Genomic DNA, 51,305 nt, shown 5'->3' with positions numbered 1-51,305 from the left:
CAGCCGATACGACCAATCTGACGGTAAAAGGATTACCTACAGTAGATATAGTAACGGCTAACATCAAGGACAGTGCAGTATGTTTAACACGAGATTCATTACGATTGGTATTAACCCCAAATCCGTTGTTTTTAAGTTCAGGCTCAGATTCCATGTCATTGACAGGTGGAGGAGCGGGTTTAACAGCAGATTATGGCAGAGATGGTGGTATGTTCAGGTTTGTAGGCAACAGCTTACAAGAGCAGGTATACAAGCTACAGTATTACTATAGAACACCAGAAGGTTGTTCAGGTAAAGATAGTTTCAATGTACGCATCCAGTATCCACCAAAAGTAAACTTAGGGCCTGATGCGGCAGCATGTGAATATGGAGCAGAGTTTACTATCAATGTGGTAGACCCACCATCAAAATTCTCAAGTCATCCATATGGGTTGGCATGGGAAGTAGTTAACCAGTCAGGTACTATAGTAAAACAGACCAATGATTCATTGATATACAGAGCATCGCAGACCGAGATCAACAATGGATTGGTACAGGTGAGAGTGGTAACGACAGATCCTAAAGGAATCAATTTATGTCCTATACCCGGAGCCGATACCGCGATATTCACTATTTACAAGAAACCAGTAGCTGACTTTAGTGGTATAGACAGTGGATGTGTAAGAACCCATGCACCATTTACTTCGTTGAATGTAAACTATACGGCAGTACCATCAGGTGTACCGGGCAGTAATTATATATGGTTTGTAAATGATTTTGTTGTGCCTGTGCTTGATGCAGTAGATCAAGTGAACTTCAGTACTTCGTTTGCTACACCGGGCAGTTACAAAACCAAATTAGTGGTGGTTAACAAAACGACCACTTGTAGTGATACCTCAGATATAAAAACATCAACAGCATGGTTAACTCCGGTAGCTGATTTTGAACCCAATAAATACACTACCACAGTGGCAAAACCATCTTTTATTTTCTATAACCGTTCTCAACCTGATACTGATAATATTTACTGGTGGAATTTTGGTATAGACCCATTGACAGGCTTGCCAAGAACATCGACAGAGGCAAATCCAACAGAAAAATCATTTGCATCAGATACCGGTAAAATAGCTGTTAAACTGAGAGTGACTAGTGTGAAAGGATGTGTAGATTCGGTAACTAAATATGTAGAAATAGAACCAGATATTACAGTTTTTATCCCGAATGTATTCTGGCCAAAAACAGATGGTAAGGGAGGAAGTAATGTAGATTGTCAGGGAGGTAATCCGGTACCGGGTATACCATGTAACAGTCAGTTTTATGTACAGGCGAGAGGCTTTGAGACGATAGATATTTATGTTTATAACCGTTGGGGTAAGCTGGTGTTTCAAACAAAAGATATAAAACAAGGCTGGAACGGTATAGACCAGAAAACGGGAGGTGAGTGTCAGCAGGATGCTTACGTGTACCAGATATTTGCAACCAGTTTTGCTGGTAAAAAATACCAGTACAGTGGCTCTCTTACTTTAATGAGGTAATCAAAAACAGAGAACAACTCTAAAAACAAAAAGATGCCCGTTACTACAACGGGCATCTTTTGTTTAAGCTATTGAGAAGTAATTTTTTTAATAAATAAATTCATTGTTAATTTGTTTTATAATAGCATACATACAATGAATAAAATTACATTACTACTATTGTTTTTGGTTTGTTTCTCTGTTTCAAAAGCACAGGAATTTGCATTGGGAGCAAAGGTGGGTTTAACAAGCACACAAGTAATAGGATCGGATTTTAAAAGCTTTAGCTCGCCCGATAATTACAATGGTTTTTTACTAGGGGCTTATACCCGAATAGGTTTAGTTAGTTTTTTTATACAACCTGAAATTTTATTTCGTAACCTAAACTTTAGTGTAGCCAATAACAATAATTCCAGTGCTTCCAATAAGTTAAGCTATATAGATGTACCCGTATTGTTTGGTAAAAAAATATTAAAATTAGTAAGGGTATCAGCGGGACCTAATTTTCAATTTTTAGTTGATAAGGATGTAACCATAAGTAATGCCTCCGGTACGGTAGACCCACTAAAAGAAGGCGATTTTAAAAATTTTGTTTTGGGCGCACAAGCGGGCTTAGGTGTTGATGTTTGGAAACTAAGCTTTGATGTAAGATACGATTTTAGTCTGACTCAGATAGGTGCAGCAGCTCAACTGGCTAATAACAGCAACTCGGTTGATTTTAGCACCAGGGCTTCTATGTTACAGTTTTCAATAGGATACAGATTTATAAAATTACCATGAACATAGAACAGTTAAGAGAATATTGTATTGATAAAAAAGGAGTAGAAGAAACCTTTCCTTTTGATAACGATACTTTGGTATTTAAGGTAATGGGTAAAATGTTTGCCTTAACATCATTAAGTAATCCGGTAAGTGTTAATTTAAAATGCGATCCTGAGAAGGCAATTGAATGGAGAGCTTCATACGGTGCGGTTAAGCCGGGCTTCCATATGAATAAACAACATTGGAATACAGTAACGTTTAACGAGGATGTAAGCGATAAAATAATATTACAAATGGTTGATGATTCTTACCAATTAATAGTACAGTCGCTTACCAAAAAACTACAGCAGGAGTTAAGTAATTTATAACTGAATTATCCGCCTAATTCCTGAATATAAAATTGAAAAGGCAAAAAGTTTTTGGTGCCATTGGCCACATAAATAGAGCCGGTATTACCTTGTAAAATAATTTTAATAGGCTCTTTAAAACGCAACTCAAATTCACTGATACTTTGTAAACAGGCGCCACAAGGCATAACGGGTTCAGTTACTTCGTACCCGGTTGCAAAAGCTGTTACAGCCATTGCTTTTATAGCTACATCAGGATAGTTTGAACCTGCATGGAATATAGCAACACGCTCAGCACATAACCCTGAAGGATAAGCAATATTTTCCTGGTTATTACCTAAAATAATTTCATTGTTAGCCAGCAGTAAGGCACAGCCTACATTAAATTTAGAGTATGGAGCATAGGCGTTTTTACTGGCTTCTTTGGCTTTTGCTAAAAGTAATTGGTCTGATTCACTTAATTCATTAACGGTATTAAACTTTTCTAATATTGATTCGCGTGTTAATAATTCCATAGTCAATTATATGATTTATTTTGTGGTAATAAAAATGAAGAAACATTTTTACAGACTATTGAACATAGCATATAAATAGTAGTTTTGCCCATTATTACAGAAAGCATGATTTTTACCGATACACATACCCATTTATACTCAGAGGAGTTTGGAACCGATAAGATACAACTGATAGAAAAAGCAATAAAAAACAATGTAACAAGGCTGTTTATGCCCAATATAGATTTACATAGCATTCAGCCTATGTTAGATTTGGTATGGCAGTTTCCCGATAATTGTTTTCCCATGATGGGCTTGCATCCATGCTCGGTTGATGCCAATGTGGAAGCACAATTGTTTCAAATTCAAAAGTGGTTTAAAAAGCGTCAATTTTATGCTGTTGGTGAAATAGGTCTTGATTTTTACTGGAGCACAGAGTTTAAAGAACAACAGATAAGTGCCTTTACTAAACAATGCCAGTGGGCTATTCAATACGATTTGCCAATTAATATACACTCGCGTAATGCTACCGATGAAGTAATAGCCATATTACAACAAATGCAGCACCCGAAATTGAGGGGCATTTTTCATTGCTTTAGTGGCAATGCAGAACAAGCCAAACAAATAACAGCATTGGGTTTTTATTTAGGAATAGGAGGGGTATTAACCTTTAAAAATGCAGGTTTAGATAAAGCCATAGCCGATATAGACTTGAAAAATTTGGTATTAGAAACAGATGCCCCTTATTTAGCTCCAGTACCACATAGGGGCAAACGCAACGAAAGTTTTTATATAATTGAAGTAGCCAAAAAACTGGCCGAATTAAAGCAGGTAAGCCTGCAAAAAGTAGCCGATATAACCACCGAAAACAGTAAGCTTGTTTATGGTATTTAAGCGTTGTTAAAACAAATATTTATAATGGGTGTTTTATCAATAAGAGTGTTGTGTTAAAATAACGTTTGGATAAAAGGATTATAAGTAATTTAACAGAATTGTCAGCCGGGTGGCATTTGGAGCCTAATCCAATATACAATGAATTGCGTATATGTGTTAGTTCGCAGGAACAAAATAAGTATCACATTTCAATTAAAAACACTTTAGCGACATGATGTATTTCAATTATCAAAACAAATTAAAAAGAGAGACTAACTTATTACTACTAATCAGCTCGGTTATTTGCCTGTTGGCATTTACCTCGTGCAAGTATAATTCGGGCAATCAATCAACAACAAGCGTATCACAAAATATTAAAACAACTATGGATAACAAGGATAGCATACAGGTAAACAAAACCGATTCAGAATGGAAAGCACAGTTAACGCCTGAGCAGTATTATGTATTGCGCCAAAAAGGAACGGAAAGGCCTTTTACCAGCAAATGGGAAGAGCATTACGATGGCGGAACATATACTTGTGTAGCTTGCGGAAACGAGCTTTTTAAAAGCGATAGCAAGTTTGATGCAGGTTGTGGCTGGCCAAGCTTTTTTGAAGCATTAGACAGCACTAAAATAACAACAGCCATTGACAGTACACACGGCATGAAAAGAGTAGAAATAATGTGTGCTAAATGTGGCGGCCACTTAGGTCATGTATTTGATGATGGACCTAAACCAACAGGTTTGCGCTATTGTGTAAACGGTGCTGCTTTAGATTTTTTAAAGAAGAAATAGAGAAATGTTAAAACAAAAAAGCCCGGTTTTATACCGGGCTTTTTTGTTTTAACTCAATGTGAAAAATTCTGTTTTTTCGGTGGTATGCGAACGCAAAATACCAGCACTTACCAGATTAATAATCATTTTTTGCGCACGCCATCTGCCTATATTTAAAAGTTTGCTTACTTCTTTTAAAGTTATTTTATTATGGCTTTCTAAGTACTTTAACAAGCCCTCTTCATGTTTACTATAAGCAATAAAGGTATTGGTATTATTGGTTTGTCGTTTCAATACATCCAACACTATTTTACTGGCCAATAAAGTTTTATCCGCTACACGTATATGTGCCCACCATTTGCCTTCTTCGTCTTTGGCATAGTATGGTTTATTATTGCCTTCGGGAATGATGCATTCAATAACTGTTTTGCCCCCAATTTCCCATTCAATAATTTGTATGTTTATTTCAGGCTTACAATAAAAGCCGGCTGCCAAATCAAGCATGTATTTTTCATCTTCGCTTCTTACACCTGAAATCATTTTATTATCGTTAACGCCCACCAATAAAGTACCGCCTTTATGGTTAGCAAAAGCAGCCATTGTCTTGGCTATTTTACTGGCCGATGAAATGGTTTTTTTAAAGTCAAGTTGCTCCCCTTCGCCTTTGCTTATTAATTGCAAAATATGCGGAAACGATATGTTATTATGGAAACTCAAGCGTAAGAATAAATGCTTACAATTATAATAAAATAGTCAATTTAATAAAAAGCAGAAAAGGCAAAAAAGTATTGCTTTAATTTTAATAATCAGGTTTAAAAAATGCAATTTTAATGATACATGATATTGATAATGAATAGTTTTATCAAAAAAATATAAACTTTTTATTTTTTGTATAGCTTTTTTACATGCAATTAATACATTTGTTATACAACCTGCTTAAGACATAAAATTATGATAGCTGATTTTGAAAAAATAGAAAAAGAGGAAATTGAACATTTGAAATTTCCAAGTGAAGAAATATTAAAAGACAAAGAGTTAATAAAGCAACGTGATCAGGATTTAAACAGGGCGCTGAGTTTAGGTAATTTAGAACATACCAAAATAAAAATTTACTTTGAAGACGATAGCGTAAGAAGATTGGTTGAAACAACCGTTTGGGGTGTTACCGATAAGATTGTAATTTTAAAACAAGGTGTTGTAATACCTACCAACCGAATTTACAAATTAGTTATTTAAAATAAATTTCTGCTGTATTTAGTATAACAACTATTGAAAGTATACAAGCTGTTTAGTTATTCAGCCTATTGTTACTTTTAATAGTTACATAGCAAGTGCTTCATTGGGATCCCAAAAGTGCTTTTTAAAGTTTTGTATTTTATCATCTACTATTACAAAACCTTCCGCTTCCAATAGTTTCTGCATCGTATCACCTCCAAAATGATGTTTGCCCGTTAGTAATCCGTTTCTGTTTACTACCCTGTGTGCAGGTACTTTGTGTAACAACAAATGACTTGAGTTCATAGCATAGCCAACCATACGGCTACTTTTGGCAGCACCCAAATAACGGGCTATTGCGCCATAGCTTGTAGCTTTGCCAAATGGAATTAGTTTTACTACTTCAAATACATTTTCAAAAAAAGTATACTTCGTTTTTTCGTCCATTTATTATTAGTTTCTGTTGCGGTATTAAATTAGTTTCTGGTAAGCTTTAATCCATCTGTCAGGTATTTCATCCGTCATGGCAATTTCATAATCACTATAACTACAAGGCACCATAAATGAACCCTTTTGATTACTTCTGTCTTTTGGATAAGGCACTTCCATCCACCACCTGTCAGTATATTTGTTTTTATAAAAATTTATTTCATAAGTACCTTGAATACTGGTATAGTAAATCATATAATCATTGCTATCAGCCGTAGGGTATTCATTTTTGCGTGCATAAAAGCCATCAATAAAATACCATAACATTTGAGCTGCCAATTGGCTGGTTAAATTGCTGATATCCTTAGCAGGGTTAATATTATAAATACCAAACGAGCTTATATCGTTGCTAATACCTGCATAACGTGCTATCTGGCAAGCATCCTCACCACTAAATCCGTTAGCCGATGGTAATACCTGGCCGGGTGCATCAGAGCCTTTTATGGTGTTCATGTTAAAGGCCATCATATCAGCGTTACGGCAAAGTGGTTCAATGTTTTGTATTTTACCTTTAAACAAACCCAAACGCATCATGTCAAAATTCATTCTTTCAAATGCATCGTAACTTTCAGGCTCTACAAAATAACTTTGGTGGCCAACATGGGCTACATTGAATAAATAGTTTTTCGGATGCGCTATAATGTTTGACAGGTAACCACTAGCCAATGGATTATCGTCAACCGTTTTCAACGCCACGCGAGCATCGGCTAATACCACATTCATATTGAAATGTGTTTGCTCATAAGCAGCGTATTGCTGGTATATAAAATCTTCGCTGGCCCCTATCAGTAAACAAACTATTTTTTGTTTTAAAAGCTCGCTTAATGTTTGCCTTACCGCAAAGTAAGTATCGGTGATAGTATTGCCCGCTTCAATATTGCCTAAGTCAATTATTTTTATGTCGTATCTTGGTTTTATTAACCGATAAAATTCCTTACGTATTTCATCCGCACTTTTACTGATTCCTTTGGTTGATTCATTCAGTCTTTCATCGCAAATGCCCACTATAGCCAATTGGTAATGTTGTAATGATTTATCAGCATTATGAAAAAAATCGGTATAGTGAAATAAACTGGTGGGACTACACTGTGTGCTTACTTCATCAAAAAAAGAGGATGATAGTGGTTTTAAAAATTCCATGTATGCTAAAGATTGGTTTGCGTGAAGCAGTTATAAAATGATTTTATTTTTTGCTTACTATTTGGGGCAAAACTCATTAATTTGTTGTGATATTAAATAAACATATCCACAAACAGTGATTTTAATTAGCGGATCGACAGGTTTTTTGGGGGCTCACGTGGCTTGCCATTTGCTGCAACACCAAAGAAAAATAAAATTAATTAAACGCAAAACAGCTTCATTGGCTGAATTTGATAAAATTTTTAATTACCATTTTAAGCATTTTGATACTAAAGCCAAAGATGCATTGTACGCAACCATTGTTTGGGCTGATGCTGATATATTGGATATGCCCTTGTTAGAGCAGGCCTTTAATGAAGTAACAGAAGTTTACCATTGTGCGGCCATGGTTAGTTTTGACCAGGCTGACAAAGAAAAGATGATGAAGACCAATGTAGAAGGTACTGCTAATATGGTTAACCTGGCCCTTATGTATAGTGTTAAAAAGTTCTGTTACATTAGTTCTATTGCGGCTATTGGCCGTAGTATTGATGGTGCCACCATTGATGAAAATTGTAAATGGGAAAACAATAAATTAAACTCCAATTACGCCATTAGCAAGTACAAAGCCGAAATGGAAGTATGGCGTGGCAAAGAAGAAGGATTGAATATTTGTATAGTTAACCCGGGTGTAATTTTAGGTTATGGCGATTTTACCAAAGGCTCTATTAACCTGTTTCAATCCGTTTATAAAGGTATGCCTTTGTACACACAAGGCGTAAATGGGTATGTAGATGTAGAGGATATAGCCAAAGTATGTTATACCTTAATGGAGCAAAATATTTTTGGTAGCCGATATATTTTATGTAGCGAAAGTGTAAGCATAAAACACTTATTTGATATGATGGCTGAAAACTTTGGTGTGAAAAAACCTGCTATACTGGTTAAGCCTTGGATGGGCGAAATAGCCTGGCGTTTGTTTGCTTTGGTACGAATGACAGGCATATCAAAATTTAATTTAACCAAAGAAACAGCAAGAGCTTCGCAAAAGAAATATTATTACAACAACACAAAAATTCGCGCAGCTATTGATTTTAACTTTGAAAAAGTGGAGCAAACAGTACGACAAGTTTGCACCTTATACCTAAATGATTTAGAAAACGGATAGCACGCTTTTAATTAAGCGTGTGCAATAAAATAATACTCTTTACTGTTGTTGAAGCAATCCGCGAACTCATCTGCCGTTAATGGTTTACCGTTATTGATAAACGATTTTAAAGTAGAAACCGAAAGCCCTATTTCATTCGTTATAAAAGCGAATATATAAGCCGGTTTAGTATCATAATAATCACTGGCACCCATGCCACATTCAAATACAACAACGGGCTTATCGCGTTTCAGTAATTCTCTGGCACCTTTTAGTACACCAAATTCTGCACCTTCTACATCTATTTTAACAAAATTTATCTTTAAATGATTCGGTATTAGTTCATCCAGTGTTTTAATTTCTACTTCTATTTCTTCAATATCAGGCTTGTCAGTATCGTAACGTCTTTTCTTTAAGCCGCTATAAGCAGGTGCATTTTTTACAAACTGAAAAGTTGATTTACCATTGGCATCAGCTAAAGCATACGGATAGATAGTAGCTTTATCAGCATACTTTTGTTTTAAGTTGTTATATAAACTGGGTATAGGTTCAAAACCAAAGTGTGTACCATTGGGTGCTAATTGTAAAATAGTATCTAAAATCTCCCCTTTATGGCAGCCCACATCAATACAATTACTGTAGGGTTGAATGACACGTTTCATAATGGCTTTGGTTAACCTGTCGTATTCTAAATTTTTGGTAAGGTCTAAGTGTAAAAAATTTAAAGTTAATCGTATGGCGTTTTTTATACTCATAATAGCGGTAGCAATTAATAGGTTTTTTGTCTATTAGTTAGGATCGCATATTACTCATTTTATTAAATTTTCTATGCACTATTTTGTATGTTTTTTGCTTAATGGGTTGGTGTTATGTTTACCCTATCCTTATCAGTTGCAGGTTGAGATATGACTAAAAACTCCAATTGTTCTGCTGTTTCATTGGCAATAAAGTGTTGTTCCTCTGGGGCTATTAATATACCTTGTTGTGCATGCGCCATTTCTTTTTCACCATTACAATAAAAAGTAGCAGTGCCTTTTAGTATATAAAAAAACTGTTGCGCATGCTTATGAAAGTGCAACACTTCCTTAGTATGTGGAGGCATGCTTTCCTGTTTTACCGATAACGTTTCCGTATTAACTAGGTTAATAGCATTACAGTTATCGCCCCAAGTATAACCGGGTGCAGTTTCTTTATCAATGATGCGGCTCATGTTGTTTGGCAAGTAATGATGTTAAATGCAGTTTTATCTGGCTCCATTCATGGTTTAGAATGCTGTAGTGTGCGGTACTTCTTATAATACCATTGTGCCTTATCATATCCTGGCGTAAAACACCTTCCAACTGAGCACCCAATTTTTCAATTGCCCTGCGTGAGCGTATATTGTTTGCATCCGTTTTTATAAGTACCCGAATAGCTTGTAGTTTTTCGAAACAGAATTGCAGCAATAGTAATTTACAGTGTAAGTTTACAGGCGTTCCCCAGTATTCAGGATGTATCCACGTAGCACCTATTTCCAGCTTTTTATGTTCAGCCTGAATATCCATTAAGCGTGTACTGCCAATAATTTTTTTATCAACTTTATGATATACCACAAAAGGAAATTGAGTGCCTTGTTCACGGTCAAGCAAGGTTTTGTTTAATACCGATAGTAATACATCCGTATTGGCACCATCAAACAAATAAAACTGCCATATTTTTTCTTCTTTGGAAAGAGCTATGAGCTCAGGGAAATGTTCCTTTTCAAGCGGTATTAAATCAATGATTTCACTGCTTAAAGAAGTTGGGTATTTTATCCAATGCATATTAATTCGTTTTTTGAATATACTTAATCCAGTTACCGTAGTGAATGGTTTTACAGGTATCGTTATGGGTGAAAAAAGCACTAAGTTCTTTATGTAACCATTCTTCTACTTCGTTGTAAGTAGTGTTGCCACTTTCTACTGTGGCTATAACATTGCTTTGCGTTGTGAAATAAAGTACCAGTTCACTCTTAGTAAAATCCACAGCATTGGTAAAATTACTTTCGTGTACCAATGCAAACTGCTTGTGTTGTAAATTCTCATTTGACCAATCATAACTTTCGTTTCGTTTGGGAGCAGGATATTTCTCCAGATAAGTAGTCAAATACCAATCCTTAAATCCATCCGTCAATTCCATGTCGGCTATAAAAAAGTTATCATATAATATAAGCCATGCATCGTCTTTTAACAAACGGTTGGCTTCATTTAAAAAAGCATCAATATTAAACCAATGCACACCCGAGCAAACCGTAATTAAGTCAAATATTTTGTTGTCGAAAGGTTGTTGTTCAGCAGCAGCCAATCGGTATCGGATAGCATCATTTTTTACTGCATTATTAAGCATATGTTCCGATGTGTCAGTTCCATATACATGTTCGGCTATAGTCAATAATGCTTTGGTTGAAAGCCCTGTTCCGCAAGCTATGTCAAGCGCTTTATTTATGCTGCGGGTAAGCTGTAAAAAATCTTTTACCTGCGCAATAGTGTTGTCGTGAAAATCAGGCCGACCTTTTGCATACCTTGCCGCAGCCGATTCAGGGTTAAAATAGTTCATGCTAATTTGTCCATTTAATTTTTACTGCCGATAATTTTTCTGCATCAATTCGTATATCAGGATGTGTAACAAAATTGTTTTTTAAATAAAAAGGCAAAGGCGATACATATTTTTCACCATTTAGTTTAAAATCCCTATCGTGGTCAATTACCCATCCGTTTAATATCGGTTCCTTTTCTTTCAGTTTATTTAATAACATACTGCCATACCCTTTTTGGTGAATGCTGCTGTCAAGAATAATGGCAAACCATCTTTCATCGTTACGTGTAAAAGCAAAAGCCCAGCCTGCTATGTTTTGTAACGCATCCACTAAAAAGAAATGATGAACCTGTTGCAAGCCCTCTAAATAAATAGTAAACTCAGCCATGTTATGATACCTTAATTTTACAGGGTACTCATTGTTCCAAAGCAGCAAAGCAGCATTTTGTTGGTCGGCAGATAATTCAGTTGTTTCTATTATTTCCATTTAGTTATCAGATAAAAAATTTATGGTATAATTTGGGTTAAATGGTGTTTTATGTGTTGTACATAGTCAGTAAACAAATACTCAATAGTTAGAGGTTCTGCGCCTCCTGTATTGCATTTTTTAGCTAAATGTTCATCAGGCATTTGTTCCATGAGTGCCAGTATTTGTTTGTTATACAGCGTCCAAAAGTCAATCAGTTGTTGTTTACCCAAATGTTCATAATAGTTGAATCGGTTCCAGTTGTTTTGTTCATAAGTAATGATTGGCACCTCTTCAAATTGGCTTCGTACAAAACGATGATGGTTATTAGTAGCACTGTCAATTAAGTGGCCTAATATTTCCTTTCTGCTCCATTTGTCTGGGCCCGATTTAAAAGAAAATTCCTCCTCCGACATTTGATGAAAGACCTTTGGAATACTGGTTATAATTGCTGATAATTCAGTCCATGTTGCTGTTCTCATGCTGACAATATTTAAATTTGAATCAAGTATAGTTAATTTAAGTTTAAAGTATAAATCCAGTATCTCTTTCCCAAACGTGGTTCAATTTCTTCCAGTATAGTAAAGCCCAAATTCTCATACACATGCCTGGCTGCGTCCATCATTTCAGAAGTGTGTAAAGCCATGGTTTGCTCGTTGGTTTCTTTTGCGTAATCAATACACATTTGTGTTAATTTTTTTCCTATGCCATAACCTTGGTGGTTTGGGTGCACGCTCACCATTCTTAAATAACACCATTCCGCTTTAAATATATCCCAAGGGTTTCCTTTGGGAATTAAGAAAGCCATACCAACTAACGCTTCCTTGTTTTTGCAGACAAATACTTTTGCTGTTTCAATCATACCAGTCCACATTTTTTCATTGGCAATACCTGCCTGCATTTTAGCGGCATTGTCAGCGCTCATCTTAGGCGAATGCTGCCCAAACGCTATGCCTCCAAGCGCCATTAGTTCTTTACTGATCTTTAGCGCTTCTTTTGTTTCTATTAATTCATATTGGTAAGTATTCATACAAGAGTTGTAATAAGTCGGAGGCAAAAGTGGATAAAATATAAATACAAGTACAGATACAATTATTGTATTTTTGGCAAGTACAGTTTGTAAAATACCATGACACAAAAACCACCTTTATACCAACAGATAAGTCAAACCATAGAGCACCATATAAAAACCGAAGTATTAAAAACAGGTGATAAGCTTCCGTCATTAAGGAGCATTTGCCATGAGTATGGCGTAAGCATGAGTACGGCATTGCAATCGTATTTTTTGTTAGAAAGTAAGAGCTTAATTGAATCACGTCCACAGTCAGGCTATTATGTTTCGTATGCATACAAACATGCGTTGAGTGCACCTACCACAAGCAGCCCTGTACTTACTTATGGCATGGAAGAAATAGAAAATATTATTGCAACCGTTTCCGACAATGCGGCAAAGAGTAAAATATTGTTCTCCATGGGTACACCTGCTTTAGAACTATTGCCTGTAGCTAAACTGAATAAAGCCATGCTGCATGCCATGCGCCATTTGCCCGACAGTGGAGTTTTTTACAGCCACCAGGGTAATACAAAACTAAAACAACAAATAGCTAAACGGGCTATGATTTGGGGTGGTAAATTAAACGAACACGATATAACTACTACATCAGGTTGTATGGATGCACTGGCTTTTTGCCTGATAGCATTAACCACCAAAGGCGATACCATAGTAGTAGAAAGCCCTATATTTTTTGGCATATTACAACTGGCCAAAAGTTTAGGTTTAAACGTAATTGAATTGCCTACCAATGCCATCACCGGAGTAGAGATAGATGCTTTGAAAAAAGTGCTCGAAAAGAAAAAAATAAAGCTGTGCTTATTGGTCAGTAACTTTAGCAATCCAGTTGGTAGCTGTATGCCTACTGAACATAAAAAGGAAGTAGTAAAGTTAATGGAAAAACACAATGTACCTTTAATTGAAGACGACCTATATGGCGATATTTATTTTGGCAGTCAAAGGCCCTCCACCTGCAAAGCTTTTGACGAAAGTGGCATTGTTTTGTGGTGTGGTTCATTCTCCAAAACATTGGCTTCAGGTTATCGCGTGGGCTGGGTAGCTCCCGGAAAGTTTAAAGAAAAACTGGACAGAACCAAACGTTACCATTCCGTTTCCACCAATACTTTAGCCCACGAAGCCATTGCCCATTTTATGGAAAACGACCGATACGATGCCCATTTGCGAAAACTAAGCCAGACCCTCTATAGCAATTTACAACATTACCTGCGTTGCATTGCCGAATATTTTCCGGCAGGAACCCGTGTAAGCAAACCCGATGGAGGCTTTATTCTGTGGGTAGAATTAAACAAAAACCAAAGCTCCTTGAAGCTGTATGATCAAGCCATACAACACAAAATAAATATTAGTCCCGGCAGCATGTACACTCTGCAACAACAGTACGACAATTGTTTCAGGTTAAATTTTGGATTAAAATGGAGCGATAAAGTAGAGGCCGCGCTGAAACTACTCGGAAAATTGGCACATCAGCAGAAAGGATAAAATGTAAAGTTTGATTATTTTGTTAAATATGCTAAGCTAAAGCAATAACAATTTAACAATTCAACCTAAATAACCATATTATTTGATTAAAAAGTGCTGTTTTAAATAAATGGATAGTGTTACTTTCGCGGCTCATTTTTAACAATAAATTTTTTTATGAATCAAGCGCGCAGCATGCAAAATGCTTTAATTTCAGTTTTTTACAAAGATGGTTTAGATGTTTTGGCAAAAGCCCTGAACCAATTAGGAGTTAATATTTATTCAACTGGAGGAACGCAAGATTATATTGAACAACTAGGTATAAAAGTAAACAGGGTAGAAGACTTAACCGAATATCCCAGTATTTTAGGAGGAAGAGTAAAAACATTACACCCAAAAGTGTTTGGCGGTATTTTAGCGCGCAGAGCCAATGAGCAAGACCAAAAAGAAATGGCAGAATTCAATATGCCTTATTTTGATTTGGTGGTAGTGGATTTATACCCGTTTGAAGAAACATTGGCCAGCACCAGTGAAGAAAGTAAAATTATAGAGAAAATAGATATTGGTGGTGTTTCCCTAATCAGGGCAGCAGGCAAAAACCATAACGATACCTGCATTATTTGCGATAAAAATGATTATGCTGTTTTAGCTGAAACCATATTGGCACAAAACGGAAGTACCAGTATAGAACAACGTAAAATGTATGCAGCCAAAGCATTTGCAACTACTGCTGCTTACGATACCATTATTCAAAACTATTTTAACCAAACACAATTTGCAGCATTAAGTACCATGCCTGCACAAGTATTGCGTTATGGTGAAAATCCACATCAAAAAGGTGTTTTTTATGGCGATTTAAATGCCATGTTTACCCAGTTACACGGCAAAGAATTATCGTATAATAATTTGTTAGATGTAGATGCAGCTACCCATTTAATTGAAGATTTTTCAGAACCAACTGTTGCGGTTATCAAACACAATAATCCTTGTGGATTAGCAAGCAGAGATACCATAGCACAAGCCTGGACAGATGCTTTAGCAGGCGACCCTGTTTCGGCTTTTGGAGGTGTAATAGTTGCCAATAGAAACATAGATGTAGAAACAGCTACCGCTATGGATAAAATATTTTTAGAAGTATTAATTGCTCCAGGTTATGACGAAGCCGCATTGCAAATTTTAAAGAGCAAAAAGAACAGAATTATACTTGCTAAAAAAGGTGATTTGCCAAACGGTAAAACCATGCGTACCGTGTTAAACGGACATTTGGAGCAAGATAAAGACAGCGTTATTTTAACAGCAGATAACTTAACTTTAGTAACTGAAAACAGCGCTAATCAGCAGGTAATTGAAGACTTGTTGTTTGCCGATAAAATAGTAAAACATGCCAAATCAAACACCATTGTATTGGCTAAAAACAAACAATTATTAGGTATAGGTTGCGGACAAACATCGCGTGTAGATGCATTGAAACAAGCCATTGGTAAAGCCAAAGCTTTTGAATTTGATTTGAATAATTCAGTCATGAGCAGCGATGCATTTTTTCCTTTTCCTGATTGCGTAGAAATAGCATTCAACGAAGGTATTCAAACCGTAATTCAACCAGGTGGTTCTGTGAAAGATGATGCTTCCATTACCTATTGCAACCAAAATAAAATGGTGATGTACTTTACAGGTATCCGCCATTTTAAACACTAAAAGAGCTTTTAGAAATGCCAAGAATATTAGCAATAGATTATGGAACAAAAAGAGTTGGTTTAGCAGTAACCGACCCTATGCAGATTATTGCAAATACATTGGCTACAGTACATAGCAAAGATGTAATACAATATTTAAAAGATTATACGGCTAAAGAAGAAGTAACTTGTTTTGTAGTAGGTAAGCCAACCCGTTTAAATGGAGACGATACGGACGCAACACCCCATATCGAAAAATTTATATCTTTGTTAGCTAAGACATTTCCGCAAATAAAGATTGAACGCGCTGACGAACGTTTTACTTCCGTAATAGCAAGACGCAGCTTGGTGGAAATGGGTTTGAAGAAAAAGGATAGAGAAAACAAACAAAATGTAGATCAGGTAAGTGCGGTTTTAATACTGCAAACTTATATGAGCATGATGTAGAAATTCGAATAATGAAATTCGAATTTCGAAAACCGGTTGATGAAAATTTCAACCAATCAAAAAAAAAATAAATGACCAACCAAATAGTGGATTCGGGAAATAATTCGAATTTAGTATTTGAAATTTCGATTTTAAAATAAATGATATTACCAATAGTAGCATACGGAGATACCGTTTTACGAAAAGTAGGCGAAGAAGTAACGGCCAATTATGAAGGCCTTCAGGAGTTAATTGCCAATATGTGGGAAACCATGTACCATGCACATGGAGTAGGCTTGGCTGCACCACAAGTAGGTAAAGCAATTAATATGTTTATTATTGATACCACTTCATTCGAAGAAGAAAAATACCCCAATTTAAAAAAGGTATTTATCAATGCAGAAATTATAGACGAGTGGGGCGAAGAATGGGCTTTTGAAGAAGGTTGTTTAAGTATTCCAACCATCAGGGAAGATGTGTACCGATGGAGCAATATTGCTATTAAATATCAGGACGAAAACTTTGTATGGCACGAAGAAGAGTATGATGATGTGGCAGCACGCGTTATACAACATGAGTACGACCATGTAAAAGGAAAGCTGTTTGTTGATTATTTAAGTCCGCTAAAAAAACGATTGTTAAAAAATAAGTTAGTGAATATAAGTAAAGGTGGCGCTCATACCGATTATAAAATGAGATTGCCTCGCTAAAATAGATAACCTATGGAAAAAAACTGGCCTAAGAATATAGCTGTAATTGGTGGTGGTAGCTGGGCTACTGCTATCGTTAAAATGCTTATTGAACATAAAGAATTACCGGAGCCAACTTTTAACAGGTTGCAATGGTGGGTTCGTACAGAAGAAAAAGCCGTTTATATAAGAGAAAAACACCACAACCCTGATTACCTCAGCACGGTTGAAATACATCCGCAATCAATAGAGGTAAGCAGTAATTTAAAAGAAATAGTAAACAGCAGCGATTTATTGGTCATTGCTATTCCTTCAGCATTTTTACAAAGCTCCTTAGCCGATATAAGTGCAGAAGACTTACAGGACAAAGTAATCGTATCAGCCGTTAAAGGTTTATTGCCGCATACCAAACAAATAGTAGGCGATTATTTTGTAAACGAATTTAAAGTAAGCGAAGAAAAAATATTGGTTATATCAGGCCCTTGCCATGCAGAAGAAGTAGCTTCCGAAAAGCTTTCGTACTTAACCATTGCAGGCGTTGACCAAAACCAGGCAAGGCACTTTGCAGGTATGTTAGCCAATAAAAATTTGCGTACCGTTATCTCTAAAGATGTAAGAGGAACCGAATACGGAGCCGTACTTAAAAACATATATGCTGTAGCAGCAGGTATGTGTCATGGTTTAGGCTATGGCGATAATTTTCAGGCTGTGTTAATGAGCAATGCCATTCGCGAAATGAAACGCTTTTTACGCACTATAACCGATGCCGACAGAAAAATAAACCACTCTGCTTACCTGGGAGATTTATTGGTTACAGGCTACTCACAACACAGCCGTAACCGCACCTTTGGTAATATGATAGGCAAAGGGTATTCTGTAAAATCAGCGCAGTTAGAAATGAAAATGATTGCCGAAGGATATTATGCCACCAAAACCGTATTTGAACTTAACCAAGCGCTGAATATAAAAATGCCTATTATGGATGCCATGTATAATATTATTTACCGCAACCAACCTGCTAAATTTGAAATAGAAAAGTTAAGCGAAAAATTAGTGTAATTACTAAATAAATTAAATGCAAAAAAGTAAACCAAGCTCTTTCGATAGAGGCGTATTAAAACGATTATTCAAACTATCCGTTCCACATGCAAAATTATTTTGGTTTACTTTTATACTAACCGTATTAGTTTCTTACTTATCAACGCTAAGGCCTTATTTAATTCAATACACCATTGATAATTTTATTCCGGCCAAAGATTTAAAAAGTATTTATACCTATAGCTTAATCATATTTGGTCTATTGGTTTTATCAGCCATTTTCCAGTTATGGAGTAGTTACTTAGGTGCTTTATTGGGGCAGTTAATTATAAAAGATATGCGGGCTAAAGTATTTACCCATTTATCAAAACTGCGCTTAAAGTTTTTCGACAACACACCCGTTGGTACCTTAGTAACCCGTTGCATAAGCGATATAGAAACCATTACCGAAGTATTTAGCGAAGGTTTTATAAGCATCATGGGCGACTTACTCCAAATAGTTTTTATACTCTTTATTATGTTTAAGCTAGATTGGCGTTTATCATTGGTAAGCCTTTCTATTTTACCCTTTTTATTATTGGCAGCCTATTGGTTTAAGGAAAGAGTAAGAGTATCGTTTGAGCAAGTGCGCAATAAAGTAGCCGAGCTGAATACATTTGTACAAGAGCATTTAACAGGCATGCAAATAGTGCAAATTTTCAACAAGCAATCAGAAGAGTTTGATAAATTTAAAGAAATAAACAAGCAACACCGCGATGCCAATATAAAAGGTGTTTTTTATTATTCCGTTTTTTTTCCAATAGTCGAAATCATATCCAGTATATCAATAGGTTTAGTAGTTTGGTATGGTGCCAAAGAAACCATTATTGGCGATGCTTCAGCCGGGGTGATAGTAGCCTTTATTATGTATATCAATATGTTTTTTCGCCCTATCCGCCAGATAGCAGATAAGTTTAATACTTTACAAATGGGTATGGTGGCAAGCAAACGTATTTTCAATTTAATTGATGATAATAGCGATATAGAAGCATCAGGTACCAAAACATTTACAGCCTTACAAAACGGAATAGATTTTCAAAACATAGGCTTTGCTTATGTAGATGAGGAATACGTATTGCAAAACATATCGTTTCATTTAAAGAAAGGCAATAACCTCGCATTAGTTGGCGCAACGGGTGCAGGCAAATCATCCATCATTAATTTATTAAGCCGTTTTTACGATTACCAAAAAGGAAATATATACTTAGACGGAGTAGAGTTAAAAGAATACAATACCGAAAGCTTAAGAAAAAACATAGCCGTAGTGTTGCAAGATGTATTTTTATTTAGCGGTAGCATTTATGATAATATTACCCTTTTCAATAAAGAAATAACTTTAGCACAAGTAGAAGCAACAGCTAAATTATTAGGCGCCCATCAGTTTATAAGTAAGCTGCCATTGGGTTATTACCAACCCGTACAAGAGCGTGGTTTAACACTAAGTGTAGGCCAAAGGCAATTAATTTCATTTGTAAGAGCCATGGTTGTTAATCCAAGTATTTTAGTACTTGATGAAGCTACTTCAAGTATTGATCAGGAAACAGAAGAAGTAATTCAAAATGCCATTGCCAAAATGATGGAAGGAAGAACCAGCATCGTAATAGCCCATCGTTTATCAACCATACAAAATGCCAACGAAATTTTAGTACTCGATAAAGGCCAGATTATGGAACGTGGTACACACCAGTCGTTACTGCAAATAGACGAAGGCTTTTATACAACACTGTATAAAAAGCAGTTTAGTGTGCAATAAAAGTATAACACAAAAATTATATATTGTCAGTTTAAAACTAAATAACAAATACAATGAAATTTATAAAGTGGTTTTTAATTGTAATGATTAGCATTTTACTTTTAGGCGAAATAGCCATATTGGTAAGCGGTAAAATATTTTTAAATAAAGTATTTGCGCTCACTGTTTTCAGCGGCAAGCTAAGTCCCGATATAGATGAGCTTTCGCTTTTTCCCAGTAGAGAAATTGCAACAGGTAAACCACAGGCTTGGGTAGTAACCGATACTTATAATAAAAAGAAATTACCCGATGATATTATTCAAAGAATAGAAGCATTTAAAACCACTTCGTTTTTAGTAATTAAGCACGATACCATTGTATACGAAAACTATTGGGAGCAACATAACGACAAGAGCGTAACCAATTCATTCAGCATGGCTAAAAGTTTTACTGCGGCTTTAATTGGTATAGCCTTGAAACAAGGTTTAATAAAAAGCATTGATGAGCCCGTTGGCAATTATATTGACAGTTATAAAACAGGCGAAAAAGCCAAAATTACTATAGCTCATTTATTAACCATGAGTAGTGGTGTTGGCTTTGACGAAACCTATAATAGCCCGTGGGCATGGCCAAGCGAAGCTTATTATGGCGAAGATGTAAACGGTTTAACTTTAAAATCAGATGTAGTAGAAGCACCCGGTAAAGTATTTAACTACAAAGGAGGCGATAGCCAGTTGTTAGGTATGATATTGAAAAAAGTATTAGGCGCACAAAGTATAAGCGATTATGCAGCTAAAAATTTATGGCAGCCAATGGGTGCAGAGCAACCCGCTTTTTGGAGTTTAGATAAAGAAGCCGGCATGGAAAAAGTAAGCTGCTGTTGGTACGCTACCAGTCGTGATTTTGCCCGTATAGCCAAACTATACATGCAATACGGTAATTGGAACGGACAACAACTGATAGACAGCAGTTATATTCAACAATCCATTACGCTGGCTCCTTTGCTTAAAACCGATGGTAAACCTAACGACCAGTACGGATATCAGTGGTGGGTTACCAATTACAAATCGCATCCCATTTTTTATTGCAGGGGAATTCGCGGGCAATACATTTTTGCTATACCCGATAAAAACATAATAGTCGTACGCACGGGCCATAAACGTGGTGCCAAGCAAGGCGATGAATTACCAAGCGATATATTTGTGTATTTAGATGCAGCCCTTTTATTTGAATAAGCCATGAATAATGCTGAACAAATAAAAGCCACTTTAAAAAAGCCCATCAGCAAAGGAACCGATGTGTTTATTGCTCCTAATGCTACCGTATTAGGCAACGTAGTATTAGGTAATGAAGTTAGCATTTGGTTTGGTGCAGTATTGCGTGGTGATAACGATTTAATACAAATAGGCGACAGAAGCAATGTGCAGGATAATGCAGTAATTCACGTAGACCCAAACTGCCCGGTAATAATTGGCGAAGAATGTATAGTGGGCCACAGTGCTATTATACACGGAGCTACTATTGCCAACAATGTATTGGTTGGCATGCACAGTACCATTTTAAATAAAGCCAGCATTGGTGAGTTTTCTATTATAGGTGCCAATGCATTGGTAACCGAAGGTACACAAATTCCACCCTATTCATTGGTAATGGGAACACCCGCCAAAGTAGTTAAGCAGATTAGCCCCGAGCAGGTAGAAAAAATAAAACAAAATGCACAGAACTACGTGTCGTTAAGCAAAGTTTATATAGAAGTGTTAAGTCAGTAACTATTTTCATTTCAGCTTTCATTTTAGTCATTTAACAGCGTTGTAATATTTTCTGGCATCATTGCTTATAAAATTACATATTTGTTAAAATATTTCTATGCAGAACACTATTCTAATTATTGATGACCAATTGACGGCTCGTAAAATGCTTGAGCATTATTTAGGGCATTTTTATAACGTTGTTGCCGAAGGGAAAGCAGAAGATGCATTAACCTATTTAAAAGAAGGCAATAAACCCAAAGTAATTATATTAGATATTATTATGGACGGAATGAGTGGCATCCAGTTTTTAGAACGACTTCAGGATATGTATGAAGCCCTTCCACCTATTATAATGCTTACCAATGTAAATAATAGTCAGGAGCGTATAAAATGCTTAGAGTTGGGCATATTTGGCTATATGGTAAAACCATGCGACCCGAAAGAGTTAAAGGTTAAAATTGATAAAATTATTGCAAGTGAGCCTGAGTATTTTTTAAAGAGTAAATAACTTACTTAGTATAATCATATACATTATTAGCCTGTTGGGTTTATAAAAAAGTCTCATGAAAAACCTGTTTTCAAAACTCCAAAATAACCAGATAGAAAGGCTTTTTCCTTATTATTTTCTACTTGATAGCCGTTTGCAGATAATAGAATTTGGCAATGGTTTATCCAACCTGTTAGCAGGATATCAAAATGAAAATTTTAACAAGGTTTTTCAGGTAATTAATGCAAGCAAAGAAAATTTACAGTTTAACGATTTTGCAGAGGCCAATAATCTGGAAATACTATTACAAACCAAAGATTTAGAAAAGCACCAGCTAAGAACCCAGATAGTACATATTGAAGAAGACAATGTGCTTTTGTTTTACGTAGTATCTGAACCCAATTATATAGAAAAAAAACAAGCCAGGACAAACCAGTTTTTGGCTACTATTAGCCATGAAATACGTACGCCTTTAAATGCAATTATTGGTTTAACCAATTATATGCTGCTTAAAAAACCGAAAGGTGAAACAAAAGAGAATTTAGATATACTTTCCTTTTCAGCTAATAACCTGCTGGCATTGATCACAGATGTATTAGACTTATCGAAAATAGGCGCAGGCAAAATAGATTTTGTTAAAACCGATTTTGATTTGAAGCATATAGTAGCAGGCGTACATCAAACCTATTTAACCAAATGCGAACTAAAAGGATTACAGTTTACTTATAGTATTGATAACAACGTACCCCATTATTTAATAGGAGATAGTTTGCGTTTAACACAAGTGTTAAACAACCTAGTAAGTAATGCTATAAAGTTTACCGAGCATGGCGAAATAACATTACATGTTACCAAAACCGGTATGAAAGGCAATACCAATTGTTTGTTGTTTCAAATAGCCGATACAGGCATTGGAATTAATAAAGGGGAGATAAAAAATATTTTCGATGATTTTGAACAAGCCAACAATAGCATCAATCAAAACTATGGAGGAACCGGAGTAGGCTTAGCCATTTCCAAAAATTTAGTAGAGTTACAAGGCGGTATAATTGGAGTAGAAAGTACTGCGAATAAAGGCAGTTGTTTTTATTTTGAATTGGCTTTCGAAGAATCATCACTTGCCAACCAGTTTATAGAAGAAAAAACAACAGGTATTTTACCCCAGTTTGCTAATTTAAAGCAGGCAAAAATACTGTTGGTAGAAGACAATATAGTAAACCAGCGGGTAGCAGTATCTTTCATTAAATATTGGGGAGCAGAGGTTACCTGTGCTAATAACGGGTTAGAGGCTTTCACATTGTTTAAAGAACAACCGTTCGATTTATTATTGGTCGATTTGTTTATGCCTATAATGAATGGTTTTGAAGCCATACAAAATATTCGTGCACTCGAAACCGGCAAAACAGTTCCTATTATCGCATTAACGGCTTCGGCTGAAACCAGCTCCATGGATAAAGCCATGGCAGCAGGGGCAAATATTTGTTTAACCAAGCCATTCAATGCAGATCAGTTACGCGAGAAAATAAGCGAATTATTAGGTGCAGAAAATAATAGTATAGGAACCATAGGAAACGCAAGTAACCTGACAAACAACACAACGCAGTTTCATTATATTGATTTAACCAAATTAACTGATGCTGCCCTTGGCTCCATGTCGTTTATGAAAGAAATGCTTTCCATTTTAGGGAGCGAAATACCAGCTCTTATTGTAGATGCCGAGCAACAAATTGCAAAGAAAGAGTATGATACATTTTCTACCACCATCCATAAATTGAAGAATAATTTATTAGTATTAGGCTTAGAAATGCTGAGGGATGATTTAACGTTTATGGAAGAAAATATCCATGAAGATAATCAACAAGGTGAAGTGTTACGATTGTTTAATAAGTTGAAGTTGACTTGGGATAAAGCCAGACAAGAAGTGCAGCAAGCCCTTGTTGAACTGAAGTAGTTTTAAGCTATAACAATTATCAAAGATTTCTTTTAGCCTGTAATATATGCCTGTCATTATGAGCTACTATAAAATCAAATAAATCATTTAAGTTTATTTTTATCCATTTACTAATCGAAATATTTATTTTAATACCATTCGTATCAATACCCTTTGCCTGTTTTAAAAACAATAACAATTGCTCATTTTGGTTAATGAATTCAGCTATCTCTGCATGTGCATTTAAATGTGTTGCAGGTATATGGCCTTTAAAAGCTTTGTACTTTTTTTGCGTAGCATCAGTACGCATCATTTTGGTAAAATATTTACCTAGCCAACTGTGCTTATCATTTACTACATGATTATTTTGAGGAGCATTGTCGATGGCTTTTTTAATCAATGGTAAGTAGTAATGTCCATAGCTGTTTAAATGCGCTAAACATTGTGCTATGCTCCAGCCGCTAGTTGAAGATGGCCTTAATAATAGATGTTCAGGTAAGTTTTGAAATTGTGCAATAACCTCATGTAAATGCAATTCAACCTCGTTATGGATGCGTTCTAAAAATAATTCTTTAGGCGTTATACTATTGTTCATTTTTTTGCAAATAATTAACGGTTAAAAGTAAACTTAAAGCAATAATAAATAGTATACTTTCAATCACTATCCATTGCGAACCAAAGCTACCCAAAGGCCCTTCATTGAAAATAGTTATTGTCCTGCTTAATGCATAAAACCCCCAAAGCATACAAAGGAACCCTAAGGCCATTTTAGTGTTTTTAAAGAATAAATAAACGAGATGTAATACTATACACATACCCGCTCCGCCATACATACCTCTGATGGAGCTATACGCATCAGTATTATTGAGTTTTACCTGTACTAAATCCATTACCGATTGAGGGTTGCCAAATGCCATTAAGCTAACGGATAATAAACTTAAAGCAGAGATGCCGATAAAAATTTTTGCGCCTATATTTACTTTTTTTGCGATATTCATTTTGTGTTGTGATTTTATTTCGCAACAAAACTGAGGCATTACAAAACAATAATTATTGGTAAAAACCAACATTTTTAAATCCTTATTTTATTGATTAATTTACTGAAGTTAGTAGCATCAATACCAATATAATTAGCCAGGTATTTATGAGGCACCAATTGCAAAATATGAGGGCTGCGTTTTAAGAGCTGTTTAAATTTTTCTTCCGATGAAAAACATTGCAGTTCAGTTAAACGTTCCAATACACCTGATAAAGCAAAGCTTACACCTTGCCTTATTAATGTTTCAATACCTTTATGTGCAACCATTAATTGTTTAACAGCACTTTCATCAGCTATTAAAAATTGTGAAGGTGTTAGCGTTTCGTAATAGTACTTTGAGTTCTGCTGCAGCAGAAACGAATCAAGAACGCCACCAAATGAAGGAGCGTAAGTAAAAACAATGGTAGCTTCCCTGCCCGATTCATCAAAATAATAAACACGTTGTACCCCTTCATATACAAAGTACAAATGTTTTTCAATACTATCAGCTAAGGTTAATTGCTCTTTGCGTTTAGCACTAAAAGGTTTCCATATAGCGCTAAAAGCATTCCATTCTTCATCAGTTAAAGCACTAATTTGATTACAGGTAAGCTTAAGTTGTTCAAGTGCATTAACCATGTTGTTGCCTTACTTTACGACACTTCCTGCTTCAATATCTTTATCAGGTCCTACACTGTATAGTTTGCCAAAGTCGTTACCCGCCATTAATAACATACCCTGGCTTTCAATACCACGTATTTTACGTGGAGCCAAATTAGCTACTACCGTTACGAGTTTGCCAATTAATTCTTCCGGACTATAATACTCCGCAATACCACTTAGTATAGTTCTTTTTTCAAAACCTAAATCAACAGTCAATTTCAATAATTTATCAGCTTTCGGAACTTTTTCTGCTTCTAAAACTTTGCCCACACGTAAGTCCAGTTTTTCAAAATCTTCGTAAGTAATATCAGGCTTTACTTCAGCTAAAGTTTGCGTAGTGGCAGGTTGTTCGCTATTAGCCTTTTTTATATTTTCCAAACGGGTTAACTGTTTTTGAATTTCCTCGTCTTCCACTTGTTTATATAAAATCTCCGCCTTGCCCAACTGGTGATTTTCCATTAAAATGTTTTCATTGAATAATGAGCTCCAATGTAAATCAGGAGCATTTAACATAGTCTTTAATTTATAAGCCGTATGCGGTAAAAAAGGTGTTGCTGCTATCTCTAACTTGGCACAAATTTGTAAAGCATCAAACATAATTTGTTTAACACTTTCTTCGTCTGTTTTAATTAGTTTCCAAGGTTCAGTATCGGCTAAATATTTATTTCCGGCTCTTGCTACATTAATAAACTCAGCTTGTGCATCACGTAATTTTACCGCATCTAAATCTTCACGCATAGCATGTAAACTTTGTGCTATACCATCCAGACAAACTTGTCTTGAGTTTAGTAATTTTTCATCCGTTAAAACGGTGGTTACATTAGGGATTTTGCCGGCATAAAACTTATCGCTTAATACCAATACACGGTTTACAAAGTTTCCGAAAATACTTACCAGCTCACTGTTTATACGTGTTTGGTAATCTTTCCACGTAAATTCACTGTCCTTGGTTTCAGGTGCAATGCTGGTTAACACATAACGCAATTCATCTTGTCGGTTAGGGAAATCAATTAAATACTCATGTAGCCAAACTGCCCAGTTACGACTGGTGGAAATTTTATCGCCTTCTAAATTTAAAAACTCATTAGCGGGCACATTAGTAGGTAAAATATACTGTCCGTGCGTCATTAACATCATCGGGAAAATAATAGCGTGAAACACAATATTATCTTTTCCTATAAAATGAATCAGCGCAGTTTCATCGTTTTGCCACCAGTCAGTCCATGGTCCATGGTCTATAGACGATGGCTTGGCTAAGTACTCTTTCGTAGCACTTATATACCCAATTGGCGCATCAAACCACACATACAATACTTTTCCTTCCGCATTGGGGACAGGAACAGGTACACCCCAATCCAGATCGCGTGTCATGGCACGTGGTTGTAACCCTTCCGTTAACCAGCTTTGGCATTGGCCTTTAATATTGCTTTTCCAGCCGTCAAAACGTTTTATATAATCTTGAAAGGCTTCACTTTGCTGAATATCGCCCATTGGTAAAAACCAATTTTTGGTTTCTTTTAATACAGGTGTTGCTCCACTTAAAGCCGATTTAGGATTGATTAAATCAGTAGGGCTTAATGTAGTTCCGCATTTCTCACATTGGTCGCCATACGCATTGGTATTGCCGCAACGAGGGCAAGTGCCGGTAATATATCTGTCAGCTAAAAATTGCTTAGCTTCTTCATCGTAATATTGTTGGGTAACCTCTTCCTTAAATACCCCTTTATCATACAAGGTTTTGAAAAATGCTTGTGCAGTGTCGTGGTGTGTTTTTGATGAAGTACGTCCGTAATACGAAAAGTCAATACCAAAATCCTGGAAAGCATTTTTCATAATGCCATCATATTTGTCAACCACCTGTTGTGGGGTAATGCCTTCCTTTTTTGCTTTAATAGTAATAGGCACACCATGCTCATCACTACCACAAATAAAAAGCACTTCTTTGCCCTGTGCTTTTAAGTAACGTACATAAATATCGGCAGGTAAGTAACAGCCCGCTAAGTGGCCAATATGAACAGGTCCGTTTGCATAAGGCAAAGCCGCTGTTATTAAATATCTTTTTGGTTCAGTATTCATAAAAACAGCCGCAATTTAAGTTAATTTAAGTCAAAAAGAGCAGTTTAAACACTTAATTTATGTGTTGAATACTAGTGAGTGAATTATCGTTCAAATCTTCGGCTGTAGCCTTTAAACGGCTCAGCTAAAAAACGCTCAATGGTGGTATTGAATAAACCCGGATTTTGTTTGGCTACAGAATGAGTTTCATTAGGCAAAATAGCCAGGTTAGCCTTTGGTATATTTTTGTAAATAAGTAAAGTATGCTCTTCCTTTACCACATCCCTGTCGCACGATAATACCAAAACAGGAACCTGTATTTTTTGTAAGTCCCATAGTGCAATATGTGGCTGAAACTCCATCAGTCTGTTTCGTAATTTAGTTAAGTACCAGTTCTGAGTAGTATCTTTCATTGCCAGCATTTTTTCAGCATGTACCCTTTCATTGTGTATGTCTGTAAAAGTTTCAGGAAGCAGCGTTGTGGTGTCGGGCCACAAATTAGCACTGAACGCTACCATTTTATGAATGTGTTGAGGATAATAAATACCCATCATCAATGCTACTATACCGCCATCACTTTTACCAATTACATTTACCGAATCAAGTTTTAGTAATTCAATAAAAGTAGCCATATCATGCGCAGTTTGTTTAAAGGTTAAGCTATCCTTCCCAAGGTCCGAATTTCCCCTGCCTCTGCAATCAATAGCATACACTTTGTACTTTTTTGAAAAGAATTCAATTTGAGCAACCCAACCTTTTATGCCCGTACTGTTACCATGAATAAGCAATAAAGGTTTCCCGTTTCCATATACTTCGTAATAATGTTTTACACCATTTAAAGTAATGTATTGCCCCGCTTCCTTGTTATTGCCGTAAGCTGTCTGGGCTGATAGTTTACACAATAGTAATAGCAAAAACACAGCAACGCATATTACTTTTAAGCCTGTTAGTTTATTGATTTCAGAATTAATTCTATACATATTTCAAATGGTTATAAAGTGAATTATTGTTTTAAAAAATCTTCTTCTAAAATAGCAAATCCAAAGTTATCATGCCATTGCCCCCTGATAGGTAACAATTTTCTGGTATGCGCTTCCTTGGTAAATCCGGCTTTTTTCAGAACTTTAACCGAAGCAATATTTTCAACAGCACAACCGGCTTCAATTCTATGCAAATTCAGCGTATTGAAACCAAAATCAAGTATGGCCATTAAAGCCTCACTTGCATATCCCTTGTTCCAAAATGCAGGATTTATTTTATACCATACTTCCGCATTTCTGTAATGAGGTTTTCCCATCGTTAGCCCAATCATACCCAATGCCTGTTGATTGGTATTATCTTCCATGATGTAGATATACCTCACACGTGGCTTAACCTTTTGTGCCAGTATAATTTCATTAGTATATTGTTCCGTTACAGTTATTGTTTCAGGAATACCAAGCGTATTGTATTGGTCAACCTCGGGTATAGAATTCAGTTCATGAATAAAGGATAAATCTTGGTAGGTAACTTCCCGTAAATGAAGTCTTTCAGCAATAATCATTATTTTAGTTTTTGTTTAAATAGCCATGGCAGTAAATCAGATTAATTATAAGTTTTTTGGAGTACCAACTTATAAAAAACATTGTCAATGGGATTATGCGAAAAGTTACTAGGCAATTCCTGTTGTGTTATTTTTATAAAACCATAATACTTGTAAAATTTTTGTGCAGCAATAAATTGTTCCATAGTGCCTAAATAAATAGTATTTACATTATGTTCATTACACCAGTTAAAAACAGTTTGCATCAATTGGTTGGATATACCTTTTTCTTTCCCACGATGCGCTTGCTTTAAAAACATACGTTTTAAAACTATAAAGCCTTCTTCAATATTTAAAGCAACAGAACCGACTACTTTATCCTCCTCCAAAGCTATCCAATAATGGTCAGGCTGTTTTGGTTTATAGTTAGGGTAAGAAACAGGCATACTAAACTCATCATTAATTTCTTTCATTAGTAAATCAACATCAGTTTGATGTTGGTCATTAAATGGAATTATTGTAACACTTTCAAGGGCCATATATTTAAGGTTTGTGTATTCTGAAAATGTTTACCCTTGTTTCACTGAACAACGTATTTTTATCTATATGCATACCGTTTTTCAAAGCCACATTTTCCGATGATGTATTGCCTTCATTAATAATAGAAATAAGTGAATCCCTGAAATTATTTTTAAAAGCAAAGTCTTTACATTTTTGTGCAGCCTCCGAGGCATAACCTTTGCCTCTAAAGGCAGGCATAAGTGAATAACCAATCTCTAGTTCTTCAATACCGTCAACTACCTGTATTAACAAACCGCATTGACCAACCAATAAACCGGTTTCTTTATCAATTAAAGCATTCATGCCACCCTTGTTGTTTTCATAGCGCCAAAATACTTTATCAAACCAAAGCTTGCATTTTTCTTCCGGTGTTTTATCCAAGTCTTTTGGGTCAAAAATATATTTCAACGAGTCAGGATAGGCACAAAATTTCAGCCATTCCTGCATGTCATTTGTATCTAAAAGACGGTATGTTAAACGTTCTGATTCTTCCCCTGTCAATAAGTAATTGTTCAATACTTTCATGGAGTAATTTTAGCGCTTACTTTTTTACTTTACAAATGCCTGTTATTTTATGACTATTCATCAACTGCATTTTTTTATTTTTAATGGAGTCATTTTATTGAGTTCTTCTTCTGTTTCAGCTGTATTGTCTAAATAATCTTTGAAAAACCAGTGTTTGTTTTTAAGTTCTAAAAAATACTTTATTTCATGGAAAGGAGGATTGTTATCAAAATCAAAAGCCCCCTCATTAATACCGAAATGTTTTAACAGGATAAATTTATCATTACAAATACTATATATCTTACAAGTGTTTAAACTACTATAATCGCAATAGTCAATAACCAAAGCTATCTCATCCCTTTTGTCATTGTTAAGGTCGCCAAGATTGATGAGACAATACAAGCCCAAACCTGTACCTAAAAATAAAGTATCCTTAAACCCATTGGAACAGGTAACAATAATATTGGATTGTTGATGGTAAAAATAATCGACTATGGAGTCCCATTCATTGTTATCCGGGTCAGGAAAACTATCAATAACTCTGTGAGTTAAATCACTCATATTGTTTTGATATAGTGTATCAAGTATACGGTCGTTATTAAAGTAGCCCGTTATAAATAGTTTATCCAGTGTTGAATATTTTATAGGTGTAACATCTGTTTTGTTTGTTTTATGAGAGCGGTTTGCAGGTGCTTCATTGTTGCCACAAGCCAGTACTAAAAGCAGTAAAACAGAGAGTAGTATTTTCATATAATTAAGTTTATCAAATATATTTATTTCAATCCTAAACAAGGGCAAAACTAAATTTAACTTTTCATCAATGATTAAAGCCGTTAAGCAATTTTGTAAATAAATAATTTGGAGTTACGGAAAAATATGTACTATCATTGTGATATCATTTTAATATCAAAAATAACTATGAAAAACGAAATTGAATTTAAAGGAACTGCTGGATTTGGAATGCTGTTTCTATTGTTGGCAGGTATTGCAGCCTGTATTGTAAGTATGATTATGTTTAAAACATTAGTATTGCTGGTTTTGCTTGTAGCATTGGTAATGATGTTGCCAGGTTTTTATATTATTCAACCCAATGAATCATTGGTATTAACCCTGTTTGGTAAATACGCAGGTACCGCAAAAGACAATGGTTTTTATTGGGCCAATCCATTTTTATTAAAAAGAAAAATTTCTTTACGTGCACGTAATTTAGATAGTCAGCCTATAAAAGTAAACGATAAACTAGGTAACCCAATTATGATTGGTATTGTATTAGTATGGCGCGTAGCCGATACCTTTAAAGCCGCCTTTGAAATAAACGATTATGAAAGCTTTGTAAGAATACAAAGCGAATCAGCTATTAGAAAATTAGCAGGTACTTATCCTTATGACAATTTTGATGATGAACAAGCAGAAATATCATTGCGTTCAGGAAACAACGAAGTGCATGAAGAATTAGTAAACGAATTAACTGAACGTTTGGTTATAGCCGGTATAGAAGTAGTAGAAGCACGTATCAGTAATTTATCGTATGCACAAGAAATAGCAGGAGCTATGTTGCAACGCCAGCAAGCTACAGCCATTGTAGCAGCAAGAACCAAAATTGTGGAAGGTGCAGTAGGTATGGTTGAGTTAGCTTTAAAACAATTGTCAGCCAAACAAATTATTGACTTAGATGATGATAAAAAAGCAGCCATGGTTAGTAATTTAATGGTTGTATTATGCAGTGATAAAGCGGCTAATCCTGTTATCAATACAGGTACTTTGCACCAATAAATAAGTAATTAATAAATTTTTTTATGGAAGCATTTACAGAAAAACAAAGTTTTATAAAAAGTTGGTGGCCCCTTTCTATTGCATTTTTTATCATGGCTGCCATTGTTCCGTTACTTAACTACAATAACGGTCAGTTAAGTGTACCTGATATGATGTTTCCCGTATTTGTTTTGTTAAGTAGTGGAATATTTGTTTTCTTTTTTACGTTGTCGTCAAGAGTTGATGAAACAGCCGTTTTCGTTAAGTTTGGCTTGTTCCAGCGTTCGTATAAAGTATTTAAGTGGGAAGATATAAAAACTGTTGAGGTTAGAAAATATAACCCGATTATGGAGTATGGCGGTTGGGGTTATAAAGGATTATGGAAGAAAAACCGTGCTTATAGCGTATCAGGTAATATGGGTTTACAAATTACTTTTCATAATAATTCAAAAGTATTGATCGGAACCAAAGAGCCCGATAAAATGAAAACCTATTTATCGTATTTAAAAGAAAAATATCAAATAGCTGCTTTGGGTGCAATAAATTAATAGCCTAATATTTTATCCGCAAATAATTAAAAAAGTTCATGGAAGCATATATTGAAGAACAAGGTTTTTATCAAAAGTGGCGTTACTTTTTTATACCAATTGTATTTATTAGTATCATCATTTTTGCACTTTCCTTTTTAAAACAAACAACCTTGACAATTCACTTTTTTTTACCATCACTTATTTTTATTTTGGTAATGGTTATGCTAATTTATTTGAAGCTTAATACAAGAATTGACGAAAAAATAATCCAAGTAAAATTCAATTTATTTATGCTCAAACCTAAAGAAATTAAGTGGAACGAAGTTAAAACTGTTTCTATTTACCAATACAATTCCTTCTTTGAGTTTGGAGGTTGGGGTGGATACAGAAAAAATTTATTGAATGGCAGAGTTGCTTATAATGTTTATGGCAACAAAGGACTTAAAATAGTTTTGTTAAATGATAAAACTATAGTACTTGGGTCAAATGATATTGATAAAATGAAAACCTATTTATTGTATTTAAAAGACAAATATCAAATTGCTGCATTGACTGCAATAAACTAATAAAAAATGGCCGAAAAAGACGAGAAAAAACCTTTTGCTTTACGCTTAAGTAAAGAAATGATGGAGTGCATTGAAAAATGGGCTGCTGACGAATTTCGTAGTACCAACGGGCAAATAGAATACATATTGAACAAAGCTTTAAAAGAAGCCGGAAGACAAAAGAAAAAGTCCATAGACAATAGTAAATAGACCATAGAAAATAACCCATCGCTTATTTACTATGGTCCATCGTCTATAAACCATAAACTTATAAACCATGAATAAAGTAGAAGAATTTAACACCTACCGCGAAAAGATGAATGAAAAAATACTAGGCTCAGAAAACCTCGTATTGAAACGCTTATTTAATTTAGACAGTAATACCTATGCCGAAGGCGCATTGAGTACGCAGGTAAAAGAAATGTTAGGCCTCGTAGCCAGCATGGTTTTACGTTGTGATGATTGTATAAAGTACCATTTAGGCAAATGCCACGAAGCAGGAGTAACTACCGAACAAATGTTTGAAATATTTGCAGTAGCTAATATTGTTGGTGGCACCATTGTAATACCCCATACCCGCAGAGCCGTTGAGTATTGGGAAGAATTAGTAGGGTAGGACTTCAAGCCAAGCCGAAAGTTTATAATAAAAAAAGAGCCTGTTATTTTGAACAAGCTCTTTTTTTTTGCTTACATTTTATAAAACTAATTCCAGCCACCACCCAATGCACGGTAAATATTTACCATAGCATTCATTTGTTGTTTCTTGGTATCAATTAATTCAAACTTAGCTTCCAATGCATCGCGTTGTGTTAACAACACTTCCATATAATCTGCCCTTGCCGACCTGAATAAATTATTTGAAATAACAACCGATTGTGTTAATGCATCCACTTCCTGCAATTTCAAATCGTAGGTTTTGTTTAAGTTATTAATGTTCGAAAGTTGGTTTACCACTTCTACATAAGCCTTTAAAATAGTTTGCTCATAATTATAAACAGCTTGTATTTGTTTTGCATTGGCACTATAGTAGGCAGCTTTAATTCCATTTCTGTTTATCAATGGAGCAGTTAGATCGCCAGCTAACGAATACAATAATGACTCAGGGGCTTTAATTAAATAGCTTGCATCAAATGCTTGGAAACCTATACCTGCAGTAATACCTAAGGAAGGATAAAATCTGGCTTTAGCCGATTTTACATCCAGTTTAGCAGCAGTCAAAGCTAGTTCCGCTTGTTTAATATCAGGACGATTATCAAGTAGTTGTGCCGGAATACCCGCATAAATAGTATTAGGTACCAAATTGCCGAAAGCAGCGGCATCCCTTTCAATCGTTTGAGGTGACCTTCCTATCAAAAAATTAATTCGGTTTTCTGTTTCAGTAATTTTTTGTTGAATGCCAAATTGAAGACTTCTGGTATTCAACACCTGAGCTTCAAACCTACGTACAGCTAATTCAGTAACACGTCCGGCCTGTTTTTGTAGCCTTACAATTTCCAATGCGTTACTTTGAATGTCAATATTCTGTTTAATAATGTCCAACTGATTATCAAGAGCCAGTAATTCATAGTACGAATTGGCAATTTCAGCAATTAAGTTAGTTACTAAAAAGTTTTTCCCGCTGGCAGTTGACATATACCTGTTAAATGCAGCTTTTTTTGCATTACGTAACTTGCTCCAAATATCAACTTCCCAGTTGGCATAAGCACCTAACATATAATTTGGCAAGGGGTCAGGTGTAGCTATTCCGGGTTTTATGTCAGTATTTGCTTCACTGGAACCTCTGCTGGTATATCGCCCTGATTTATCTAAACTTGCTCCGGCACCCAAGCCTACACTCGGCAAGTATTCACCTTTTCTGGCTCTTACTTCATTTCTGGCAATTTCAATTTCCTGTAAAGTAATATTTAACTCCTGGTTGTTTTTCAATGCAGAGTCAAGAAGCGAGTTTAAGAAAGGATCAGTAAAATATTTTTGCCACTTTACCTTTGATGTATTGGTACTATCCGGGGAGTTGTTATCATAACTCCCCGGTACCTTTTTGCTTTCTGTTTTTTGAACAACAGATGGTGTTGAACAAGCCGAAAATAATAACGACATAAGTACAGAACCCATATATATAAATTTCATTCTCTTACTCATTAGTGTCATCTTCAGTTATTGGGAAATTGTCAACTCTGTGAACAAAATCCTCGGTTAATGAATTTTCATCTTCGTGTTTTATTAGTTTTCTACCTTCAGCCAGTTTGCCAAAAATAAAGTACAATCCGGGGACGATGATTACCCCGAAAATGGTTCCGAAAAGCATGCCCCCTAAAGCCGATGAGCCAATAGTTCTGTTACCAATTGCACCTGCACCATGGGCAAGTATCAACGGAATTAATCCGGCTATGAAAGCAAAAGAAGTCATTAAAATGGGACGGAAACGCACTTTAGCACCTTCAATGGCAGCATCTAAAACACTAGCCCCTTCGCGTTGTTTTTGCATGGCAAACTCTACAATCAAAACAGCATTCTTGCCTAATAAACCAACCAACATCACCAAGCCCACCTGCGCATAAATATCATTGGCCAGTCCCATTACCTTCAGTAATAAAAACGAACCAAAAACACCCGCGGGTAATGAGAATACTACTGCTAAAGGTATAATAAAACTTTCGTACTGGGCCGCCAATACAAAGTACACAAATATCAGCACCACAATAAAAATGTAAAGTGCTTCATTTCCACGTCTTACTTCATCGTACGAGAGTGCTGCCCAATCAATATCAAAGCCATGTGGCAATGTTTTAGCGGCAACTTCCTGTACTGCTTTTATAGCTTCACCACTACTGTATCCTTTAGCAGGAGCACCTCTAATACCAGCAGTATTGTACATGTTATACCTGTTTATTTCATTAGCACCTTGTTTCTTTACAATTTTCATGAAGGCAGAAAATGGAACCATTTCACCACGATCATTTTTTACATACAATTTCATTACATCAGAAGGCAACCTTCTAAATTCAGGAGCGGCTTGCACAAACACTTTGAAAAAGCGTTGAAACTTAATAAAGCCGAGCTCATAAGTACTTCCTACAAAAATGGATAAAGTATTCATGGCATTGCCAATGGAAACACCTTTTTGCATAGCCAGCTTATTATCTATTTCTATTTCGTATTGCGGATAGTTAGCACTGAAAAAAGTAAATAAACCTGTTAACTCTTTACGTTTCGCAAGCTCCTTCATGAAATCATTTTTTACTTTTTCCAATTGGTTGTAATCACCCGAGTTGGTCTTGTCTAATAATTGCAAAGCAAAACCTCCCGCTGCTCCGTAACCAGGCACTGCCGGTGGATCAAAAAACTCAATGGTTGCTCCCGGAATGGCTTTTGATTTTTCTTCTAACTCATAAATAATTTCGTTAACATTATGCTTGCGTTCGTTCCATGGTTTTAAGTTAATCAAACAAGTTCCTGCATTTGAACCCCTGCCTTCAGTCAGTACCTCGTAACCCGCAATGGAGGAAATAGATTGTACTCCTTCCACCTTTTGAACAATTTTTTGCAATTGACTTGATACATCATTAGTTCTTTCCAAAGTAGAGCCTGGAGGTGTTTGAATAATAGCGTAAATCATTCCCTGATCTTCGCTAGGAATAAATCCGGAAGGCAACGTTTGACTAATACCCAATATACCCAAGCCAAAAGCCAATAATATACCAAAGGTAATAACCCTTCTGTTTACTATTAATTTTAATAAGCCAACATACTTACCGGTTAGTTTATCAAACGCATGGTTAAATTTATCTAAGAATCTGTTCAGCCATGTTTTCTTTCTTGGTTTACCATGGTTGTTTTTTAAAATCATAGCACAAAGAACAGGTGTAAGCGTAAGTGCTACAAAGCCAGAAATAACAATAGAAGTAGCCATAGTAATAGCAAATTGTCTGTAAAAAATACCTACAGGGCCAGTCATAAATGCTACAGGAACAAATACTGCGGTCATTAATAAAGTAATGGCTATTACTGCTCCGCTAATTTCCCTGATTACTTTTTGTACCGCTTGGTAAGGCGATAAATGAGGCTCTTCTTCCATTTTAGCATGCACGGCTTCCACCACCACAATAGCATCATCCACCACAATACCAATGGCCAGTACCAAGGCAAAGAGTGTAATCATATTAATTGTCAGTCCAAAGAGCTGCATAAACATAAAGGCACCAATTAACGATACAGGCACTGCCAGTGTTGGAATTAAAGTGGATCGCCAATCACCCAGAAACAAGAACACTACCAATGCCACCAAAATAAACGCATCGCGTAATGTATGAATTACATTTTCCGTTGATGCATCAAGGAAATTAGAAACGTCATAACTAATTTCATAATCCATACCAGGCGGGAATGTTTTTTTCAGTTCATCCAGTTTGGTTTTTACTTGTTCAATTACTTCGCTGGCATTACTACCATAAGTTTGCTTCAGTACAATAGCTGCAGATGGACTTCCGTTCAGGTTAGAATAAATATCGTAATACTCACTTCCCAAAACCACTTTGGCCATGTCTTTTAAACGCAGAATTTCCCCGTTTGCATTGGCCCTGATAATTACATTTTCGTATTGTGCAGGGTCGTTAAAACGATCAGAATAAGCCAATACGTATTCCAATGCTTCAGCCCTGCTTCCATCACCTCTTCCAATCCTACCCGGCTTACCAATAATACTTTGGTCACTTAAGGCAGTCATTATTTCGTCAGGCGATACATTATAAGCCCTCATCCTGTCAGGGTTTAACCATATACGCATAGCATACTGCCTGCTACCTAAAATTTTAGCTTGCCCGATACCATTTAAACGCTGTAATTCAGGTATCATATTTACACCCGCGTAGTTAAAAAGGAACTTCATGTTAGCATTTGCATCCTTACTGTAAAGATTCACATACATTAACATACTCGGCATAATAGGAGTTACCACAACACCTTCCCTTTGCACCAAAGTTGGTAACCTGTTTAGCACCTGCTGCACCCTGTTTGAAACCTGCACCAGTGCCTGGTCCGGGTCGGTGCCTAAATTAAATACAATTTGAATATTGGCTTCACCCGCACTGGTAGCATCGGAAGTCATATATTTCATTCCCCACGCACCATTCAATGCTTGCTCTAAAGGAATAATAACAGATTCGGCTAACGACTTTGCGCTAGCACCTGGGTACGATGCAGTTACCATTACCATTGGCGGTGCAATGGAAGGGAACTGCGATGTTGGCAATGTTTTAATAGCCAATACACCCATAAAAATAATTACTAACGATAGTACAATAGCGAGTACCGGTCGTTTCAGAAATTTATTGAACATCTTTTTATTTATTTAAATTATTCAACGTATACGTTTAAATGAGAAATAACCTCCTCAGGTTTTTCGTATTCGTATTCTATTTTTTGGTTATCACTTACTTTACGAATGCCTTCTAACAGTATTCTTTCATTTTCTTTCAGTCCCGATTTAACAATATATAAATCCGGTAATTCAGCTTCAATGTTTATTTCCCTTTGTCTTACCACATTGTCCTTATCAACCACAAAAACATATCGTTTTTCCAATATTTCGAAAGTGGATTTTTGAGGAATAATAATGGCGTTTTTAAGCGGTACAGACATTTGAATATTACCGGTTTCGCCATGGCGTAACAACCCTTTTTGATTAGGGAAAGTAGCCCTGAAAGCAATGTTTCCTGTTTCGTTATTAAAATCGGCTTCAATGGCTTTAACTTCTCCGGGGTATTCAAAAATCTGGCCGTTAGCCATTAGTAAATTAACCCTTAACAGGTTTTCAGTAGTAATATTGGTTTTGTAATTTAAGTACTCAGCTTCTGGTACATTAAAGTAAACCCACATTTGGCTGTTGTCCGATAAAGTGCTAAGTAAATCACCTTCGTTTATCAAACTTCCTAACCGTACTTGGAAATGATCCATGATGCCATCAAAAGGAGCACGTATTTCGGTAAACTGTAAATGAGTTTGGGCCAGAGAAACTTCTGCTTTGGCTTTATCTAATTTAGCTTTGGCTAAGGCTAGTTCATTAGGCGATACAATATTACTGTCAGATAATTTTTTTGTATTCTGGTATTCAATTTCTGCGTATTGGGCTTCAGCGTTTGATTTTTGTAATTCCGCTTGGTATAACAAAGGCATTATCTTAAACATAAGCTGTCCTTTTTTTACGTGTTGCCCCTCATCAACATAAATATCCTGTAAATAACCTCTCTCCAAGGCACGTAGCTCTATATGGCTGATGGCATGGATTTGGGATACGTATTCCCTCGTAATTAAGGTGTCTTTTTTTAACGGGCTGGTAACTAGAAATTTACTTTCTTCTTCTTTTTCTTCTGTTTTAAATTTACAGCTTGTTTGGCTCAATAAAGCACATAAAGCCGCAAAAATGAGAATCTTCCTCATGATTTGACTATTGGTTTAATAATAAATTGATGATAAAATGAAATAACGTTTGGTGTAAAGGCTACACCGCTGCAAGGGAAACAGGCCTAAATTCTGAATATGCCGAGGGCAATATTAGTAGCTACGTTACTGTAAAGATTTTTATTGGAATTATAATAAGAAGGTAAGCCTGCAGGCAGGTTGACTAATTTTATATTAAGTAAGTTAAGGTTTAAATAAAATGAACTTTGTAAAGGAGTTTCTAGTTTATCTTCACCAAAATCTTCCTCCGTCTCATTAATACAATCAATTGTTTTTATACCATCCGGTAAATGAGTTTTATGGATATTTGTTACATGATACTTGTTCGTTTTAAAAATACTTTGAAACGCTGGTTGTATAATGCTGTTCAAAAACACTGCGATTATTAGTATAAAAAGGTAGTATGGAACTTTTTTACTCATTTATAATGTATCGCTATCGCTTGTTGATTAATGTAATTAAAAATATTGTCATTAAATACTGCGCAAAACTACTACCAAGTTCTGTTAATTTATATTTATATTTGTTATGATATACATAAAAATTATTTATGAATTATACTTTACACCAATTGCAGGTCTTTGTTAAAATTGCTAAAACTGCAAGTATTACCAAGGCTGCGGAAGAATTAAATTTATCTCAACCGGCTGTTTCTATTCAGCTCAAAAATTTTCAGGAACAGTTTGATGTTCCACTCACCGAAATTATTGGACGTAAAATTTACATAACCCATTTTGGGAAAGAAATAGCCATAGCGGGTAAAAAAATTATAGATGAAGTAAATGCTATTGAATATAAAACATCCCTTTTTAAGGGAAAAACAACCGGTAAATTAAAAATAGCTGTGGTATCAACCGGTAAGTATGTCATGCCTTATTTCTTAACCGACTTTTTAAATCAAAATCAGGAAATAGAACTATTGCTTGATGTGACCAACAGGGCAAAGGCAATTGATGCTTTAAGCAGAAATGAAACTGATTTTAGTCTCGTATCCGTTTTACCTGATAAGTTAAATATAGAGAAAGAAGAACTGCTTCAAAACAAATTGTATTTAGTGGGTAATGCAGAGTGGGCTGCTAAGTTTAAGGGCAAGAGCAAAGAAGTGTTAACTACTATCAATTTAATATATAGGGAAGAGGGTTCAGGAGTTAGGCTTACCCTGCAACAATATCTTGATAATAATAATTTAAAGGTTAAAAAGAAGCTGGAGCTAACTTCTAACGAGGCCGTAAAGCAAGCTGTGATTGCAGGTTTAGGCTGTTCAGTAATGCCGCTGATTGGTTTGAAAAACGAATTGCAAAACGGAGATTTATTTATCATCCCCATTAAAGGATTTCCTATAAAAACCAGTTGGAATTTAATATGGCTAAAGCAAAAAAGTTTATCTACCGTTGCTTTAGCATTTTTAAATTTTATAAAAAGCAATAAAGCAAGTATTATAAAAAATCACTTTGAATGGTACGAAACTTATAGATAAAATTGATTAATTAGTATATGAAAGAAAAATTAATATTATTTACTGCTGCAGGATTTTCAATTGATTTTTTGGAACCAAAAACTGAATCAAAAGAGAAATTAACTACGGATTTTATTACCAAGGTCATAACGGATTATAGTTTTTTTAAGGATGAAGTATTCGATTGTATCAAAGAACAATTAGGTAATAAGCTAGATAAAGAGTCTTATTTAAATGATTGTAAGGCTATAATTAATAAATATTCCGAACTTTACGAAATAGCTAAAAATGAGCTAGGTGTTGAGGATACAAAAAATTTAAATTTTGAGCATTTAATTTATTTAAGTGAGCTGATTTCGGACACAAAAAAAGGAGAACTTAAAGGGACCATTTTAATTGAACATAAGCTTAAGCCAATTGTTTTGTCAAACAAATTTGATAATCCTGATTTTACTTTGAATGAAACGCTTAAAATTAAAGCACTAATATTAAATGTAATTTATGCATATTTTAAACTTCGTTCAAATGAATCTGATGTATTACAAAGTTATTTTAAAAAAATATGTTCAATATATGAGTTTAAATACCACACATTAAATTACGATTTAGTTATTGAAAATTCCATCAATGATTTCAGAAAGAATACAGAAAGAGATAATAATGATAACAAAAACTATTATTTTAATCATCTGCATGGACAAATAGATCTGGTAAGCGCTAAATACTTGATTGGCGCGGAGCCTGCTTTCAACCATAGAGCGGGTTCAATGAATTCTATTGTTAAAGAAATAGGAACGGGTAATTTTGATAGTCATGAAAATAGACATGACTTTGATATGATTACTGGATTTGATAAGTCAACAAAAATGTTGAATGACCATTATAATAAAGCTTACAATAAGTTTGTTTTAGATTATCATACATCAAATGAAATTATAATTATTGGTTATTCATTTAATGATAAACACATCAATAATATTTTAAGAGCAAATATTAGAAATTATAAAAAAGTAATAATTGTTGATTATTTAAAACTAGAAGAAAGAACTAATGACGAAATTTTTAGGAAAATATACTTTATCTTTTTGCAAATTTGGGATAACTATTTAAACTATACTTCTGTTAATAGTGATAAATTAAAGAATTTAATTTATCACTCAGAAATAACAAATATCTATTACCATAAAGAAGAAGAAGTGGAGTTTGAATTTCACTTTGATGGTTGTATTAGTTTTATAAAAAGCCAATTGAATAATTAACGTTTTCTTCTAAACAACACAGGCAAATTAAATAGCAAATAAAAGGCCGCCATGTAAGCTATATAGTCGCCATATTTAGTATAAAAAGTAATTTCGTTATTAACTTGTACTTTTTGTTTAAGAGCTACAGCTTCATCCCACTTGCTTTGTTGTATTACATTGCCCTCATCATCAATAAATCCAGAGATACCTGTATTGGCTGAACGTGCTATAAAGCGTCTGTTTTCAATAGCGCGTAATTTAGCATATTCAAAATGTTGTTTATACCCAGCCGTATTACCCCACCAGCCATCGTTGGTTATAATACAAATAATATTGGCCCCCTTTTTTACATAGTTGCTTACGTATTCTCCAAACACACTTTCGTAACAAATAACAGGCGCATATTGCACTTTATTAATATCAGTAAAATTGCTAACTTCTTTATCCCTACCAAGTCCACCACTAGTGCCGCCTAAGTCAATTACAAATTTTTTTAAGAAACGAAATACATTTACATAAGGCATATTTTCAACACCGGGTACTAACTTACTTTTATGGTATGCTTGCCATGGAGCAGCACTGTTTTTAAAAAGAGCCGTGTTGTAATAATCGTAATATATATTGTCTTCTTTGTAAAGCCTTGCAGTAGGTGTTATTTCAGCTTTATCAAAATAAAATTTAAAAGAGCTAGCCCCTGTTAACAAGCTCAAACCTGCGTGTTGGTTAATAAAAGTATCTAATAAATTAATAGCATTATTCTTATCGTAGTTACGTTCATCTACATTTTCCTGTATGGCAGTTTCAGGTGCTAAAATTAAATGTGTTGTCGAGCTTATTTGTGAGGAGGCTAAGTTTATAATTTGTTTTATTTGCCCGTCAGGAGTAATGCTGTTAAATTTTTCGTAAGAATCAAAGTTAGGTTGTACAATGGTAATTTCACTGAAACGTTTAAACTCTTTTCTCGGTTCATGTCTATCCGTTAAAATGTAAAACGACACAAATAAAGGAGCCAGTATATAAATGAACAATTGATTGAAAACCTTTTTAACAGGAATGGTTTTATGCTCTTTATAATAATTGAATAATTTTAAGCCGGCTACACTGCCTGCCAATATCCATAAACTTCCACCAAAAACACCTGTATATTCATACCATTGAATGAGTTTAGGCCAGGCTGCAAATACATTTCCTAAAGTTAACCAAGGGTAAGCAAATTCCCAACGACTGTGTAACAGTTCCATGCCAATCCATAAAGCTATAAAAAACCAATAGTTAACCTGTTGCGTTTTTCTATTCACTATATGAAAAATAAGAAAAGGCAAAATCATTAAAAAAGTATCAAAAACCCATGCAAATACACCACCTCCTGGGCTTGCATTCCATATCCAGTAAGTAGTAAAAAAGTTTAAACCAAAACTGGCAATTACTATGTATAATAAGAACCAAGCCGAATCTTTTTTGCTTAACCTTATTTCTTGTTCCAATAATAAAAGCAAGAAAAAACTTATCAGTATAAGTGGGGTAATACTATATGGAATCCATGCTAAGCCGAAGCTGCAAGCGGCACCTATGCTATATAAAAGCCATCTTAAATAATTATTTTTTACCATCAATAACAATTACAAATTCGCCTTTAACTATGTTGTTTTCAAAATGAGTAAGCACTTCTTGTACCGTCCCATTTACTGTTTCTTCAAAAGTTTTGGTTAATTCCCTGCTTACACTTATCAGCCTGTCCGCACCAAAATACTCTACAAATTGTTTTAAAGTTTTTACTATTCTATGCGGGCTTTCATATAGAATAATGGTTCGTTCCTCTTCGCATAGTTTTTTGAGCATCGTTTGTCGGCCTTTTTTTTCAGGTAAAAAACCTTCAAAACAAAAACTATCAGCAGGCAAACCACTTTTTACCAATGCCGGAACAAAAGCTGTGGCACCCGGCAGGCAATCAACCTTAATACTATTTCTTAAACTTTCACGTACCAATAAAAACCCTGGGTCGCTTATAGCTGGAGTTCCTGCATCGCTAATTAAAGCAATGTTTTTACCGTTAAGTAACTCGTTTATATAATGCTGCAAAACCTTATGCTCATTATGCATGTGATAACTCTGTAAAGGTTTTTGAATTTGGTAATGATTTAATAGCTTAATGCTTTGCCTGGTATCTTCCGCAATAATTAAATCAACCTCCTTTAAAATTCTAAGAGCCCTTAAAGTAATATCTTCTAAATTACCAATAGGAGTGGGTACTATATACAAAACACCTTGTTGCATGGTGGGCAAATGTATGTTATAAGCAGCGCACAACCAAAATAGGTTTTTGTTAAAAAGGGCTAATTATACCTGATAATTAAGTGAAAGGATACCGCTTTAACTATTATTGATTGAACAAATGATGTTTAAATTATATTTTACCAATATGAAATTATGCAACTTTTTGTTTTCTATAGCAGCCACTAGGCTTGAATAACAAGGCTTGCATTGGGGTAAAAGCGGCTGCTTAAATAAAAGAAGTATGTTTTTAAGCTAATTTTTAATTGTTTTGTGAACTTGGCATTTTAACTAGTTGATGAAAAAAATTTATACCTATTTAGCCTATTTCTGGCAATACATAAAATATGGAGACTTTAAGTCTATATATTATTCTATCTATTTTTTATTAACGCAAAAATCAAATGCCGAAGCCCGTTTGGTAAAAAGCGGTTTAGGGTCATTTTACACCAGAGCCAATACTTTAGATTTTCAATATATTAATTATGCTTACGAGTTAGGCGTTAAAAAATTTATTGAACAAAGTGATTTTGATGTTTACATTGATGCCGGTGCTTGCGTTGGAGAGTTTTCTGTTTGGTTAGCTAAAGAAGGAAAAAAATGTATTGCTTTTGAACCGGTAAAAAATAGCTATGAGTTAATTTTAAAAAATACTGCTTTAAATAATGTAGAATCAAAAGTTCAGGTATTAAACTATGGCTTAGGTCGCAAACATGCTGTTGAATATTTTTTGGTTGACCATTTAAACATGGGCGCAAGCAAAAAGGTTGATTATGTGACTGACGAGAAATTTGAAATTAATAGATTAGACGATGTATTTGAAGGTTTCAATCTGAAAAAATCAGATCGTATATTGGTTAAAATAGATGTAGAAGGTATGGAGATTGATTTGTTGGAAGGTGCTCGCAACTTTTTAAACTATTTTGATGAAGTGATATTGATTATAGAAGAAAAGCTATCAGGCGAAGGCGAAATAAAAAACTACATCAGTAAAAACCATAATTTTGAATTTGGTTTGGTTGATCATTTTAATATGTACGCCCGAACAAAAAAATAAGCCCTGAACTTAGGGATAGCTAAATTCAAGGCTTTCTTTATTATTTTTTTATCAATTCAATATTACAGCTTATTCTCACTGTTTGACCTATTGATAAACCTCCGGCTTCTAAAACCGAATTGTATTTTAAACCGAAATCGTAACGGTCTATATCACCCCAAATTTTCAATCCTGCTCTTGTTCCTCCCCAAGGGTCTTTTACAATTCCGCCAAAGCGTGCATCTAAAACAATTGATTTAGTTATGCCATGCATGGTTAATTCGCCATACACTTTGTAGCTGTTGCCATTCACTTTAACAAATTTTTTGCCCTTAAAAATAATAGTTGGATGTTTAGCCGCATCAAAAAAGTCAGGGCCTTTCAAATGTTCATCTCTTTTTTCATCAGCAGTATTTATACTGTTTACCTGGGCTGTAAAATCAAAAATTACATCTGTAAAATCAGGCTTGTCTGATTTTGCATTTACCGCATAATCAGTAAACTTACCGGTAGTTTCCGAAATAATTAAATGGTCAATAGCAAAGTTGATAGAGGAATGAGATTTGTCCAAATTCCAAGTAGTGTTTTGAGCCGTTAGTGCTCCAATTGTTGCCAAGGCTAATAAGCCTGCGATTATTGTTTTTTTCATGGTTCAAAACAACAGCTATCGGAAATGATAAAAATTAAAGTAGTTTAATAAATTACTGTTTGCTTAATCTTTTGCGAAGCATGCTTAAAAATACTGGTGTAATACCTAAGTAAGAAGCAATTTGTTTTTGCGAAATACGTTGCTCAAGGGAGGGATATTTCTGCACGAAGAACTGATAACGTTGTTCAGCCGTAAAAGATAAATTCTGGTTGATACGTTGTTGTTGGGCTATAAAAGCATTTTGAAGTATTATTCTAAAAAATCGTTCAAACTTAGGAACCCGTTCATATAGTTTTTCCAAATTGCTTTTAGAAATTTGCAATAGTTCCGTGTCTTCCAAAGCATCAATAAAATAAGTAGCTGGTAATTGAGTTAAAAAGCTGTACATGTCGCCAACCCACCAGCCTTCTATGCCAAACATAATAATGTGTTCTACTCCATTGCTATCAATAGTATAAGCTCGTAAGCAGCCTTTACTTATAAAATTTTCTGTTTTAATTACTTCATTGGCTTGCAGTAAAAAATTTTTACGTTTAATATGTTTAACCTGTAGTAATGATAGAAAATAATCCTGCTCATTGCTATCAAGCGTTATATGTTTAGCTATATTTTGAAGAATGAGTGGAGTTGATTCTACGGGCATATTAATAGTTGTTCAAGTCTGTCAAATTTAGCTATTCTTTTTATTCAATTCATATAGCCCCCTTTAGTATATTTTTTAAGTAAAGAAACTGTATAATTTTCATACCAAAAAAAGTAAGGCAACGTTTAATTAATAATAAATTTAAAAATTATGCAGTACAGAAACAATTTCATGCTACTGTTAATAATGGTTTTTATTAACAGCGCTCAAGGGCAAAATAGGTCATTTACCTATCAAGTTAATTTTAAATCAAATGAGCACGTCCTGGATGTTGGCGATAATGCCATTCTGGATAGTTTATTCTGCCAGGCCAATCAAAGTTCCTATTACGAAATATATCTTCAGGCACATACTGATAATAATGCAGGTGATTCTTACAATATTCAATTATCAAGCAAAAGAGCGCAAGCCGTTAAAGATTATTTATTGGAAAAAGAATTGAAATCAGCCCGTATTATTAGCAAGGCATTTGGTGAAAAGAAGCCAAAAACCGATAATAATACGCCAACAGGTAAAGCTGATAACAGACGTGTTGAAATAATATTGAACACTTATTGTATTAATTCTACTAACGATGTTTTGAATGAAATAAGACCAGATTATAAACAAACTTATACAATACTGACTAATCAAAACAATACCATTAAAGGAAGTAATGGAACCAATATAATTATACCTGCTAACACTATTACTACTTTAAAAGGGCTACCCGTACAAGGTTCAGTAAATATTGTATTAGAGGAGTATTTAAAACCGGCAGATGCAGCATTCAATCAACTATCAACAGCGAGTAATGGGAGGTTGTTAGAGAGTGGCGGCATGTTTAGTATTAAAGCTTATTCAATGGAAAGTAAGGAGGAGCTAAAACTCAATGAAGGAAGTAGTATGACTGTATATATGCCAACCATTAATATGAGGAATAATATGTCATTATTTACCGCTGTACAAAACACTGATGGCACTACCGAATGGAAAATGACTTCCACTCCATTTTTACCTAAAGGTTTAGAAAAAAATGAAACAACTAAGCCTGTTAAATTAGATGTAAATAAATTGGATAAATGGAAAGTAGCTTGTAAGTGGAGTAATGATACACCTTCCTTTGTTTATAGACTACCCAAAAAACCTGAACACCCGCAATTGGCGTTAAAATACCCCAAAATGGTATTGCCCCAATATAAAAGTTTATTCAATTGGAGAGAAAGATTGTTTTATCCGAAAAGTTATTTGTCCAAATTGTATAAAATAGAACTAGCCAATCGGAAAAAGTATTATGAAAAAAGACTTGCTATGTATTTAAAAAAAATAGCAAAGTATGATAGCCTTTTGGCAAAGTATAAAAAGGATTCCATTCAATTTGAGACTGTAGAATTCAATACTTTTAAAAATTGGTTGGAGGAACAAGCCGTTAAACATCAACAATATGCCGATTTTTATGAACGAATGCAGTGGAATAGGGCTATTCAAAATTTAATTGAACAGAGTAACAACAGCACTTTAGTAAATAATACAGATTTGAAACAACAGTTTTTAAGAGCAATAGGTCCTTATAGTTATGGATATGCCACAGCTTATGCTCATAAAATGGCCTTGACCATTATTGATTACTATAAAGATTTAAGTATGGATGAAGTCATGAGGATGAATTTTGGTAAAGCGGAATTAAGCTTAAATTATTACAATAATTACCGTATTAGAGGTATGTTAATGACTAACAATGTTACTTATGCCCAGAATTTATTAGATAGCAATAATGAACTTTTAAAAATGCTTGACATAGCCAGAGGTCAAGTAATATCAAGCCAAAATAGTAGAAATACTTTTAATGAAAACAAAGTAGCTAAGGTTTATGAAACAGCCTTGAGTAACTTTGGAATGTTTAATTGTGATAGGTTTTATAATCAACCTCAGAATAGTATGGCTACTATTAATATTCCTTTTGAAGGCGATGCCAAAGTAGCTTTTTTTGTCCCTTCATTAAATAGTTTTATGTATGCTTCTAAAACCGATTTTGGATATACAGCGCAAATGCCTAAGGGTACAGAGGTGAAAATAATTTTTGTTTCTTACCACATAAAAGAAGGACCATTATTATGTATTAAACAAACTAAGTTTACTGATAATTTAACGTTGGATATAGAAGCCAAACCATCTACTTTAAAAGAGATAAAAGAAGTGTTGAAGAATATTTGAATAAAAACACAGTCAAGTAATTTACTTGACTGTGTTTTTTATACTTTTTCGTTAGTAGCTTTTTTTGTTTTTTCTCTATACGATTTAATAACGGGAATACTGGTAACTACTATAAATAAGATAATAATATAGTTTAAGTAATTAATAGCCTCCGGAAATACCTGACCAACATAAAAGCCGGAACCGGTAACAATTAAAGGCCAAAGAAAAGCACCTATTACATTGTAAATAAAAAATACAAAAGGATTAACCCTGACTATACCTGCAAGGATAGGAGCAAAGGTTCTTACAATGGGTAAAAACCGACCAAAAATGAGTGTAATACCACCGTATTTTTGATAAAATGTTTCCGCTGTTTCAATGTATTTTTTCTTAAAAAACAGGCTATCCTTACGTTGATACAAGCTATTACCAGTTTTCCAGCCAAACCAATAACCAAAGTAATAGCCCGCAATAGCTGCCAAGGCAATACCTGCTATTAGTTTAAATAAAGTTACTTTTAAAATAGTGGTAGCTAAAAGACCAGCTGTAAATAGGAGAGAGTCGCCCGGTAGGAAAAAACCAAAGAAAACCCCATTCTCCAAGAATATAATGGCTAGCACCAAGGCAAAGCCTCCAAATTCAATTAACTCCTGCGGTTTGAATAAATCCCAAAAACTATCCAAGGTTTTTTGTATTAATTATAGTACGAATAAAGCCTTTTTAGTAAGTAAACCAATTGTTTTGCGAAAAAAACATTAAAATAACATAATTTGTTCAAAAGCATCTGCTAAAAATGTTTCCGATTGCAGACTATAGTATTCATCAAAAGCTTCTTTGTCAAATACGTTAAAATCTAAACGCTCTAATCTTAAAAATTCCAAAGCACTTACACTCTCTTCCATTTTACCGTTTACACTCAACCCGATTTTGAATTTTTTTACAGTATCGCCTACACAAAAATCCTTATTGGCCAATACAGGTTTTTTATAATAAGCCGCTTTGGTTAACAAGTGGTTTGATGAAACATAGTTGTAAAAATACAAATAACTAATGTCAATCTCTTTGTACAATTGATTTACCTGTTCATCGCTCAATGCTTGTAAAATAAACAGTACGTTTTGCTCATGGTGTTCCATAAACTGTTCAACTTCCTGCCTCTGTTCTTCACTCATGGCCGAAAAGTCGAGCTTGCCAGCAAACACAAAAAAGTATTTATCAATATCTACTTTTTTAATAAGTCTAATCAAAGCCGTAATGCCTTCATTGTTTTCGACCCCTAAAAGGCCTACCACAATTCTGCTTCGCGACAGTTCTTGAATTTGCTTTTTATAAGCAGATTCTTTTTTGTCAGTATTTACATTGCTTATTTCAGGAAACACGACCACTTTTTTATATACACGGCTACGTAATGGTTCTGTAATAAACCTGTCGAGCACACATACGCCTACACAGTTTTCTGATTTAAAAAGATAATCAGGTTCTAAAAACTTGGGGTCTACATCCAGTTTTAGTTGCTTTAATCTGTAAGGAGCCGGGTTAAAATAAATACCACTCCATTTATATTTAAAAGTTAAATCGAGCAACATAATATGTACCGATTCACGTATAAACGGGTCAATTGGGCAGAAAAACACAAAGTCAATAGCTGCTCCAACTCGTTTTTCGGCTACTTTTAATTTTCTGCTTACTGCTCCCCAGCGACCTAATAGTTCAAAATATTTAGGTTTATTATGGGCAAATAATTTTTCATCGAGCGGTAAAGCCGTAAAATTATGGGCAAAACGGGGTATATGTATTTGTACATACTCCGAAATTTCAAAAAACTCAGGACTAATAACCACCACTTTTTTACCTTTACGTAAAAGTAATTCAGTGTAATAGCTTAAATAAGTTGCAAACCTATTACCCGAATGTGGTGAAACCAGCGCTATAGTTAAAATATTGTCCAATTTTTGATTCGAAATCTTAAAGCGCAAAAATCCTCAATAAATAGAAGCTTTTAGCAACAATGTATAAACAGTTTTTTAATTATAAACGGTGGTTAGTCAAATAATTGCTTTTAATCAATAAATTTTTTTAAGAAAAGTCTTTACAAATTGTCAAAAGTTTTTACTTTTGCACTCCCTAAAATAACCAACAAGGGAAATTGTCCGATGGTGTAACTGGCAACACGACTGATTTTGGTTCAGTAGAGTCTAGG

General features: G+C 34.8%; 56 protein-coding genes. 26 read left to right on the top strand and 30 right to left on the bottom strand.

What is annotated here, in order from left to right; genetic code table 11:
* From V4538_16720 to V4538_16710, 3 genes are all read left to right on the top strand, one after another.
* Nucleotides 1-1,514, top strand: a 1,514-nt coding sequence (locus V4538_16720) for a gliding motility-associated C-terminal domain-containing protein (GenBank protein ID MES2382695.1), incomplete at its 5' end; no start/stop codon positions are given.
* Between the two features lie 135 nt (nt 1,515-1,649).
* Nucleotides 1,650-2,273: an outer membrane beta-barrel protein gene (locus tag V4538_16715; GenBank protein ID MES2382694.1), complete on the top strand. Its 624-nt coding sequence runs from the start codon at nt 1,650-1,652 to the stop codon at nt 2,271-2,273.
* On the top strand, nt 2,270-2,623 hold the full coding sequence (locus V4538_16710) for an MmcQ/YjbR family DNA-binding protein (protein MES2382693.1): 354 nt from the start codon (nt 2,270-2,272) through the stop codon (nt 2,621-2,623). The genes V4538_16715 and V4538_16710 overlap by 4 nt, the downstream gene beginning before the upstream one ends.
* Before the next feature lie 5 nt (nt 2,624-2,628).
* Here V4538_16710 and V4538_16705 read toward each other — a convergent pair whose 3' ends face one another.
* Complete coding sequence (locus V4538_16705; protein MES2382692.1) at nt 2,629-3,117, bottom strand: cytidine deaminase; 489 nt, start codon at nt 3,115-3,117, stop codon at nt 2,629-2,631.
* 105 nt (nt 3,118-3,222) lie between these two features.
* On the opposite strand from V4538_16705, the gene V4538_16700 reads away from it, so the two are divergent.
* Both V4538_16700 and msrB read left to right on the top strand, forming a co-directional pair.
* The gene (locus V4538_16700; protein MES2382691.1) at nt 3,223-3,990 is read left to right on the top strand and encodes a TatD family hydrolase; all 768 of its coding nucleotides are present in this window, start codon (nt 3,223-3,225) and stop codon (nt 3,988-3,990) included.
* Between the two features lie 211 nt (nt 3,991-4,201).
* Nucleotides 4,202-4,765 (top strand): peptide-methionine (R)-S-oxide reductase MsrB, encoded by a 564-nt coding sequence (gene msrB, locus V4538_16695; protein ID MES2382690.1) that lies wholly within the window; start codon nt 4,202-4,204, stop codon nt 4,763-4,765.
* Between the two features lie 48 nt (nt 4,766-4,813).
* On the opposite strand, the gene V4538_16690 is transcribed toward msrB, so the two are convergent.
* On the bottom strand, nt 4,814-5,461 hold the full coding sequence (locus tag V4538_16690; GenBank protein ID MES2382689.1) for an RNA-binding domain-containing protein: 648 nt from the start codon (nt 5,459-5,461) through the stop codon (nt 4,814-4,816).
* A 234-nt stretch (nt 5,462-5,695) separates the two neighbouring features.
* Here V4538_16690 and V4538_16685 point away from each other — a divergent pair, with 234 nt between their 5' ends.
* Nucleotides 5,696-5,980: a hypothetical protein gene (locus tag V4538_16685; GenBank protein MES2382688.1), complete on the top strand. Its 285-nt coding sequence runs from the start codon at nt 5,696-5,698 to the stop codon at nt 5,978-5,980.
* 84 nt (nt 5,981-6,064) lie between these two features.
* Here V4538_16685 and V4538_16680 read toward each other — a convergent pair whose 3' ends face one another.
* Both V4538_16680 and V4538_16675 read right to left on the bottom strand, forming a co-directional pair.
* Nucleotides 6,065-6,406, bottom strand: a complete 342-nt coding sequence (locus V4538_16680; protein ID MES2382687.1) for an MGMT family protein — start codon at nt 6,404-6,406, stop codon at nt 6,065-6,067.
* Nucleotides 6,407-6,430: 24 nt separating this feature from the next.
* Nucleotides 6,431-7,588, bottom strand: coding sequence for a formimidoylglutamase (locus V4538_16675; protein ID MES2382686.1), 1,158 nt, complete (start codon nt 7,586-7,588; stop codon nt 6,431-6,433).
* A gap of 115 nt (nt 7,589-7,703) precedes the next feature.
* On the opposite strand from V4538_16675, the gene V4538_16670 reads away from it, so the two are divergent.
* On the top strand, nt 7,704-8,735 hold the full coding sequence (locus V4538_16670; GenBank protein MES2382685.1) for an NAD-dependent epimerase/dehydratase family protein: 1,032 nt from the start codon (nt 7,704-7,706) through the stop codon (nt 8,733-8,735).
* Nucleotides 8,736-8,746: 11 nt separating this feature from the next.
* Here V4538_16670 and V4538_16665 read toward each other — a convergent pair whose 3' ends face one another.
* The 7 genes from V4538_16665 to V4538_16635 all read right to left on the bottom strand — a co-directional run bounded on the left by V4538_16665 (nt 8,747) and on the right by V4538_16635 (nt 12,763).
* Entirely contained in the window at nt 8,747-9,469 is a 723-nt protein-coding gene (locus V4538_16665; protein ID MES2382684.1) for an FkbM family methyltransferase, read from the bottom strand.
* Nucleotides 9,470-9,567: 98 nt separating this feature from the next.
* Entirely contained in the window at nt 9,568-9,924 is a 357-nt protein-coding gene (locus V4538_16660; GenBank protein MES2382683.1) for a cupin domain-containing protein, read from the bottom strand.
* Entirely contained in the window at nt 9,908-10,516 is a 609-nt protein-coding gene (locus V4538_16655) for a GNAT family protein (protein MES2382682.1), read from the bottom strand. The genes V4538_16660 and V4538_16655 overlap by 17 nt, the downstream gene beginning before the upstream one ends.
* Before the next feature lies 1 nt (nt 10,517).
* Complete coding sequence (locus V4538_16650; protein MES2382681.1) at nt 10,518-11,288, bottom strand: class I SAM-dependent methyltransferase; 771 nt, start codon at nt 11,286-11,288, stop codon at nt 10,518-10,520.
* Nucleotide 11,289: 1 nt separating this feature from the next.
* Nucleotides 11,290-11,754, bottom strand: a complete 465-nt coding sequence (locus V4538_16645) for a GNAT family N-acetyltransferase (GenBank protein MES2382680.1) — start codon at nt 11,752-11,754, stop codon at nt 11,290-11,292.
* A 20-nt stretch (nt 11,755-11,774) separates the two neighbouring features.
* A complete protein-coding gene (locus V4538_16640) occupies nt 11,775-12,215 on the bottom strand; it encodes a DinB family protein (protein MES2382679.1) in 441 nt (146 codons plus the stop codon).
* 32 nt (nt 12,216-12,247) lie between these two features.
* Complete coding sequence (locus V4538_16635) at nt 12,248-12,763, bottom strand: GNAT family N-acetyltransferase (protein MES2382678.1); 516 nt, start codon at nt 12,761-12,763, stop codon at nt 12,248-12,250.
* A gap of 99 nt (nt 12,764-12,862) precedes the next feature.
* Here V4538_16635 and V4538_16630 point away from each other — a divergent pair, with 99 nt between their 5' ends.
* The 10 genes from V4538_16630 (at nt 12,863) to V4538_16585 (ending at nt 24,049) form a co-directional block, all read left to right on the top strand.
* Nucleotides 12,863-14,284: a PLP-dependent aminotransferase family protein gene (locus V4538_16630; protein ID MES2382677.1), complete on the top strand. Its 1,422-nt coding sequence runs from the start codon at nt 12,863-12,865 to the stop codon at nt 14,282-14,284.
* A 156-nt stretch (nt 14,285-14,440) separates the two neighbouring features.
* Entirely contained in the window at nt 14,441-15,958 is a 1,518-nt protein-coding gene (gene purH / locus V4538_16625; GenBank protein ID MES2382676.1) for a bifunctional phosphoribosylaminoimidazolecarboxamide formyltransferase/IMP cyclohydrolase, read from the top strand.
* Nucleotides 15,959-15,972: 14 nt separating this feature from the next.
* Nucleotides 15,973-16,383, top strand: a complete 411-nt coding sequence (gene ruvX, locus V4538_16620) for a Holliday junction resolvase RuvX (protein ID MES2382675.1) — start codon at nt 15,973-15,975, stop codon at nt 16,381-16,383.
* Nucleotides 16,384-16,523: 140 nt separating this feature from the next.
* Entirely contained in the window at nt 16,524-17,072 is a 549-nt protein-coding gene (def, locus tag V4538_16615; protein MES2382674.1) for a peptide deformylase, read from the top strand.
* A gap of 12 nt (nt 17,073-17,084) precedes the next feature.
* On the top strand, nt 17,085-18,110 hold the full coding sequence (locus V4538_16610; GenBank protein ID MES2382673.1) for an NAD(P)H-dependent glycerol-3-phosphate dehydrogenase: 1,026 nt from the start codon (nt 17,085-17,087) through the stop codon (nt 18,108-18,110).
* A gap of 16 nt (nt 18,111-18,126) precedes the next feature.
* Nucleotides 18,127-19,881, top strand: coding sequence for an ABC transporter ATP-binding protein (locus V4538_16605; protein ID MES2382672.1), 1,755 nt, complete (start codon nt 18,127-18,129; stop codon nt 19,879-19,881).
* Between the two features lie 53 nt (nt 19,882-19,934).
* A complete protein-coding gene (locus tag V4538_16600; protein MES2382671.1) occupies nt 19,935-21,095 on the top strand; it encodes a serine hydrolase in 1,161 nt (386 codons plus the stop codon).
* A 3-nt stretch (nt 21,096-21,098) separates the two neighbouring features.
* Nucleotides 21,099-21,629 (top strand): gamma carbonic anhydrase family protein, encoded by a 531-nt coding sequence (locus V4538_16595; protein ID MES2382670.1) that lies wholly within the window; start codon nt 21,099-21,101, stop codon nt 21,627-21,629.
* A 97-nt stretch (nt 21,630-21,726) separates the two neighbouring features.
* A complete protein-coding gene (locus V4538_16590) occupies nt 21,727-22,119 on the top strand; it encodes a response regulator (protein ID MES2382669.1) in 393 nt (130 codons plus the stop codon).
* A 55-nt stretch (nt 22,120-22,174) separates the two neighbouring features.
* Nucleotides 22,175-24,049 carry an ATP-binding protein gene (locus tag V4538_16585; GenBank protein MES2382668.1) on the top strand — a complete coding sequence of 625 codons (1,875 nt, stop codon included), beginning with the start codon at nt 22,175-22,177 and terminating at the stop codon, nt 24,047-24,049.
* A 19-nt stretch (nt 24,050-24,068) separates the two neighbouring features.
* On the opposite strand, the gene V4538_16580 is transcribed toward V4538_16585, so the two are convergent.
* The 9 genes from V4538_16580 to V4538_16540 all read right to left on the bottom strand — a co-directional run bounded on the left by V4538_16580 (nt 24,069) and on the right by V4538_16540 (nt 31,101).
* A complete protein-coding gene (locus tag V4538_16580; GenBank protein ID MES2382667.1) occupies nt 24,069-24,623 on the bottom strand; it encodes a DinB family protein in 555 nt (184 codons plus the stop codon).
* On the bottom strand, nt 24,613-25,026 hold the full coding sequence (locus V4538_16575) for a DUF4345 domain-containing protein (protein MES2382666.1): 414 nt from the start codon (nt 25,024-25,026) through the stop codon (nt 24,613-24,615). Before V4538_16575 ends, V4538_16580 begins: the two co-directional genes overlap by 11 nt.
* A gap of 74 nt (nt 25,027-25,100) precedes the next feature.
* A complete protein-coding gene (locus V4538_16570; GenBank protein MES2382665.1) occupies nt 25,101-25,685 on the bottom strand; it encodes a Crp/Fnr family transcriptional regulator in 585 nt (194 codons plus the stop codon).
* 9 nt (nt 25,686-25,694) lie between these two features.
* On the bottom strand, nt 25,695-27,785 hold the full coding sequence (metG, locus tag V4538_16565) for a methionine--tRNA ligase (GenBank protein MES2382664.1): 2,091 nt from the start codon (nt 27,783-27,785) through the stop codon (nt 25,695-25,697).
* An 83-nt stretch (nt 27,786-27,868) separates the two neighbouring features.
* Entirely contained in the window at nt 27,869-28,744 is an 876-nt protein-coding gene (locus tag V4538_16560; GenBank protein ID MES2382663.1) for an alpha/beta hydrolase, read from the bottom strand.
* A gap of 23 nt (nt 28,745-28,767) precedes the next feature.
* On the bottom strand, nt 28,768-29,307 hold the full coding sequence (locus tag V4538_16555; GenBank protein MES2382662.1) for a GNAT family protein: 540 nt from the start codon (nt 29,305-29,307) through the stop codon (nt 28,768-28,770).
* A 41-nt stretch (nt 29,308-29,348) separates the two neighbouring features.
* Nucleotides 29,349-29,759: a GNAT family N-acetyltransferase gene (locus tag V4538_16550; protein ID MES2382661.1), complete on the bottom strand. Its 411-nt coding sequence runs from the start codon at nt 29,757-29,759 to the stop codon at nt 29,349-29,351.
* A 70-nt stretch (nt 29,760-29,829) separates the two neighbouring features.
* Complete coding sequence (locus V4538_16545) at nt 29,830-30,372, bottom strand: GNAT family N-acetyltransferase (GenBank protein ID MES2382660.1); 543 nt, start codon at nt 30,370-30,372, stop codon at nt 29,830-29,832.
* Between the two features lie 60 nt (nt 30,373-30,432).
* Nucleotides 30,433-31,101 carry a hypothetical protein gene (locus tag V4538_16540; protein ID MES2382659.1) on the bottom strand — a complete coding sequence of 223 codons (669 nt, stop codon included), beginning with the start codon at nt 31,099-31,101 and terminating at the stop codon, nt 30,433-30,435.
* 168 nt (nt 31,102-31,269) lie between these two features.
* On the opposite strand from V4538_16540, the gene V4538_16535 reads away from it, so the two are divergent.
* The 5 genes from V4538_16535 to V4538_16515 all read left to right on the top strand — a co-directional run bounded on the left by V4538_16535 (nt 31,270) and on the right by V4538_16515 (nt 33,794).
* Complete coding sequence (locus V4538_16535; GenBank protein ID MES2382658.1) at nt 31,270-32,124, top strand: SPFH domain-containing protein; 855 nt, start codon at nt 31,270-31,272, stop codon at nt 32,122-32,124.
* A gap of 23 nt (nt 32,125-32,147) precedes the next feature.
* Complete coding sequence (locus V4538_16530; protein MES2382657.1) at nt 32,148-32,651, top strand: hypothetical protein; 504 nt, start codon at nt 32,148-32,150, stop codon at nt 32,649-32,651.
* Nucleotides 32,652-32,689: 38 nt separating this feature from the next.
* A complete protein-coding gene (locus V4538_16525; GenBank protein MES2382656.1) occupies nt 32,690-33,199 on the top strand; it encodes a hypothetical protein in 510 nt (169 codons plus the stop codon).
* Nucleotides 33,200-33,205: 6 nt separating this feature from the next.
* Nucleotides 33,206-33,388, top strand: a complete 183-nt coding sequence (locus tag V4538_16520; GenBank protein MES2382655.1) for an Arc family DNA-binding protein — start codon at nt 33,206-33,208, stop codon at nt 33,386-33,388.
* Nucleotides 33,389-33,455: 67 nt separating this feature from the next.
* The gene (locus tag V4538_16515; protein MES2382654.1) at nt 33,456-33,794 is read left to right on the top strand and encodes a carboxymuconolactone decarboxylase family protein; all 339 of its coding nucleotides are present in this window, start codon (nt 33,456-33,458) and stop codon (nt 33,792-33,794) included.
* 86 nt (nt 33,795-33,880) lie between these two features.
* On the opposite strand, the gene V4538_16510 is transcribed toward V4538_16515, so the two are convergent.
* The 4 genes from V4538_16510 to V4538_16495 form a co-directional block, all read right to left on the bottom strand.
* Entirely contained in the window at nt 33,881-35,317 is a 1,437-nt protein-coding gene (locus V4538_16510) for a TolC family protein (GenBank protein MES2382653.1), read from the bottom strand.
* Nucleotides 35,310-38,513: an efflux RND transporter permease subunit gene (locus V4538_16505; GenBank protein ID MES2382652.1), complete on the bottom strand. Its 3,204-nt coding sequence runs from the start codon at nt 38,511-38,513 to the stop codon at nt 35,310-35,312. The genes V4538_16510 and V4538_16505 overlap by 8 nt, the downstream gene beginning before the upstream one ends.
* Nucleotides 38,514-38,530: 17 nt before the next feature.
* Complete coding sequence (locus V4538_16500) at nt 38,531-39,613, bottom strand: efflux RND transporter periplasmic adaptor subunit (protein ID MES2382651.1); 1,083 nt, start codon at nt 39,611-39,613, stop codon at nt 38,531-38,533.
* A gap of 86 nt (nt 39,614-39,699) precedes the next feature.
* Nucleotides 39,700-40,005, bottom strand: a complete 306-nt coding sequence (locus V4538_16495; GenBank protein MES2382650.1) for a hypothetical protein — start codon at nt 40,003-40,005, stop codon at nt 39,700-39,702.
* A 179-nt stretch (nt 40,006-40,184) separates the two neighbouring features.
* Between V4538_16495 and V4538_16490 the strand changes: the two genes are divergently transcribed.
* A complete protein-coding gene (locus tag V4538_16490) occupies nt 40,185-41,111 on the top strand; it encodes a LysR family transcriptional regulator (protein ID MES2382649.1) in 927 nt (308 codons plus the stop codon).
* Between the two features lie 17 nt (nt 41,112-41,128).
* Entirely contained in the window at nt 41,129-42,349 is a 1,221-nt protein-coding gene (locus V4538_16485; protein ID MES2382648.1) for an SIR2 family protein, read from the top strand.
* On the opposite strand, the gene lnt is transcribed toward V4538_16485, so the two are convergent.
* On the bottom strand, nt 42,346-43,941 hold the full coding sequence (gene lnt, locus V4538_16480) for an apolipoprotein N-acyltransferase (protein ID MES2382647.1): 1,596 nt from the start codon (nt 43,939-43,941) through the stop codon (nt 42,346-42,348). The two genes, V4538_16485 and lnt, sit on opposite strands and share 4 nt — an antisense overlap.
* Entirely contained in the window at nt 43,928-44,605 is a 678-nt protein-coding gene (gene rsmI, locus V4538_16475; protein MES2382646.1) for a 16S rRNA (cytidine(1402)-2'-O)-methyltransferase, read from the bottom strand. The genes lnt and rsmI overlap by 14 nt, the downstream gene beginning before the upstream one ends.
* A gap of 295 nt (nt 44,606-44,900) precedes the next feature.
* On the opposite strand from rsmI, the gene V4538_16470 reads away from it, so the two are divergent.
* A complete protein-coding gene (locus V4538_16470; protein MES2382645.1) occupies nt 44,901-45,659 on the top strand; it encodes an FkbM family methyltransferase in 759 nt (252 codons plus the stop codon).
* Nucleotides 45,660-45,699: 40 nt separating this feature from the next.
* On the opposite strand, the gene V4538_16465 is transcribed toward V4538_16470, so the two are convergent.
* Nucleotides 45,700-46,287, bottom strand: a complete 588-nt coding sequence (locus tag V4538_16465) for a YceI family protein (GenBank protein MES2382644.1) — start codon at nt 46,285-46,287, stop codon at nt 45,700-45,702.
* Between the two features lie 52 nt (nt 46,288-46,339).
* Nucleotides 46,340-46,930: a Crp/Fnr family transcriptional regulator gene (locus tag V4538_16460; protein MES2382643.1), complete on the bottom strand. Its 591-nt coding sequence runs from the start codon at nt 46,928-46,930 to the stop codon at nt 46,340-46,342.
* A 171-nt stretch (nt 46,931-47,101) separates the two neighbouring features.
* Here V4538_16460 and V4538_16455 point away from each other — a divergent pair, with 171 nt between their 5' ends.
* On the top strand, nt 47,102-49,123 hold the full coding sequence (locus tag V4538_16455; GenBank protein ID MES2382642.1) for an OmpA family protein: 2,022 nt from the start codon (nt 47,102-47,104) through the stop codon (nt 49,121-49,123).
* 38 nt (nt 49,124-49,161) lie between these two features.
* Here V4538_16455 and V4538_16450 read toward each other — a convergent pair whose 3' ends face one another.
* Together V4538_16450 and V4538_16445 are read right to left on the bottom strand one after the other, a co-directional pair.
* On the bottom strand, nt 49,162-49,788 hold the full coding sequence (locus tag V4538_16450) for a DedA family protein (protein ID MES2382641.1): 627 nt from the start codon (nt 49,786-49,788) through the stop codon (nt 49,162-49,164).
* Nucleotides 49,789-49,860: 72 nt separating this feature from the next.
* Entirely contained in the window at nt 49,861-51,054 is a 1,194-nt protein-coding gene (locus tag V4538_16445) for a hypothetical protein (GenBank protein ID MES2382640.1), read from the bottom strand.
* Nucleotides 51,055-51,305 lie beyond the last annotated feature (251 nt).

It is taken from the genome of Bacteroidota bacterium (assembly GCA_040388375.1).
Taxonomy (GTDB): Bacteria; Bacteroidota; Bacteroidia; order UKL13-3; family UKL13-3; genus JAAFJM01.
This window is presented reverse-complemented; position numbering and strand designations above follow the sequence as displayed.

Excerpts from the sequence above, each read along its gene's own strand:
- V4538_16715 (MES2382694.1), top strand. The coding sequence starts at position 1,650 with ATGAATAAAATTACATTACTACTATTGTTTTTGGTTTGTTTCTCTGTT.
- V4538_16710 (MES2382693.1), top strand. The coding sequence starts at position 2,270 with ATGAACATAGAACAGTTAAGAGAATATTGTATTGATAAAAAAGGAGTA.
- V4538_16705 (MES2382692.1), bottom strand. The coding sequence starts at position 3,117 with ATGGAATTATTAACACGCGAATCAATATTAGAAAAGTTTAATACCGTT.
- V4538_16700 (MES2382691.1), top strand. The coding sequence starts at position 3,223 with ATGATTTTTACCGATACACATACCCATTTATACTCAGAGGAGTTTGGA.
- msrB (MES2382690.1), top strand. The coding sequence starts at position 4,202 with ATGATGTATTTCAATTATCAAAACAAATTAAAAAGAGAGACTAACTTA.
- V4538_16685 (MES2382688.1), top strand. The coding sequence starts at position 5,696 with ATGATAGCTGATTTTGAAAAAATAGAAAAAGAGGAAATTGAACATTTG.
- V4538_16680 (MES2382687.1), bottom strand. The coding sequence starts at position 6,406 with ATGGACGAAAAAACGAAGTATACTTTTTTTGAAAATGTATTTGAAGTA.
- V4538_16675 (MES2382686.1), bottom strand. The coding sequence starts at position 7,588 with ATGGAATTTTTAAAACCACTATCATCCTCTTTTTTTGATGAAGTAAGC.
- V4538_16665 (MES2382684.1), bottom strand. The coding sequence starts at position 9,469 with ATGAGTATAAAAAACGCCATACGATTAACTTTAAATTTTTTACACTTA.
- V4538_16660 (MES2382683.1), bottom strand. The coding sequence starts at position 9,924 with ATGAGCCGCATCATTGATAAAGAAACTGCACCCGGTTATACTTGGGGC.
- V4538_16655 (MES2382682.1), bottom strand. The coding sequence starts at position 10,516 with ATGCATTGGATAAAATACCCAACTTCTTTAAGCAGTGAAATCATTGAT.
- V4538_16650 (MES2382681.1), bottom strand. The coding sequence starts at position 11,288 with ATGAACTATTTTAACCCTGAATCGGCTGCGGCAAGGTATGCAAAAGGT.
- V4538_16645 (MES2382680.1), bottom strand. The coding sequence starts at position 11,754 with ATGGAAATAATAGAAACAACTGAATTATCTGCCGACCAACAAAATGCT.
- V4538_16640 (MES2382679.1), bottom strand. The coding sequence starts at position 12,215 with ATGAGAACAGCAACATGGACTGAATTATCAGCAATTATAACCAGTATT.
- V4538_16635 (MES2382678.1), bottom strand. The coding sequence starts at position 12,763 with ATGAATACTTACCAATATGAATTAATAGAAACAAAAGAAGCGCTAAAG.
- V4538_16630 (MES2382677.1), top strand. The coding sequence starts at position 12,863 with ATGACACAAAAACCACCTTTATACCAACAGATAAGTCAAACCATAGAG.
- purH (MES2382676.1), top strand. The coding sequence starts at position 14,441 with ATGAATCAAGCGCGCAGCATGCAAAATGCTTTAATTTCAGTTTTTTAC.
- ruvX (MES2382675.1), top strand. The coding sequence starts at position 15,973 with ATGCCAAGAATATTAGCAATAGATTATGGAACAAAAAGAGTTGGTTTA.
- def (MES2382674.1), top strand. The coding sequence starts at position 16,524 with ATGATATTACCAATAGTAGCATACGGAGATACCGTTTTACGAAAAGTA.
- V4538_16610 (MES2382673.1), top strand. The coding sequence starts at position 17,085 with ATGGAAAAAAACTGGCCTAAGAATATAGCTGTAATTGGTGGTGGTAGC.
- V4538_16605 (MES2382672.1), top strand. The coding sequence starts at position 18,127 with ATGCAAAAAAGTAAACCAAGCTCTTTCGATAGAGGCGTATTAAAACGA.
- V4538_16600 (MES2382671.1), top strand. The coding sequence starts at position 19,935 with ATGAAATTTATAAAGTGGTTTTTAATTGTAATGATTAGCATTTTACTT.
- V4538_16595 (MES2382670.1), top strand. The coding sequence starts at position 21,099 with ATGAATAATGCTGAACAAATAAAAGCCACTTTAAAAAAGCCCATCAGC.
- V4538_16590 (MES2382669.1), top strand. The coding sequence starts at position 21,727 with ATGCAGAACACTATTCTAATTATTGATGACCAATTGACGGCTCGTAAA.
- V4538_16585 (MES2382668.1), top strand. The coding sequence starts at position 22,175 with ATGAAAAACCTGTTTTCAAAACTCCAAAATAACCAGATAGAAAGGCTT.
- V4538_16580 (MES2382667.1), bottom strand. The coding sequence starts at position 24,623 with ATGAACAATAGTATAACGCCTAAAGAATTATTTTTAGAACGCATCCAT.
- V4538_16575 (MES2382666.1), bottom strand. The coding sequence starts at position 25,026 with ATGAATATCGCAAAAAAAGTAAATATAGGCGCAAAAATTTTTATCGGC.
- V4538_16570 (MES2382665.1), bottom strand. The coding sequence starts at position 25,685 with ATGGTTAATGCACTTGAACAACTTAAGCTTACCTGTAATCAAATTAGT.
- metG (MES2382664.1), bottom strand. The coding sequence starts at position 27,785 with ATGAATACTGAACCAAAAAGATATTTAATAACAGCGGCTTTGCCTTAT.
- V4538_16560 (MES2382663.1), bottom strand. The coding sequence starts at position 28,744 with ATGTATAGAATTAATTCTGAAATCAATAAACTAACAGGCTTAAAAGTA.
- V4538_16555 (MES2382662.1), bottom strand. The coding sequence starts at position 29,307 with ATGATTATTGCTGAAAGACTTCATTTACGGGAAGTTACCTACCAAGAT.
- V4538_16550 (MES2382661.1), bottom strand. The coding sequence starts at position 29,759 with ATGAAAGAAATTAATGATGAGTTTAGTATGCCTGTTTCTTACCCTAAC.
- V4538_16545 (MES2382660.1), bottom strand. The coding sequence starts at position 30,372 with ATGAAAGTATTGAACAATTACTTATTGACAGGGGAAGAATCAGAACGT.
- V4538_16540 (MES2382659.1), bottom strand. The coding sequence starts at position 31,101 with ATGAAAATACTACTCTCTGTTTTACTGCTTTTAGTACTGGCTTGTGGC.
- V4538_16535 (MES2382658.1), top strand. The coding sequence starts at position 31,270 with ATGAAAAACGAAATTGAATTTAAAGGAACTGCTGGATTTGGAATGCTG.
- V4538_16530 (MES2382657.1), top strand. The coding sequence starts at position 32,148 with ATGGAAGCATTTACAGAAAAACAAAGTTTTATAAAAAGTTGGTGGCCC.
- V4538_16525 (MES2382656.1), top strand. The coding sequence starts at position 32,690 with ATGGAAGCATATATTGAAGAACAAGGTTTTTATCAAAAGTGGCGTTAC.
- V4538_16520 (MES2382655.1), top strand. The coding sequence starts at position 33,206 with ATGGCCGAAAAAGACGAGAAAAAACCTTTTGCTTTACGCTTAAGTAAA.
- V4538_16515 (MES2382654.1), top strand. The coding sequence starts at position 33,456 with ATGAATAAAGTAGAAGAATTTAACACCTACCGCGAAAAGATGAATGAA.
- V4538_16510 (MES2382653.1), bottom strand. The coding sequence starts at position 35,317 with ATGAGTAAGAGAATGAAATTTATATATATGGGTTCTGTACTTATGTCG.
- V4538_16505 (MES2382652.1), bottom strand. The coding sequence starts at position 38,513 with ATGTTCAATAAATTTCTGAAACGACCGGTACTCGCTATTGTACTATCG.
- V4538_16500 (MES2382651.1), bottom strand. The coding sequence starts at position 39,613 with ATGAGGAAGATTCTCATTTTTGCGGCTTTATGTGCTTTATTGAGCCAA.
- V4538_16490 (MES2382649.1), top strand. The coding sequence starts at position 40,185 with ATGAATTATACTTTACACCAATTGCAGGTCTTTGTTAAAATTGCTAAA.
- V4538_16485 (MES2382648.1), top strand. The coding sequence starts at position 41,129 with ATGAAAGAAAAATTAATATTATTTACTGCTGCAGGATTTTCAATTGAT.
- lnt (MES2382647.1), bottom strand. The coding sequence starts at position 43,941 with ATGGTAAAAAATAATTATTTAAGATGGCTTTTATATAGCATAGGTGCC.
- rsmI (MES2382646.1), bottom strand. The coding sequence starts at position 44,605 with ATGCAACAAGGTGTTTTGTATATAGTACCCACTCCTATTGGTAATTTA.
- V4538_16470 (MES2382645.1), top strand. The coding sequence starts at position 44,901 with ATGAAAAAAATTTATACCTATTTAGCCTATTTCTGGCAATACATAAAA.
- V4538_16465 (MES2382644.1), bottom strand. The coding sequence starts at position 46,287 with ATGAAAAAAACAATAATCGCAGGCTTATTAGCCTTGGCAACAATTGGA.
- V4538_16460 (MES2382643.1), bottom strand. The coding sequence starts at position 46,930 with ATGCCCGTAGAATCAACTCCACTCATTCTTCAAAATATAGCTAAACAT.
- V4538_16455 (MES2382642.1), top strand. The coding sequence starts at position 47,102 with ATGCTACTGTTAATAATGGTTTTTATTAACAGCGCTCAAGGGCAAAAT.